At 61.4% G+C, this 57671-nt stretch carries 46 protein-coding genes and 2 pseudogenes (2 of these 48 cut by a window edge); 41 read left to right on the top strand and 7 right to left on the bottom strand.

What is annotated here, in order from left to right; translation table 11 throughout:
* From tssA to CIT31_RS18430, 17 genes and pseudogenes are all read left to right on the top strand, one after another.
* Nucleotides 1-578 carry the 3' end of a type VI secretion system protein TssA gene (gene tssA, locus CIT31_RS18350; protein WP_095519756.1) on the top strand. Its footprint begins 592 nt before the window's first position, so the window shows 578 of its 1170 coding nt (coding positions 593-1170); its start codon lies off the left edge, out of view; it ends in the stop codon at nucleotides 576-578.
* Nucleotides 579-584: 6 nt separating this feature from the next.
* Nucleotides 585-1124 carry a type VI secretion system contractile sheath small subunit gene (gene tssB / locus CIT31_RS18355; RefSeq protein ID WP_095519757.1) on the top strand — a complete coding sequence of 180 codons (540 nt, stop codon included), beginning with the start codon at nucleotides 585-587 and terminating at the stop codon, nucleotides 1122-1124.
* 3 nt (nucleotides 1125-1127) lie between these two features.
* Entirely contained in the window at nucleotides 1128-2633 is a 1506-nt protein-coding gene (gene tssC / locus CIT31_RS18360; protein ID WP_095519758.1) for a type VI secretion system contractile sheath large subunit, read from the top strand.
* 47 nt (nucleotides 2634-2680) lie between these two features.
* The gene (locus CIT31_RS18365; RefSeq protein ID WP_095519759.1) at nucleotides 2681-3136 is read left to right on the top strand and encodes an Hcp family type VI secretion system effector; all 456 of its coding nucleotides are present in this window, start codon (nucleotides 2681-2683) and stop codon (nucleotides 3134-3136) included.
* Nucleotides 3123-3878, top strand: a complete 756-nt coding sequence (tssE, locus tag CIT31_RS18370; protein ID WP_095519760.1) for a type VI secretion system baseplate subunit TssE — start codon at nucleotides 3123-3125, stop codon at nucleotides 3876-3878. The genes CIT31_RS18365 and tssE overlap by 14 nt, the downstream gene beginning before the upstream one ends.
* 1 nt (nucleotide 3879) lies before the next feature.
* Nucleotides 3880-5754, top strand: coding sequence for a type VI secretion system baseplate subunit TssF (gene tssF / locus CIT31_RS18375; RefSeq protein WP_095519761.1), 1875 nt, complete (start codon nucleotides 3880-3882; stop codon nucleotides 5752-5754).
* The gene (tssG, locus tag CIT31_RS18380; RefSeq protein WP_095519762.1) at nucleotides 5718-6803 is read left to right on the top strand and encodes a type VI secretion system baseplate subunit TssG; all 1086 of its coding nucleotides are present in this window, start codon (nucleotides 5718-5720) and stop codon (nucleotides 6801-6803) included. Before tssF ends, tssG begins: the two co-directional genes overlap by 37 nt.
* Nucleotides 6800-8281 (top strand): type VI secretion system-associated FHA domain protein TagH, encoded by a 1482-nt coding sequence (tagH, locus tag CIT31_RS18385; RefSeq protein ID WP_095519937.1) that lies wholly within the window; start codon nucleotides 6800-6802, stop codon nucleotides 8279-8281. The genes tssG and tagH (CIT31_RS18385) overlap by 4 nt, the downstream gene beginning before the upstream one ends.
* 3 nt (nucleotides 8282-8284) lie before the next feature.
* A complete protein-coding gene (tssJ, locus tag CIT31_RS18390; RefSeq protein ID WP_065006842.1) occupies nucleotides 8285-8737 on the top strand; it encodes a type VI secretion system lipoprotein TssJ in 453 nt (150 codons plus the stop codon).
* Between the two features lie 39 nt (nucleotides 8738-8776).
* Nucleotides 8777-10111, top strand: a complete 1335-nt coding sequence (tssK, locus tag CIT31_RS18395; protein WP_095519938.1) for a type VI secretion system baseplate subunit TssK — start codon at nucleotides 8777-8779, stop codon at nucleotides 10109-10111.
* A 4-nt stretch (nucleotides 10112-10115) separates the two neighbouring features.
* Nucleotides 10116-11438 (top strand): type IVB secretion system protein IcmH/DotU, encoded by a 1323-nt coding sequence (gene icmH, locus CIT31_RS18400; RefSeq protein ID WP_095519939.1) that lies wholly within the window; start codon nucleotides 10116-10118, stop codon nucleotides 11436-11438.
* A 1-nt stretch (nucleotide 11439) separates the two neighbouring features.
* Nucleotides 11440-14976: a type VI secretion system membrane subunit TssM gene (gene tssM, locus CIT31_RS18405; RefSeq protein WP_095519763.1), complete on the top strand. Its 3537-nt coding sequence runs from the start codon at nucleotides 11440-11442 to the stop codon at nucleotides 14974-14976.
* Nucleotides 14958-15515 (top strand): type VI secretion system-associated protein TagF, encoded by a 558-nt coding sequence (tagF, locus tag CIT31_RS18410; protein ID WP_245316365.1) that lies wholly within the window; start codon nucleotides 14958-14960, stop codon nucleotides 15513-15515. Before tssM (CIT31_RS18405) ends, tagF begins: the two co-directional genes overlap by 19 nt.
* Entirely contained in the window at nucleotides 15515-16603 is a 1089-nt protein-coding gene (locus CIT31_RS18415; RefSeq protein WP_095519764.1) for a DUF2169 family type VI secretion system accessory protein, read from the top strand. Before tagF ends, CIT31_RS18415 begins: the two co-directional genes overlap by 1 nt.
* Before the next feature lie 140 nt (nucleotides 16604-16743).
* Nucleotides 16744-17607, top strand: a complete 864-nt coding sequence (locus tag CIT31_RS18420) for a 3-oxoacyl-ACP synthase (RefSeq protein ID WP_133116181.1) — start codon at nucleotides 16744-16746, stop codon at nucleotides 17605-17607.
* 62 nt (nucleotides 17608-17669) lie between these two features.
* Nucleotides 17670-18005, top strand: a pseudogene (locus CIT31_RS36080) (PAAR-like domain-containing protein); the annotation flags it as partial.
* A 687-nt stretch (nucleotides 18006-18692) separates the two neighbouring features.
* On the top strand, nucleotides 18693-19568 hold the full coding sequence (locus tag CIT31_RS18430; protein WP_133116182.1) for a hypothetical protein: 876 nt from the start codon (nucleotides 18693-18695) through the stop codon (nucleotides 19566-19568).
* Between the two features lie 31 nt (nucleotides 19569-19599).
* On the opposite strand, the gene CIT31_RS18435 is transcribed toward CIT31_RS18430, so the two are convergent.
* From CIT31_RS18435 to CIT31_RS18445, 3 genes are read right to left on the bottom strand one after another with little or no spacing between them, the layout of a single operon-like run.
* Entirely contained in the window at nucleotides 19600-20667 is a 1068-nt protein-coding gene (locus tag CIT31_RS18435; protein ID WP_095519768.1) for a HEAT repeat domain-containing protein, read from the bottom strand.
* Nucleotides 20667-21092 (bottom strand): DUF6484 domain-containing protein, encoded by a 426-nt coding sequence (locus CIT31_RS18440; RefSeq protein WP_095519769.1) that lies wholly within the window; start codon nucleotides 21090-21092, stop codon nucleotides 20667-20669. Before CIT31_RS18440 ends, CIT31_RS18435 begins: the two co-directional genes overlap by 1 nt.
* A gap of 8 nt (nucleotides 21093-21100) precedes the next feature.
* Nucleotides 21101-23428 (bottom strand): type VI secretion system Vgr family protein, encoded by a 2328-nt coding sequence (locus tag CIT31_RS18445; protein ID WP_095519770.1) that lies wholly within the window; start codon nucleotides 23426-23428, stop codon nucleotides 21101-21103.
* Nucleotides 23429-23626: 198 nt separating this feature from the next.
* Here CIT31_RS18445 and tagH (CIT31_RS18450) point away from each other — a divergent pair, with 198 nt between their 5' ends.
* The 7 genes from tagH (CIT31_RS18450) (at nucleotide 23627) to CIT31_RS18480 (ending at nucleotide 36598) form a co-directional block, all read left to right on the top strand.
* On the top strand, nucleotides 23627-24685 hold the full coding sequence (gene tagH, locus CIT31_RS18450) for a type VI secretion system-associated FHA domain protein TagH (protein ID WP_095519771.1): 1059 nt from the start codon (nucleotides 23627-23629) through the stop codon (nucleotides 24683-24685).
* Nucleotides 24686-25095: 410 nt separating this feature from the next.
* Complete coding sequence (gene tssL, locus CIT31_RS18455; protein WP_095519772.1) at nucleotides 25096-26616, top strand: type VI secretion system protein TssL, long form; 1521 nt, start codon at nucleotides 25096-25098, stop codon at nucleotides 26614-26616.
* Nucleotides 26617-26638: 22 nt separating this feature from the next.
* The gene (tssM, locus tag CIT31_RS18460) at nucleotides 26639-30196 is read left to right on the top strand and encodes a type VI secretion system membrane subunit TssM (protein ID WP_095519773.1); all 3558 of its coding nucleotides are present in this window, start codon (nucleotides 26639-26641) and stop codon (nucleotides 30194-30196) included.
* A gap of 159 nt (nucleotides 30197-30355) precedes the next feature.
* Nucleotides 30356-31123, top strand: coding sequence for a PP2C family protein-serine/threonine phosphatase (locus CIT31_RS18465; protein WP_095519774.1), 768 nt, complete (start codon nucleotides 30356-30358; stop codon nucleotides 31121-31123).
* Between the two features lie 5 nt (nucleotides 31124-31128).
* On the top strand, nucleotides 31129-33750 hold the full coding sequence (locus tag CIT31_RS18470) for a serine/threonine-protein kinase (RefSeq protein ID WP_095519775.1): 2622 nt from the start codon (nucleotides 31129-31131) through the stop codon (nucleotides 33748-33750).
* Nucleotides 33751-33761: 11 nt separating this feature from the next.
* Complete coding sequence (locus CIT31_RS18475; RefSeq protein ID WP_165778491.1) at nucleotides 33762-34268, top strand: DUF1036 domain-containing protein; 507 nt, start codon at nucleotides 33762-33764, stop codon at nucleotides 34266-34268.
* Complete coding sequence (locus CIT31_RS18480; RefSeq protein WP_095519776.1) at nucleotides 34265-36598, top strand: M23 family metallopeptidase; 2334 nt, start codon at nucleotides 34265-34267, stop codon at nucleotides 36596-36598. Before CIT31_RS18475 ends, CIT31_RS18480 begins: the two co-directional genes overlap by 4 nt.
* A gap of 106 nt (nucleotides 36599-36704) precedes the next feature.
* Here CIT31_RS18480 and CIT31_RS18485 read toward each other — a convergent pair whose 3' ends face one another.
* Entirely contained in the window at nucleotides 36705-37235 is a 531-nt protein-coding gene (locus CIT31_RS18485; protein WP_095519941.1) for an OmpA family protein, read from the bottom strand.
* Between the two features lie 133 nt (nucleotides 37236-37368).
* Here CIT31_RS18485 and CIT31_RS18490 point away from each other — a divergent pair, with 133 nt between their 5' ends.
* Nucleotides 37369-38004, top strand: a complete 636-nt coding sequence (locus tag CIT31_RS18490; protein WP_245316366.1) for a DUF6931 family protein — start codon at nucleotides 37369-37371, stop codon at nucleotides 38002-38004.
* A gap of 759 nt (nucleotides 38005-38763) precedes the next feature.
* Here the strand turns inward: CIT31_RS18490 and CIT31_RS18505 are convergent.
* Nucleotides 38764-41316, bottom strand: coding sequence for a caspase family protein (locus CIT31_RS18505; RefSeq protein WP_095519779.1), 2553 nt, complete (start codon nucleotides 41314-41316; stop codon nucleotides 38764-38766).
* A 1421-nt stretch (nucleotides 41317-42737) separates the two neighbouring features.
* On the bottom strand, nucleotides 42738-42956 hold the full coding sequence (locus tag CIT31_RS18520) for a hypothetical protein (protein WP_095519942.1): 219 nt from the start codon (nucleotides 42954-42956) through the stop codon (nucleotides 42738-42740).
* Between the two features lie 183 nt (nucleotides 42957-43139).
* Here CIT31_RS18520 and CIT31_RS18525 point away from each other — a divergent pair, with 183 nt between their 5' ends.
* From CIT31_RS18525 to CIT31_RS18535, 3 genes and pseudogenes are all read left to right on the top strand, one after another.
* Complete coding sequence (locus CIT31_RS18525; protein WP_095519782.1) at nucleotides 43140-43379, top strand: hypothetical protein; 240 nt, start codon at nucleotides 43140-43142, stop codon at nucleotides 43377-43379.
* A 6-nt stretch (nucleotides 43380-43385) separates the two neighbouring features.
* A pseudogene (locus CIT31_RS36280) lies at nucleotides 43386-43445 on the top strand (hypothetical protein); the annotation flags it as partial.
* A 29-nt stretch (nucleotides 43446-43474) separates the two neighbouring features.
* Nucleotides 43475-44008, top strand: coding sequence for a response regulator (locus CIT31_RS18535; RefSeq protein ID WP_206073385.1), 534 nt, complete (start codon nucleotides 43475-43477; stop codon nucleotides 44006-44008).
* 157 nt (nucleotides 44009-44165) lie between these two features.
* On the opposite strand, the gene CIT31_RS18540 is transcribed toward CIT31_RS18535, so the two are convergent.
* Entirely contained in the window at nucleotides 44166-44438 is a 273-nt protein-coding gene (locus CIT31_RS18540) for a hypothetical protein (protein ID WP_029356200.1), read from the bottom strand.
* A gap of 288 nt (nucleotides 44439-44726) precedes the next feature.
* Between CIT31_RS18540 and CIT31_RS18545 the strand changes: the two genes are divergently transcribed.
* From CIT31_RS18545 to CIT31_RS18605, 13 genes are all read left to right on the top strand, one after another.
* A complete protein-coding gene (locus CIT31_RS18545; protein WP_095519783.1) occupies nucleotides 44727-45833 on the top strand; it encodes an NAD-dependent epimerase/dehydratase family protein in 1107 nt (368 codons plus the stop codon).
* Entirely contained in the window at nucleotides 45830-46897 is a 1068-nt protein-coding gene (locus tag CIT31_RS18550) for an NAD-dependent epimerase/dehydratase family protein (protein ID WP_095519784.1), read from the top strand. The genes CIT31_RS18545 and CIT31_RS18550 overlap by 4 nt, the downstream gene beginning before the upstream one ends.
* Nucleotides 46894-48186 (top strand): TIGR04295 family B12-binding domain-containing radical SAM protein, encoded by a 1293-nt coding sequence (locus CIT31_RS18555; RefSeq protein ID WP_095519785.1) that lies wholly within the window; start codon nucleotides 46894-46896, stop codon nucleotides 48184-48186. Before CIT31_RS18550 ends, CIT31_RS18555 begins: the two co-directional genes overlap by 4 nt.
* 23 nt (nucleotides 48187-48209) lie before the next feature.
* Nucleotides 48210-49271, top strand: coding sequence for a glycosyltransferase family 4 protein (locus CIT31_RS18560; protein WP_165778492.1), 1062 nt, complete (start codon nucleotides 48210-48212; stop codon nucleotides 49269-49271).
* A gap of 2 nt (nucleotides 49272-49273) precedes the next feature.
* Complete coding sequence (locus CIT31_RS18565) at nucleotides 49274-50404, top strand: CgeB family protein (protein ID WP_095519787.1); 1131 nt, start codon at nucleotides 49274-49276, stop codon at nucleotides 50402-50404.
* Nucleotides 50401-51495, top strand: a complete 1095-nt coding sequence (locus CIT31_RS18570) for a CgeB family protein (protein ID WP_095519788.1) — start codon at nucleotides 50401-50403, stop codon at nucleotides 51493-51495. Before CIT31_RS18565 ends, CIT31_RS18570 begins: the two co-directional genes overlap by 4 nt.
* Nucleotides 51492-52601, top strand: coding sequence for a CgeB family protein (locus CIT31_RS18575; RefSeq protein WP_095519789.1), 1110 nt, complete (start codon nucleotides 51492-51494; stop codon nucleotides 52599-52601). The genes CIT31_RS18570 and CIT31_RS18575 overlap by 4 nt, the downstream gene beginning before the upstream one ends.
* 23 nt (nucleotides 52602-52624) lie before the next feature.
* A complete protein-coding gene (locus tag CIT31_RS18580; protein WP_095519943.1) occupies nucleotides 52625-53671 on the top strand; it encodes a UDP-glucuronic acid decarboxylase family protein in 1047 nt (348 codons plus the stop codon).
* 106 nt (nucleotides 53672-53777) lie between these two features.
* On the top strand, nucleotides 53778-53996 hold the full coding sequence (locus CIT31_RS18585; protein ID WP_165778471.1) for a hypothetical protein: 219 nt from the start codon (nucleotides 53778-53780) through the stop codon (nucleotides 53994-53996).
* 152 nt (nucleotides 53997-54148) lie between these two features.
* Nucleotides 54149-55252, top strand: a complete 1104-nt coding sequence (locus CIT31_RS18590) for an inositol-3-phosphate synthase (RefSeq protein ID WP_065006871.1) — start codon at nucleotides 54149-54151, stop codon at nucleotides 55250-55252.
* Entirely contained in the window at nucleotides 55249-55845 is a 597-nt protein-coding gene (locus tag CIT31_RS18595; RefSeq protein WP_065006872.1) for a histidine phosphatase family protein, read from the top strand. Before CIT31_RS18590 ends, CIT31_RS18595 begins: the two co-directional genes overlap by 4 nt.
* A 13-nt stretch (nucleotides 55846-55858) precedes the next feature.
* Nucleotides 55859-56962, top strand: coding sequence for a CgeB family protein (locus tag CIT31_RS18600; protein WP_095519790.1), 1104 nt, complete (start codon nucleotides 55859-55861; stop codon nucleotides 56960-56962).
* Nucleotides 56962-57671, top strand: the 5' portion of a protein-coding gene (locus CIT31_RS18605; RefSeq protein ID WP_165778493.1) for a nucleotidyltransferase family protein. Its footprint extends 97 nt past the window's final position; 710 of the gene's 807 nt are visible here — the first part of the coding sequence; it begins with the start codon at nucleotides 56962-56964; its stop codon lies beyond the right edge, outside the window. The genes CIT31_RS18600 and CIT31_RS18605 overlap by 1 nt, the downstream gene beginning before the upstream one ends.

Raw genomic sequence — 57671 nt, forward strand, 5'->3', positions numbered from 1 at the left:
TGAACCGGGTGCGCAGCGCATGCGTCGCACAGATCGATCAGGCCGGCGCGGAGATGACGTCGCTCTTTGCCGATGCGCGCGCCGCGATCGCGGCCCTCGAGGCGGTGGAGACCGCACTCAATGCCCGCATCGAGGGCAGCGGCGCCACCGTTCCGGAATTAAAGCGGTTTCTGCAGCGTTTGCTGACGACCCTCGAACGAAACTCGGCCGCCGGCGTCACCGCGAATGGCGCCGCAAAGCCTGTTTCCGCGCCTGCAGAACCAGCAACGCCTGTTCGAAACGGTAATGGAGCCGATACGATGGCAAGTATGGCAAGTTACGCGGAACCGAGCACGGGGCTCCCTGATCGGATTTCCTCGCGCGACGACGTCGTGAAATGCCTCGACCTCGTCGTCGCCTTCTATGACCGCACCGAACCGTCGAGCCCGATCCCGCACCTCGCCCGCCGCGTACGCCGGATGGTGCATATGGATTTCGTTGAACTGATGGAAGATCTCGCCCCGTCGGGGCTGAAGGAATTCCGGCTTCTTGCCGGCGTTCCCGATGCCAAGAAGGCGGCCCAGAAGGATGAAAGGTAACGAGCCATGGCAGCTGAAAGCAAAGCGAAAGTCATCGAACGGAACCGCGCGCCGCGCGTGCAGATCGCCTATGACGTGGAAACCTATGGCAGCCCAACGACGATCGAATTGCCGTTCGTCATGGGGGTGATGGCCGATCTTTCCGGCGCTTCACAGACCAGGGAAGCGATGAAGTCGGTACTGGACCGCTCCTTTGTCGAAACCGACGCCAACCGCTTCCCCCGTTTCATGGAGGCGCTTGGGCCGCGCGTCAAAGCCCGCGTGAAGAATACGCTGCCTCAGGCTGAGGGCGCCGAGCGGGAGGAAGAGCTGGCACTCGATCTTACCTTCACCAAAATGGGCGATTTCGCGCCGGACAAGATCGCCGAGCAAGTTCCGCAACTGGCCGAGATCCTCAAGATGCGTCGCCAGCTCGAGGAGCTGCTCGGCTTCATGGATGGCCGTGTCGACGCCGAAAAGCGCATCGCGCAACTTCTGAACAACGAGCCGCTTCTTGGCAAGATCGCCAGCCAGGCACTGGCCGACGAAGACAAGGTTGAGGTGTAAATCATGGCCGAACAGCAAAAAACCGCAGCCGTCGCCGCCGAGGCGGAGGCCATCGATCTCGGAGAATTCAGCGGGCTCCTCGAGAAGGATTTCAAGGTCAAGAAGGACGACAGCGAGAAGCTGCAGCAACTCGTTCGCAATCTCGCGCTGGCGGCACAGTCCCGTTCCGATACCACCACCATCTCGTCCAACGCGATCAAGTCGATCAAGTCGCTGATCGCAGGCATCGACAAGATGCTGTCGGAACAGGTCAACGAGATCCTGCACGCTCCGGAAGTGCGCGAAATGGAAGGCACATGGCGCGGGCTCTGGTATCTCGTCAACAACACCGAAACGGATCAGAAGCTGAAGATCCGGGTGATGAACATTTCCAAGGAGCAGCTCGCCGACACGCTTGAAGACTATGAAGGCCAGATGTGGGATCAGAGCCCGATCTTCAAGAAGGTCTATACGGACGAGTATTCGATGCTGGGCGGCGAGCCGATTGGCTGTCTGATCGGCGCCTACGAATTCTCTAACCATCCGCGTGACGTCGGCTTGTTGCGCAACATCTCGGGCATTTGCGCCTCCGCGCACACGCCGTTCATCGCGGCCGCGTCGCCACGCCTGTTCCGCATGGACAGCTGGCAGGAACTGCCGAACCCGCAGGACCTGCAGATGATCGTCTCCAACCCGGCCTATGCCTCGTGGCAATCGCTGCGCGAGAGCGAGGATGCGCGTTATATCGGCTTGACCATGCCCCGTGTCCTGGCACGACTGCCGTATGGCTCGGAGACTGTTCCGGTGAAGGGTTTCACCTTCGAGGAAGAGGTCCACGGCGACCACAACAAGTATGTCTGGATGAACGCCGCCTTCCCGATGGGCGTGAACATAAACCGCAGCCACAAGCTTTATGGCTGGGGCACACAGATCCGCGGCGTCGAGAATGGCGGCACGGTCATCAACCTGCCGGTGCACAGCTTCCCCACCGATGACGGATCGGTGGCGATGAAATGTCCTACGGAAGTCGCCATCGACGACCGGCGCGAGGCAGAACTGGCCAAGCTCGGCCTGATGCCCATCCTGCACAGGAAAAATACCGATCTAGCGGCTTTCATCGGCGCGCATTCGCTGCAGGATGACGAGACACGTGCCGGCCGGCTGGTCGATCCCGACGCACAGTCGAACGAGCGGCTGAGTGCCAACCTGCCCTATCTTTTCCCGGTTTCGCGCTTTGCGCATTACCTCAAAGCCATTGCGCGCGACAAGATAGGGTCGTTCAAGGAGCGGTCGGACATGCAGATCTGGTTGACCGAGTGGATCAACCGATACGTGCTGGCCAACCCGGCCTTTGCCGACGACAAGGCGCGCGCCAAGCGCCCGCTTGCTGCGGCCGAGGTCCAGGTCGACAGCGTGGAAGGACGGCCGGGCTACTACAATGCTCGCTTCTATCTGCGTCCGCATTACCAGTTGGAGGGCATCAACGCTTCGCTCCGACTGGTGTCGGAACTCCCGTCCGTAAAGACTTGATTCGCAGCAACACACCTTGTTCTGTTTGAAAGCGGTGGAGAAAGACAATGCCAGTGAAAATTGATGGTTTTCTAAAGGTTCCGGATATCAAAGGTCCAAGCGTTCGAGACGGCCATGAAGATGAAATCGAAGTGCATGGGGTCGATTACAAGATAATCGCGCCGTACGATCCTAATTCGCTCTCACGCCGCGGTCGTGTGTCCCTGGGGATGATCAAGTTCACCAAGCACTATGACAAGTCCTCGCCCTATCTGAAAAAAGCGCTGTTCGACAACAAGGCGCTGGACGAAGTTGTGTTCTCCGCCCGCCGGACTATCGATGGAGAGACCAGCGATTACCTGGTCGTTACCCTGACCGACGCTTCCATAATGGAATACGACATGCAACAGGCCGAAGATGAAGCGGACCTGATCGAGGAGGAGGTCAGCTTCGCCTACAAGAAGATCAAGTTCGTCTATGACAAGGATGACGAAATCGAAATGGATGTCTATGTCGGCAAGTGAGGTGCGGCGGCCCGGCGCGGACAAGCAACAGGTAACCGGCAGTTCGCGAGCGAAACGCGAAGCGGTCCAGCCCTCTCTTTGGGACCGCCTCGTCAACGACCTGCCGGGCGTGACCTCCGAGATAGACGGGCTGCGCCAGACATTACAGGACGAGCTTGGCGCGGACCGGCTGGATACCCTGCTGGCGGGCAGCGCGCGGCTTATCGATACCGACGCGGAGCTGACGCCCGATCAGAAGCGGCGTCTGCAGCGCCTGGCCTTTCAGACCCAACACCGCGCGGAGATCGAAAGCCGTGGCGTGGTCGTATCCGCCCGCGTCCTCAAGGAGGCCGTGCGGCGCGACATCGAGGCCTTGTTCAACACCGAGCGTTTCGAAGCTGTTCCGCTTCTCTCCGATTTCGAAAGTGAACAGGCCGCAGACAATCCGCCATCATTGGCCGATTTTCCGGAGGTGCGCCGAAGTGTGGTCAACTACGGTGTGCCTTCCTTTTCGGGCCGTTCGTCCCGCGACTTTGATCGCGAGTCCCTGGCGCGCGAGATCCGCTCGGTCCTTGCCACGTTCGAGCCCCGTCTCAAGGAAAGCGCAACCAAGGTAACGGTGACCCTCGGCGACAAAAGTGTGGGCCTTAAGATCGAGATAGACGCCGTGCTGATCATGACGCCGACGCCGGAACGCATGCGCCTGCGCACCACGGTCAATCTCGACAACGGCCTGGCGCGGACCGAATTTAGGGAAAGCTGAGATGGATCGGGTCTTCGTAGAATATTACGAGGAGGAACTGACCCATATCCGCGGACTCGCGGCGGAATTTGCCGACATGCATCCGGCGGTGGCGCGCAATCTTTCGCTCGATACGGTCCCCTGCCCGGACCCGTATGTCGAGCGGCTGCTTGACGGCGTCGCTTTCCTCGCCGCGCGCACCCGGTTGAAAGTCGATGCCGAGCGTTCGCGGTTTTCACGCAGCGTCCTGGATGTCCTCTATCCCGATCTGGTTACGCCCGCGCCGGCAACGGCGATGGCAGTGCTGAAGCCCGGCCAGCAGGTCCAGTCGATGATTGCCGGCCATGTCGTCAAGCGAAACACGCGGCTGGTGTCCAGTCTGCAACCCGGCCTGTCGACGCGCTGCACATTCACCACCGCGCAGGAAATGACGCTGTGGCCGATAACGATCACGTCGGTCAGCTATTTCCAGGATCGCAGCGGGTTGGCAGCGGCCGGCATAACACCGATCGGCGGCGTTGGCGGCGAGGCGGCGCTGCGCATCACGCTGGGGCGGGCCGGAAAAGGCAAGCTCGACGAATTGGCGCTCGACCGGCTTGATTTCTATTTTGCCGGGCGCGCCAAAGCGCCATTGCTGTTCGACGCGATTTTCGGCGCCTGCTCGGCCGTAGGTGCACGCGCCGAGGGCAAGGCCAATCCGCTAGCGCCTTTGCCAGGGCCCGAAATGGTCGGCATCAGCGACGACGAGGCGTTGATGCCTCGTACCCGTCCGACATTCGAAGGGTATCGCCTGCTGCGCGAATATTTCATGATGCCCGAGCGCTTTCACTACGTGCGGGTTTCAGGACTGCAGTCGGTCGTGCGCAGATGCGACGCCGGGCTTGAGATCATCTTCATGTTCCGGCGTCCGGTACCCGAACTTGCCGATGTGACGCCGGCGGATTTTGAACTTTTTGCGACGCCGATCATCAACCTGTTCGAGCGTGACTGCAACGTCATCGAGCTTGATCCGCGCAGAACGCGGCAAGTGCTGCATGCCGACCGCACGCGGGCGCGGGACTTCGAAATCTATCGGGTGACCCATGTCGAGGACGCCGACGCCGAGGGCCCCGACGCCGAAATTCCGGAGCTCTTCAGCCTGGGGCAAAACCGCAGCAATGGCTGGGTTTATTCCACCGAACGGCGCCCTCGCCGGGCCACCGAAGATGAACGGCGCGACGGGTTGACCCGCACCTCATACACTGGAGACGACGTTTTCCTATCGGTTTCACGGCCGGTCGGAAGTCCGGCGAACCGGCCGCTGAAGCGTCTCGACATCATGGCGCTTTGCACCAACCGGGACCTGCCGATCCTCGACGACAACCCTACCTTGACGCTGGAGACTGGCGATCCGGTCGAAACGATCCGGCTTATCGGTGCGTTGCGCCCGCCCCAGCCGGCTATCCCGGCCGCGCTGCCGGCGGGCGCCCAAGGCGAATCCCGCGCCGACAATCTCGCCTGGCGGCTGGTCGCGCAGTTGGCGCTCAACTTTCTCAGCCTTGCCAAGGAAGGCCGCGGTGTCGATCCGCTGCATGCGCTGCTCGATCTTTATGCCGACCGGGGAGATCCGAGCCTCGCCCGCAATGTGCACTCGATTGTTCGCATCGACTCGCGGTCCGTCGTCGAACGGCTGCAGATCGATGGGCCGATGTGCTTCGGACGGGGCACGGAAGTGACGCTGCATGTGGACCAGTCGGTTTTGGCAGGGCAAAGCACATTGCTGCTTTCAGCCTTGCTTGCACGGCTGTTTGCCCGTCACGCCGGACTAAACGGCTTTGTGCGGACCCGCACGCGGCTGCTGCAGAAGCAGGAGGATGTGCCATGGCCGATGACGCCCGGCAATCGCTACCTGATCTAGACAAATTCGACTTGGACCAGGTCGAAGAGCTGGATGATACATTCGATTTTTTCGAACTGTTGCGCCGGCTCGAACGCAGGGGCGGGCTATTCGGCTATTCCGGCCCCGCGGATCGCGAGCCGGCAAGGCTCGGGCAGCATGTGCGTCTTAGCTTTTCCGCCAAGGACGTGGTTGCGTTCCGCGAAGCGAAGGACAAGACGCCGGGGAAGGTCGGGACGCCGGCCCGGGTCACGGTTGCAAATCTCGGGCTGATGGGACCGGAAGGCCCGATGCCGCTTCATTTGACACGTTGGGTGCTCGATCGTCTGTCGCAGCGCTGGTTCACCGGCGCCGACGCACGGCAGACCAGCGACACGACGTTCGTGGACTTCGTCAATATTCTCCAGCACCGCATGATCGCCCTGTACTATCGGGCCTGGGCCGACGCGCATCCGGCAGTACAGGTCGAACGGGCGGTCGGCGGCCGGGTAAGGGCCATGCTTGAAGCCATGGCGGGAATCGGACTTCCCGGCACCGACAATCCCGATCTCGACGCCGTGAAGCTTCGCCAAGCCGCGTCGCTCGCCAGCCAGGTCGACGGTCCGGAGCGGCTGACGCTGTTCCTGGCGGAAGCGTTCAAGGTCCCGGTCCAGATCAAGGAGTTCGTTGCTACCTGGATGACCATACCGGCGTCGCTCCAGACCCGACTTGCCCAAGCTTACGCAGTGCTGGGTCGCGGGGCGACGATCGGGCCGCGCGTTTTCAGCCGCCAAAGCAGGATCGAACTCCGCGTCGGCCCGCTTGGGTATAAGGAGTTCAAAACGTTCCTGCCGGGCGGTCAACGTCTGAAAATGTTCAAACAGGCCGTTCGCGACATGGTTGGGGAATCGCTCGATGTCGATCTGCGGATCGTGCTCGCGCGTGAAGCAGTGCCGCAGCCCCGTATCGGAGCGGTGCAGCTCGGCCGAACCAGCTGGCTTGCGCGGCCCGCTGAAAGGGGCGATGCTGACGATATGCGGCTGCGGACAATCGTCGGATGGCGGCCGGAAATGGCGGAGGTCGCGGCATGAGTCTGCTGCTGACGCTGGAGCACGGGCCACGGACCCAGGCGGTACGGCAGACCCGGCTGGACGAAGGTGAACTGGTGATCGGCCGTAGCGCGGACGCGGGCTGGCAGATCGACGATCCCGACATGTTCGTTTCACGCGCCCATTGCAGGATCACCGGCGGGCGGGATGGGTATTTCGTTACCGACACATCAAGCAGCGGCTTGTTCATAAACGACTCCGACAGCCCGCTCGGCGCCGGGACGTCGGTCCGTCTTCAGAACGGCATGCGGCTGAGGCTGGGCGACTACATCGTAGGCGTCGATCTGCAGACGCCGGCCGCTCAAGCACCAGCAGCCAGCCAATCGTTCCCGGAACGGTCGCCGCCGGCATCACGAGCGCCGGTAAGCATCAGCCGCGATGATTTCTTTTCAGCCACGGTCGAAGAAGAGCCGCGCCGACCGCGCCCCGCCGATCTGCCGAACCCCTTCGAGCAGCCAATTCCAGGAGCGTTCGAGCGCGCCAACCAGCGCAGTTCGCCTGCCTTCGACGACCCTTTCAGCCTCGACCCGGTAGCGACGCCCGCGCCAAGAGGCGCTGCCTTTTCCGAACCACGTGGTGCGTCAAGCCCCGCAGACCCATTTAGCCTCGATCCCACGCCTTCCGGTGCAAGCGAGCCCGTTCGGGGCCAGTCCACTCCAGGCCAGCCTGTTCCAGGAAGGTCATCCGATTTCGATGACGATTTCGGTTTCGGGCCGGCCGCCTCGCCCGATTTGAGAAACGGTGCCGGCTCGACGGGTCAACGCCAACACATCGCCAGAAGGCCGCAGTCGGCCAATCCCTGGGATTTGCCTGGCCAGGCGCCAGATATCCCTTCTCCGCCACGTGCAGGCGTTGCGCCCGCCCCCTCCCCGGCAGCGGTGCAACAGGCGAACACGGCGCTTCGCACCGCGTTCTTGCGTGGCATGGGCATTGAGGAAGCCGATTTTCCCGGACGCGACAGCGTCGCGGAAATGGAGAAATTCGGTCGCGAGTATCGGCTCATGATGGAAGGCCTGATGCAGCTGCTGCGCAAGCGAGCCGAGGAAAAGGGGAACGCTCGCGTCGCCCAGACGGTGGTGGGGGCCTCTGAAGTCAATCCGCTCAAGTTTTTGCCGACGGTCGACGACGCCATCGTGACCATAATCGCGGAGCGCAGCCCCGGATTTCTGGCCGGCGAAGCGGCAATCGCCGACGCGGTCCGCGATCTCGCGCAACATCACGTGCGCGCCTGGCGAGGCGTGCAGTCCGCGTTGCGGCGAATGATTGACCGTTTTGACCCGGCAGCGATCGAGGAAGAGCTCAAGTCGAGTTCCGCGATCGGCACCCTGCTTTCGGGCGGGCGCAGCGCCAAGCTGTGGGAGCTATACCAGAAACGCCATCGTGAAATCGCCCAGAGTGCGGAATTGAGCTTCCTCGGCGAAATCGGCGCTGATTTTCGGGATGCATACGAGGAGGAGTGAAAAATGATCGATCGCCGTGAATTTATCGTTGCCCTGGGCGCAACCGGGCTGCTGGCGGCTTGCCAGAGTGGTCCGCCAAAACCATCGGCGGTTACTGTCAATCTGACCGGCGCGGCCGGCATGAACCCGGGACCAGGTGGCGGCGACCGGCCCGTGACGGTTCTCGTGATGCGGCTGCGCAGCACCGGTAAATTCAACTCGGCCGATTATTTCGCGTTGCAGGGGGATGCCGGCTCCGCACTCGGAGGCGATCTCATTGGATCCGACCAGATCTCCATCGGACCTGGAAAAACCGCATCCAAAACCATCACGGTCGAGCCGGACGCAGCTGCGCTGGGCTTCGTTGCCCTCGTCCGCGAGCCTGGCGGCCGGAGCTGGCGTACAACCAAGTCGGTGTCGCCGGGGTCAAAAGTAACCGTCAACGTCACTCTTGGCAGCGGCGGCATTTCCGCCTAGCGGCCAAGGCAAGGGGTGCTCGATGCAGAAAGTTGCGGCATGAGCGATGCAAACAGGGTGCTGTGGTCCGAAGGCCTGTTTCTCCGGACCCAGCATTTTCAGCAGCAGGATCGCTTTTTCGAGGCGACTGTGCGCGGCGCGTTGCAGGCCGGGCAGCTCCATACGTTCGGCTTTCAGCAGCTGACGCTGGACCAGGCAATGCTCGACGCCGGCCAGGTCTCTATCCTGTCGGCCCGGGGCATCTTTCCGGATGGGACCCCCTTCTCCATCCCAGACATGATGGATGCGCCACGACCGCTGCCGGTCACCGCCGACACGGGCGCCGGACCGGTGCTGGTCGCCCTGCCGCTCGAGCCTGCCGGCGGTGTCGGCTTCGATCCGGCCCACGCCGCATCGACCGGCGCGCGCTATCAAGGGCGCATCGTTACCGTCCGCGACGCCGTCCAGGGCGGTTCAGATCCTGAAGAAATCGAAATCGCCCGTCCGCAGGCGATGCTGCTTGCACCTGGAAAATCGGTTGGTGGCTACACCGCCCTGCCCATAGCCGACATCAAAGGGGTTCGAGCCGATGGCGGCGTCTCCCTGGATGAGACGTTCCTGCCGCCGACATTGGTTACCGGAGCGGTGGCCTGGTATCGGCAGTTGCTTTTGGAAGTCGTCACCGGCCTCGACCAAATCGCCGAGGCGCATGGCAAAATGGTCATGGGCGGGCCAGGGCGCAGCGTCGAAGACCTGTTGACGCTCAATCTCGCCAATGCGGCGCGTCCGCGACTGGCCCACATGCTGGCGCAGGATGTTTTCCATCCGGCCGAGCTTTACCTGGAGCTTGCCGGTCTTGCTGGTTCAATGGCGACCTATGGCTCGAGCGCGCGGCGGCTGAGCGAGTTGCCCGCCTACGATCACATGGCGCCCGGCCCCGCCTATTCGGCGCTGGCGGACGCCTTGCGCTCACTCATCCTGAGCCTGCGTTACATCGAGCCTAAATCACGCGCGCTACCTGTCATGCGGCATTCGACCAACGTCTGGAAAATCCGCATTGACAACCCGAAGCTGCTGGTGGCCAGCCGGATCGTCATCCGGGTCGGTTCCGAGCTGTCGGAAGACGCCTTGCGCAAGATTTTCGTCAACCAGGCGACTGTCGGTTCTGCCGATCAGTTCGAGGGCCTGTGGAAATCCCGCCTACCCGGTATTCCACTGAAACCGCTTCATTCCCAGCCCCGCGAAATCCCCTACGATGGCGATCGGTTGTGCCTTGAGCTGGATCAGAAAAGCGAGCACTGGGCCTCGCTGCTCGATGCCCCCGGCTTTGTCATTGGCGTGTCCGGTGTACTGCCGAGCGAGCCGCAGGTGGACTGCTATTCGGTAAACAGGTGAGATGATGAGCCGGGATGATCCTTTCGGACTGTCGGAGGATCGCGAACGCACTCGCATACGACTGACCGGCGCGCCGATGCCGCGTCCGATGACGCCACTCCTGTCGGGTGTGCCAATCAAACGGTCGCGTACGCATCCGAACACGCTTGTCAACGCATTCGCGCCCCTGCTCGAGTTCGCGCCCGAGCTTGAAAGCGCGCTGCCGCCGGAAAACCCGGAAGCGTTGCGCACCCGGTTGCTCGATGAGCTGGTTCGGGCACGCGACGCGGCAATGGCGGCAGGGTCCTCTCTGGAGCGCGCCGACCAGGCAGCCTGGGTGGTGGCGGCGTTGCTTGACGATCTGGCCTTGAACACGCCATGGGGTGGTGCCAGCTCATGGCCGCGCCAGCCGCTTGTGGTGATGCTGCGCGGCGATGTCGATGCCGGCACGCAGTTCTTCACGCGTCTCGATGAACTGGAGCGCCATCCGAACCGGGATCGCGAGCTGCTCGAACTGCAATATCATTGCCTCGCGCTCGGCTTCCGCGGCAAGTATCGTGTGCCAGGCCGGTCGGGCGACCGCTCGCTCAATGCCGTTCGCGTTGCTGCGGCGCGCTTTTTGCGCGATGCGGATGCCGACGGCGCGCCGCTGTCGCCAAACTGTAAAGGCGTGATCGCATCCGACGAGCCGCAGCGCTTCATCGTTCCGATATGGGTGATGGGGCTCGGTGCGGCGGTTATCGCCACTGCAATCTATCTCGGGCTGTCGATGGGACTGAGCAGTCAGGCGGTCGAGCTTTCCACGCTCGTTCGTGCTTTGCCGCCACCCACGCGCGGCGAAATCAGCCGCACATCGCCACCGGTCGACGCGCCGCCGCCAGAGGCGGTGGATTTCGCGCTGGTGCCGGAGTTTCAGGCCGGAGCGCCGGCGAATCTCAGAGCCGCGCTAAGCGGCACCGAGAGCGTTTCGCTGGCCAGGCTGATCATTCAGGCCTCCAACCCCGAACTGTTCCAGTCGTCGCGGCCAACACTGACGGAAGGCTTCGAACCGCTGATCGGTTCAATCGCCAAAGTGATCCTCGCCAATCAGGAACTGATCGGAAATATCACCGTGGTCGGCCATACCGACAGTGTTCCTTTGCAACGGTCCAATCCGCTTTCCACCAACCAGCGGCTGTCAGAAGCGCGCGCAGCGACGATTGCCGACATGCTGGTCCAGAACGGTGTGCCGCAGGACCGCATTCGCTTCGAAGGACGTGCAGCTACCGATCCAGTGGCCGACGACAGCACGCGCGCGGGACGGGCCTTGAACCGCCGCGTCGAGGTGCTGGTCGAAAAGAGGCTGTGAGATGTTCATCCTGCGCTTCCTATGGGCGGTTCTGACATCGCGCTGGCTGTGGACGCTGATCGGCATCACGCTGCTTTCTCTTGTTATCTGGGTGTTCGGCCCGATCGTCAGGGTCGGTGCTTACGAACCCTTCGCCTCGGAAAACGTGCGCATCGTCATCATTGCACTGCTGGTCATCTTCTGGCTGATCTGGCTGATCGTCGCGCAGCGCCGGGCGATCCGAGCCAACCGCATGTTCGTCGCCGAAATCGCAGCGCCAGCGGTGGAAAAACCGCTGAGCCCAGGCGAAGAGAACGTCGCAGCCGTCGGCGCCAAGTTCGCCGAGGTGATGGCCGAACTGAAGCGCCGCAAGCTGGGCGGACGCAAGTTCCTGCGCGAGATGCCCTGGTACGTGATCGTTGGGCCGCCGGCCACCGGCAAGACCACGGCGTTGCGCCAGTCCGGCCTGAACTTTCCGATCGATCTCACCGACGACCTGCAGGGGGTCGGCGGCACGCGCAACTGCGACTGGTTTTTCTCGGAGAACGCGGTTCTGATCGACACGGCGGGCCGCTATGTGCAGCAGGAGAGTCAGCCCGACGTCGATGCGGCGGAATGGCTGGGCTTCCTCGACCTGCTGAAAAAGCACCGCGGCCGCCGGGCGCTGAACGGCGTTATCGTCGCGCTGTCGATCGACGCGCTTTCGGAGGGCGACGAAGCCATCAAGGCTCACGGCCGCAAGATCCGTCGGCGCCTGGCAGAGCTCAACGACCGGCTCGAAATCCGTCTTCCGGTCTATCTGATGCTGACGAAGGCCGATCTGATCAAGGGTTTCGAGGCTTTCTTCGGCGGCCTGTCGACGGCCTCGCGCGAGCAGGTGTGGGGGACGACCTTCGCGCTCGATGCGCGTGTCGACGCAAAGACCATAGAGCGGGAAATCGCCACCCTTGCGACGGAACTCGAGCGGCGGCTGGTGCCACGCTTGGAGGACGAGGACAAACTCGCCGCCCGCGCCGAGATTTTCAGATTTCCCGCCCAGCTCACGAGCCTGTCCGAGCCGATCCAGGTGCTGATCGAGGCGATGTTTGGCGAAAGCCGGTACGAAGAAGCCGCCTGGCTGCGCGGCCTCTATCTGACGTCAGCGACCCAGGAAGGGGCGCCCATTGACCGACTGACTGCGGCGCTGTCATCATCCTTCGGTCTTCCGCCCCGACGGGCCATGCCAGCGCCGCGCGTGGAAAAACGCAGCTTTTTCCTGAAGAATCTGCTGACCGAGGTCATCTTCAGGGAAGCCGGCCTGGGGACGTTCGATCCGCTCGCGCAGCGCCGCCGCGCCTGGATCTGGCGTGGCGCCGCGGCAGCCTGTGCCGCCGCCGCCCTGTTGGCTGGTGCGATGTTCACCTGGTCCTACTTTGACAACCGGAATGCCATCACAGCACAGGCGAGCCAGTTCGAAGCGCTGCAGGCGCCACTGACCGCCGCAGCCGCGGCCCCGGCATCAGTGGAGCAGCCCGCCATCGACAGCGCTCTCAATGCCATGGCCGAGGTCGTAAATGCCCGTACGGCACCGCCGAGCAGTGCGCAGGATCTGCTGGGGCCATCGGCATCGGCGGAGCTGCTGCGGGCGCAGGCCGATACTTACGACCACGCTCTGCGCAACGTTCTCGAGCCGCATATGGTCGCTCTGCTCGAGGCGACCATGTGGCGGCAGATCCGCGATCCGGATTTCATGCTGGGGGCGCTGAAGACCTATCGCATGATGACGGGCCTGTCGCAGATGGACGCCGATTTCGTCCAGAACTGGTGGGTCAACGACTTGCCGGAATTCGCGCCGGCGGCGCCCTTTCCGACCGCCGACGCGGAGGAGCACCAGCTTGCCGCGATCCGCCGCATGGCGGTCGACGACAGCTACACCGCCCCGGATCAGGCGCTGGTTGCCGAGGCGCTGAAAACCGTCTGCACGATCTCGTTGCCGGCACGTGCCTACAGGCAGTTGCTGGCCGACCCTGCGGTGGCCGGACTTAAGGAATGGATCCCCGCGAATTTCGCCGGTCCCAACGGCGCCAAGGTTTTTGCACGGCGTTCCGACAAGACGCTGCGCGTCGGCATTTCGGGCGCGTTCACCTATTCCGGCTTCCACGATGCCATTCTCGACCGGGTCGAGGACGTCGCCGCGCAGGCGGCGCTGGACCGGGCGGTCTTCGCCGGAGGCTGCTCAGAGAATGCCGAAACATCTGTATCGGCGCTGTCGGAGGATATTCTGAAGCTCTACTACGAAGACTACATCGCACAATGGGACAGCTTCCTGCGCGATATTAGGCTCGCGCCATTGGCCGACCTGAATGTCGCCAGCGAGAACCTCAAGGATCTTTCGAGCGCTGATTCCGCTCTGAAGCGCCTGCTTACCGCGGTCGTTCAGGAGACCGAGCTTACCCGGTCCGATGAAGCACCCGCCGATAACAAGGCAGCGGCCAAGGGCGGCTCGAAACTGCTCAGCAAACTTGGCAAGCTCGGCAAGCTGGCCAAAACAGGGGCAAAACTGCTGCCACGCGCAGGATCCGCCAACGAGGTGGATCTCACCGGCAGTCTAGTGGCCGAACACTTCAAGCCGCTCAAGGGTGCGATCGCCGAAGTTGACGGCCAGCCGCCGGCACTCGACGCGGCGGTGGTGGCGCTGACGGCGCTTTCGAACGTGCTGCAGACGGTGACGGCCAATCCCGACCCTCAGGACGCCATCAAGAAACAGGGCGGCCTCGCCGAGCTGACGGGAGCAGTGGCCAGGCAGGCGCAGATCCTGCCCGATCCAATCGACGACTGGCTCGGCGGCATCGCCGGGGACACCAGCGGCCTGACGCAGAAAGCGGTCACCTCGGAGCTCAACGCCATCTGGCGCGCCGACATCCTGCCGTTCTGCCAGGCGGCGCTGAACGACCGCTATCCGTTCAGTCCCGAGAGTGCGGTCGACGTCAATGTCCGCGATTTCGCCCGCCTGTTCGGGCCGGCCGGGATGATCGACGCCTTCATCAACGACCACCTGATCAGCTATGTCGACACCGCCAGTCAGCCGTGGAAATGGCGCGCCGACTTCGGCCTGGACCCGGCGGCTCTGGCGGCATTCGAACAGGCCAGGCGGATCCGCGACGATCTGTTTCCAGGCGGCACCGGCCCGGTGATGAGCTTCACGCTCGAACCCAAGGATCTGTCTCCCAACGTCACGCGCGTGACGCTCAATCTCGACGGCCAGAACCTCGTCTACTACAACAACGCAACGCGGCCTCAACCGATGACCTGGCCCGGCAAGGACGGCACCGGGGTGATCTCGCTCGCCTTCCAGCCGATCGACGGCTCGCCCGAAATCATGCTGAACGAAACAGGCAGTTGGGCGTGGCTGAGGATGCTGCGCAGCGGCCGTCTCACCGGCACGTCACTGTCCGATGTCTACAGCCTGCGATTGGGGACGCAAGGCATGTACGCGGATTTCGAGCTCAAGGCCGCAAGCGTCGAGAATCCCTATAATTTGCAGATGTTCAAGAAGTTCTCATGTCCGCCGCAGATATGATCCTGCCCGGGTTTTACGGCAAAATGCCTGCCACCGGTGATTTCGTCACGCGGCGGCTGCCGGGGGATTTTGTGCGCATCTGGGACCGCTGGCTGGCGCAGCACCTCGTGCCGCTGATCGGTCTGGGATCTTGGCCGCCGACCACCGCGCTACGATTCCTGGCCGGCCCGGCTTCCTTCGGCGCCTCGGCAGGCATTATTCTGCAAAGCGCCGACAGAGTTGGCAGGCAATTCCCTTTGACCGTTATCGCGCAGCTTTCTGAGGCTTCCGTTCAGCTGGCTCGCGCCGATGCGTGGTTTTCCGGGATCGAAGAAGCGGCCGTCGCCGCCCAGCAAGGCGAGCTGACGCCTGACGAATTGGATACCGCTTTAAGCGCACTGCCGGTACCGCCTGTCGAGCCGGGCGAAGAGGTCATCAGCGATATGGTGATGTGGACCGTGCACTCCGACATTTTCGATATTGATCCGCAATCGCCTGAAGAGACGTTGGAGCAAATCTTCCGCCAACTGGGAGACCAGCTGATGGAGGGGCAAGTCTGATGTTCGTCAGCCAGAACACCACGCCGTTTCTCGCCGAGGCTTTTCCCTACCAGGACAAGCATTGCGTGAAGTTTTGTGTTGCCGTGATCCGGGCGACATATAACGTCGATGAACAAGGCAACTGCACGCCCGCCAAGGAGCAGTCGCCTTTCGTCTATGCCGACACCCACTATGGCGATCCGGAAGTCACCTCCATTCGCGTCGAGACCGACTTTGCCCCCGTCAAGCCGAAATGCGAGGTTCTGCTCGACGCCATGGCGGTGGCCCCACAAGGAAGGCAGGCGGAAGCGATCGAAGTGCGCCTGGTTGGGCCAGGACTGGACAAGCGCGCGGTGGTCACCGGCCAAAGGCGCTGGTTCAGAGGTGGGTTAGGCATCCAGGCTTCGCGCCCGACGCCGTTTGCCTCCATGCCGCTGGCATGGCATCTCGCATTTGGCGGTACCGATCGCACAGATGCCGATCCCGCCAAGCACCGCGGCGATGCGATTAACCCGATCGGCAGAGGCTATCTTGCCGGCCAAGGCAATGTTGACGGCACTCCTCTGCCCTGCGTCGAACATCCGCAATCGCGCATGGCGATCTGGAACGACAGGCCCAAGCCGATCGGCTTTGGTCCTGTGCCACGCTTCGCCAAGGAGCGGGCGAGATATGCCGGCACATATGACAAGCATTGGATGGACAACGTGCTCCCCTTCTTGCCGCAGGACTTCGATGACCGCTACTTCCAGGCTGCTCCCCAGGACCAATGGTTCGACAGATTGGGCGAGGGCATGGTCTTCGGCTGCATCGGCATGAGCGAGAGAGGTCGGTTCGGGGTAAAACTGCCGAGACTGTCAGTGCCGGTGCGCTTCGTGTTCGACGACCATTTGGAACGAAAGACGATGGTGCCTGATACGCTCATCATCGTTCCGCACGAGAGCAGAATCGTGCTGGTGGGCCGGGTAGGCACGAAGCTGCCGCGCAAGTTCGTGAGACTTGAGGAGATTCAAGTCGGCAACGACCTCATCCCCCGCGACGGCGAGAAACCGCACTATGCGGGGCTGGGAGTCGCAGTTGCCGCTCTGAAGGAGATAAGGCGCCTAAAATGACGGTCATTTCCTGCCTTAGCCTCGTGTCGCCGGTCGGCTATTCGGCGGGGAGTACGGCGGCCGCGATGCGGGCAAACATAGCGGCGTTCGCCGAACTTTCCTATCGCGACGCCGACGGCGAGCCAATACGTGGCGCGCCAGTGGATGCGCTGCCGGCGACGATGCGCGGCCGCGATCGCGTTGCTGCCCTGACGCGTCTGGCCGCCGATCAGGTCGACCCAAAACAGGCGGACCGGCTGCCCTGGGGCGAGATGCCGATCATCTTGTGCACGCGTGAACCGCAGGTTCCAGGCGCGCGCCTCAACGGCATTGTGGGCGGGCTGGCGCTGCCCAATGGCGCATCTCTTGTCGGACCGCATTCCGTGCATGTGACGGAAGGGGCCGTGTCCACCTTCGTCGGCATCTGGCACGCGCGCAAGCTGCTCGCCGAACGCAAAGTTCCCGCCTGTATCATCCTGGCCGTGGATACGCTCATCGATTCGCGCACCCTCGGCTGGCTCGACAAGGCGGGCCGTCTCAAAACGAGCATCGTCACGGATGGCCTCATTCCTGGCGAGGCGGCGAGCATCTCCGTCGTCAGCGCTCGTCCGCTGCTCGAATCACATGTGACAGTGCATGGCCTCGGCTTGGCGCGCGAGACCGCGACAGTGCTCAACGAGCAGCCGTTCCGCGCGGACGGCCTAGCCTCTGCGCTGCGGACGGCCCTGGCGGAAGCCAGGGTGGAGATTCACGATGTTGCCTTCCGCCTGTCCGACGTCGCCGGCGAATCTTACGCTTTCGAGGAATTGGTGGTGGCGCAAATGCGGGTGATGCGCACAGTCAGGCCGCAACAACTGGTCTGGCTGGCGGCGGGCTGCATCGGCGACTGCGGAGCGGTCGCGGGTTCCATCCAGTTCGCATGGGCCGAGCAAGCCTTCCGGCGCGGCTATGCACCCGGGCCTTCCGCGGTGCTTTACGGCAGTTCGACGTTTGGTAACCGCGCAGCGGCGATCGTTTCCGCATAGGGTCGAGAGAGATGACCAAGAACGTCTTCGCGGAAAAATGGGAGATTGCCGGAAAGAACGGCATGAACAAGTCGATCGCGCGGTTTCCGGATGTCTGCCTGTCGCCGCCATCCCCACCGGCCGGGCCCATCCCAATTCCCTACCCGGACACGTCGTTCTCCAACAATCTCAAGGAAGGCTCCGAGACCGTGCTGATCGGCGGCAAGCCCGCCGCGCTGGCGCAGAAATCCTACTACAAGGAGCCGATGCTCGGAAACGAGGCCGCAACCCGCACGTTCGGATCGTCGGTCGTGACCCACCAGATCACCGGCAAAACCTACTTTCAGGCCTGGTGCATGTCGGTGAAGTTCGAAGGCAAGAACGTCTGCCGGCATTTTGACATCACGACGAGCAACCATGCGTCCTATGTTGGCGCGACGCCGCCGGCGCCGCCGCTCGAGTCGCTGAACGCAAAGGCTGCCAAGGCGGCCGCGAAGGCCGGGAACTGCCCGTGCTGCGGTGGCCCGCTGCACGAATGGCAGAAGGATCCTTCCACCGGCAAGGCCTATCCCGTGGTTAAGGAAAAGACGTTCTGGACAAACAAGATCAAGAAAATGAGAACTGGGAACGCCAAGCAGATTGCGAATAAGGCTCTTTACGAAGCCTCGCTAAAGAGGATGTTGCAACTTAAAGCAAAGCATCGCCGACTGCGGAAAGCCGGCAAACCGGCTTGTCCCAATGTCCACAATAATGACAATCAGGGTTGTGCGATGTACTTCGACATCCCAAAAGGTGCGACAACCTCGGCGGCCGATACACCGGCGCAGAATGCCAAGGCCGCCTTTGAAGCGACCGGAGTGAAGGATGGCTGCATTCTTGCCTGGGAAACGGGGAAAGGCTCACCCATTAGAAGAGGGCCGAATGCTGTCGCCGGGAAGAAGTCCTACCATTCCTTGAATCACTTAACACCTCACATGGCCGGCGGATGCAACGAGCCATCAAACGTATGTCCACAGGATGTGATGGATACGGGTGAATGCCAGGAGATTGAGGACGCACAGACTATTCTTGAGAACGTTAACGATTGCATTCCATAAGGCTTTACAATGTCGAAATACATTCCAGTTCCAGAATCCACTCTCAAGATTCTTTCGATAGGATTCCATGTTCCTGGAGTCGATTTGCGTTCTTATAATCCATCCCGGTTGCTTGGAAGCGATGAAATCTGGGAACAGATAGCAGGCCTCTTCCTGGCCTGCGAGTTGGGTGACTCTTCCGCGTTGCGCCGCATTCCCGCAATCATGAAGGGCAGCGATGCCTATCTCGTCTGGCGAGCGGTCACCAATTTGGCTGGCTTGGCCAGCACCCTTGGCTTTGTGAAGGACGTCTTCAAGCCGTTCGAGAAGGACGGCTCCGGATCGGAGTACTTCATGGCAACGGCGTTGGGCCTGACGCTAGACCCTGACGCGATCCGGATGCTGCTGACCCTACACAATGACGCATCGGACGAAGAGACCCGCTATCAGATCGAGAGAGAGCTGTCGTATCTGCTCGAGGACACCAACGGACCCATAAGCAGGGGCGCCGACGAGTCCATCGAATCCGAGGATGAAGATACCGTTCACGTCATCAATCGGGAGGAGTATTTTCGCAAGGTAGGGGACGCGTTGTCGCTGATGCTGGGCCAGCTTCCGGGTCCCAATACCCCCATCCTCGGTGGCAAGGTTTTCGACGTGGCCAAGCTCGCAAGGCAGCTGCTTGAACGGGTGGGCGGCGCAGCGCCGGAAATAGGCCGCGTCCACCGGCACCGTCTCATCTTTGAGGCCGCCACCGGCGTGAACTGTGCCGCCTTCTTTGACAGCCCGGTCAAACTCAATTCGCTTCAGGCGACGGCAATACTGGAGACATTCCTCGAGAGCGACGACGTTAGAAAGTTCGTACCTCGGCAGAGGTATTTCTTCGGCCATCCCATCGGCGACTGACCCGACTGAAAACGAGAGCCGTGTTATCCTTTCAGTCGCGTAGGGCGCCAGCCACCATGCCCCATTCAGCAACTTTGTCGGCAAGCGGCACCCGCACGATGCTGTCCCTGAAGTAGTCGATGAAGTCCGGGCCAACCTCTTCCATGTCGGCGGAAGACAGCTCATCCCAGGGAGCTTCTGGAAACAATTCCGCAAATGATGCGCCCGCTGCGATCGATACCGGCGGCTCGCGCATCCTCTCAACAAGCCAGGCAAGCCGGCCGCGATCGCCCAACATGCCGATGCTGCGAACCGCGATTGAGGCGGTCTGGGGCGATTGCATTAATCCGCCGAGCCATGCCCGAACTTCCGTTTCAGGCCCGCCCTTGATCGCGGCGCGGAGCGCTATCAGCCTGTCCTTCCCCGGCGTTTCAACCGCTGCTCTCAATGCGTTTTGCGCCAACCGGGCATGACCCAGTTCAACCAGCGACCATGCCGACCAGAATCGCGCATCTTCGTCGGAATCGTTGAGCGCAGCGTTCGCCTCGCCGGCAAGATCGGTTCGTTTGAGAACGCCCACCAGCCGTAAGCCCGCCGCACGAACGCGGGGATCGGGATCGCGGGCTAGCCGCGGCAGCAGGTTCTTTGGATTGACCGAATGCACCAGACATGCCGAAACGCCGAGAAAGCGTTTGAAAGCGTCGGCATCGGTGATCCAGTCCCTCACATGCGGTCCGATTCGGTCGGCCGCATGCCACCGCAGCGCGCCGATGAACCCGTCCGGGCTCGGTGTCAGCTCACGGGCATGCCCCACCGCTTCTGAAAGCCTGACTGGATCGTTGAACTCGATCGCGGTCCAGGCAAAGGCAAACAGTTCCCCACTGTCAGGATAGTCTTGCAGTTGCTGGAGCAGGCTCGGCCACGCGGCCTGGCCTGCGATGCGCAGTCCGTCCAAGTTTGCTTCGATACGGTCGTCGATATCCTTAGCCGCCACCGCCGCGGGCGGCTCTTGCGCAAGAAGGCTCTCGCGCTGCACCCAAAGAAAGGCTACCAGTTCCGCGTGCTGCCTGACCACAAGGCTAGCGATGCGCGGGCGACGGAAGCTTTCGACGGGCGACATCAGTTCAAATTGATCGAGCCGCCACGGATATAATTCGGCCCGCTGGAGTGGCTGACCAAGTATGTACCGCGGATGACGATCTGGCCATCACTATCCAACACGATGGATGCCTTGCCGCAACGCAGTTCGAGCCGGTCATTGGCGCGGATGCGTACACGCTTGCCGTCGCGGATAACCTCGACGCCGGGCCTGCGCGCCGGCTCGACGATGCGACCGACGATCAGCGGCTTGCGCGGATCGCCCTCCTGGAAAAGCAACGCCACCTCCTTGCCGACCATATCGGAAGACAATTCGCTGAGGCTGCGCGCAGGCTGCGCCGTTTCCTCGGGATTGCCGGCAAAGACCACGAGGGGTACGCCTTCTTCGCCGAACCCCATGAAAACTCCGATCACAACGCCATCGATCGTGCTCTTGACTCTGCCCATCACGTTCCTCAATTCTCGTTGATCTTCGAGCCTTTGATGATGACATCGCTCGACGCCTTGACGTTGATTTTCCCTGAACCCTTCACCGTGATGTCCTTGCCGTCGATGATGATGGTACCGTCCTTCTTCATCACGATCTTGGAGCTGCCGCACTTGAGGGTAATGTCGTCGGCTGCTTCCACTGACAGGCTCTTACCGACCTTGATGCCGGTATTCTCCTTCACGTCGGTAAGGCTGCCCTTTCCTACCTTCAGGATGTAACCGCCGCCGACGTCGGTGCTGTCGTTCGACTTGATGTTGGCACCGCGTGAGGCGCCTACGTCCGTCGTCTGGGATGCGGCGATCGCAACCGACTGTCCGGCACCGATGCTGATGTTCTGTCCCGCGCCTATGGTCCAGGTATCGCTTGCCCCGATGCTGTGGCTCTGGCTTATACCGACGGTGACCGAGCGCGTCGCGCCGATCGTGTTGCTCTGGAGACCGCCGACGGTGCGCTGTTCCGCCGCTCCGACAGTATCGACGCGCGCCGCCCCGACCGTGACCGTCTGCACAATTCCGACGGTCTGCGAATGGTTGGCGTCGATGTTCTCCGTCGAATTCGACACGACGTGAATCGTCTCGTTCGCCATCACCGTCAGCGAGCGATTGATCCCCACCGTTTCGGTATCATTCGAACCAATATCGGTTGTCTGGTCGACGCCCACCTTTACCGTCTTGTTGTTGCCGACGTCCTCGTCGAGGTTGTGGCCGACGGAGTGCTTGGCGTCATGGTCGATTCGGTCGGACTGGTCATGCTGGACCAGCTTGGTGCGGTCGTTCTTGATCAGAAGGTTATGGTCCTTCTGCGCCTGGAAATTGACCAGTTCGGAACCGGCCTTGTCCTCGAACATCAACTCGTTGTAACCGCCGCCGCCTTTGGAGGAATCCGACTTCCAGCCGGATTGCGTGGCGCTGCCCGGCAGTCCATAGGGCGGCATCTGCGAGGCGTTGTAGACGCGGCCAGTGATGATCGGCAGATCCGGGTCGCCTTCAATGAAGTCGACGATCACCTCCTGGCCGATGCGCGGTATCTGGATGAACCCCCAGCCGCTGCCGGCCCAGGTCTGCGAGACGCGCACGAAGCAGGAGCTGTTCTGGTCCTTCTTGCCGAGGCGGTCCCAGTGAAACTGGACCTTCACCCGTGCGTATTTGTCGGTGAATATTTCTTCACCGGATGGGCCGACCACCGTTGCCGTCTGCGGGCCGCGCATGATCGGCCGTGTCGTGACCCGCGGCGGACGATAGGGCAAGGCAGTCGGCGCCACGCCGAGGATCGCCTTGAAGTTCTCGCTTTCGACGTCGGCAAGGGCTCTGTAGCCCGGATCGAACAGCCTGTATTCGGCGCTGACCACCAGATACTCCTGGTTCTGGTCTTCTCTTGGGAAGCCGTCCAGCTTGAACGTGCAGCCCGAATACAGGCCGCGCACGGTGCCGACGGCAGCGATGCGCTGGTGCACGGCCTGGATTTCCTCGCGCCGTATCGCGGCCAGGCTGTCGCCGCGACCGACATCGAGATGCGCGCCGGGCTGGCGGTAATTCTCGCCCGCGGCCAGCTTGTGACTGAACGGCTGGGCGGATTTGGCCATGAGGTCAGCGCCCGGCTTCGTGAAATCATAGTCGGTATGGACGTAGGCGCCCGGCCGCACCGCACTACCCGGAATCCATTCCGTTATGTATTCGACATCGCGCCGGGAGCCCTGCCCTTCAAAGTGATAAGGCACCTTCTCATAGCCCGGCGCCGGCTTCAGCTTGCTCATGGCATCGGCGAGGACAAGCGTGTGCTTGCCCTCGTCATGCTCGAAAAAGTACAGGATGCCTTCGTGCTCGAGCAGCCGCTGCACGAAATCGAGATCGGTCTCGTCATACTGGACGCAGTATTCGCGCGCCGGATAAGACCCTTGCAGGCGCTTCTCGAATTTCGCCGTGCTGTATTTCGAGAAAACCTCCTCAACGATTTCGATGACGCTCATGTTCTGGAAAATGCGGCAGTCGGTGGTATTGCCGAGGAACCAGAGCCATGGCCTGATGACGGCTTCGTAGTACGCCAGACGGTCCTCGATCCGGGTCAGCCGAAACTCGGAGACAAGGCCGCTGAACCAGCGTTTCGGATCGGATTCACCTTCCACCGAAACAGCACCGCCCAGCATCTTCAGCGGATCGATATCGGGGCTGTTGCTCACGAACCCGACCGTATAGGCCAAGCAACGACTGATCTCATCGCGCCCGATAAGATGCGTGAAGGTCAACAGGTCAGCGCCAACCGGCGTCTGCACAACCGTGGCACGTTCGTTCGGCATGGGTCGTGCCCCCTCCCGCCGCTCGTTTCTGCTTCAGCCTAGCACATGTCTCGCAGCGACCAAAGGGGACGCTTGGCGGCTGCGGCCTGGCTGCCCGTGGATTCATCTACTTGGACGCTTCTGTGCCGCCGCGCTCAGAAATTGTATAATGTGGTGTCGTGGGTGAGTTTTCCCGACAGGATCGACGGCGATTTTTGAATGTTCATCAGGCTGCAGATCAATAATGTCGTCTCCCTGCCCGCCGGTATGTCGACCGGCTACTCCGCTCGTGATCGCAGCTTCGAAATCGGCCGCGAGGGCTGTGACTGGACCTTGCCCGACCCCGACAAGTTCATCTCCGCCAGACATTGCGAAGTGCGTTACGAGGCAGGCGCGTTCTGGCTGCACGACATCTCACGCAACGGCACATTCATCAACGGATCGACCCAGCGCATGGCCGGCCCTCACCGGCTCGGTCAAGGCGACCGGTTGCTGATCGGCCGTTATGTCGTCCTGGTTTCGATTGATGACGAGCGCGCCACGACAGGTCAGCCTCGAAGCAGCCACGGTTCGACGCAGCGACAAATGCCGATCACCACAGGCCGGCCGCGGGACTTCGGAGACCAGCCTTTCTTCGATCCCGCGGAGCAACGGCTCGGGCAGCGAGCACCGGTGTCGACGTCTTCGCTGCCCGCGCCTCTCCCGTCGACGAGAGACGAGGTGCTGCGGGAAATCGCGATCGGAGCCGGCATTTCGCCGGAATTGCTTCAATCGCGTGATCCGCATGAAGTGGCTGCCGAAATCGGCGCCGTGCTTCGAACGGTTGTCGAGGAATTGGCCTTGCTGCTGAAGGCACGTGCGGCTGCGAAAATACTTGCCAAGAGCACACACCGGACGATGATCAGCGCTGCCGATAACAATCCCTTGAAGTTCGTCCCGGGAACCGACGACATCCTCGAAATCATGTTCGCACGGCGTAGAGCCGGCTACCTTGATGCCAGGCACAGTGTCGAAGACGCGTTCCGCGATCTCAAGACGCACGAATTTGCCACCTATGCAGCCATGCAAGCTGCGCTCTCGCGGCTGCTTGACGATCTGTCGCCCGAGGCGATCGGCAAAAAACTCCCCCCCACGTCATTCACATCGAAGAAGAGCCTGGCTTGGGACGCCTTTGTCGCCAAATGGCGGACCATGGAGGAAGCACACGAAAACGGAATGCTGGACATATTCCTGGCTTATTTCAGCGAAGCCTATGCCAAAGCCGACAAGCAAAAATAGGCCGGGAAGACTGAACCTGGCACATGCCCCGGAAATCGGATCGGTTTGCTGCGCCGACCTTCGGCTGCGGAACGGCTCACGCACCAGGTGGAAAGTGTTAGAGCGTCCTTTGCGAGCCCAAAGATGCGGCGCTGTAGTTGGCGAAGAAAAATCCTTTCGCAGCGCTGCATCTGGTTCCAATCGACCGTTTCTAAGCTTACGATCACTTACGACAGTTCGCCAGCGGGTAAAGCTGATTGACCTGGGGGTCTGCGGCACATGTCAAGTTACGGCGGGATAGAAAGATATAGCCGACCTTCCTCCAGACACTGCCCTCGCCAGCAGCGCCTGCATTTCCTGCGCCTGACCAGGGACCGTTTTGCGCCGCTGTGGCGCACACGTGGCAACCGCACGTGGACGGACGTTTGGCGATGAGCTCGAAGGACGATCCGTTCGGCCCAGCGGGCAAGACCGTCATTCGCGCACCGCGTCGCGCTGAAAAATCAGCGCCAGCTCCTTACACACCTGTTCCCGACAACGGGCACCCCGGTCCCTCGCGGGTTAAGGATTCAACGGTTTTCGATCCGGGTGTCGGTCGGCATGCACCGCCGGGCTGGACATCCGGAACCGTGATTTATCAAGGCGCAGATCCCAGCGCAGCGGCGGGAACCGGCCCCTCTGCGACAACGGCGAGCCCAGCCATTCAGCAACAAATCCTGCTGAATGCCACGGACAGCGTCAAATATTCCGCAGCAAATCAGATCCTCGCTGCGGCCGCTCCTTTGCTGCTGCTGTTTAGCCAGCTCAGGCTTATGCCTGTCGAAAGACAAGCGGAACAACTGGCGGAACATGTTGCCGAGGCAATCGAAAAATTCGACCGGACAATGGAGAAAGCCGGTGTTCCCGAAGAAGATGCACGGATCGCAAAATTTACTCTCTGCGAAACCGCTGACGACCTCATCGGCAACCTGCCTTGGCCCAAGAAAGACGCCTGGGCGCAGCACAGCATGCTGTCACAGTTCTTTCACGTCGTGCCCACCGGCTCGGGCTTCTACGAAGCGCTGAACAAGATACTGGCCGCGCCGGAGGCACACTACGATTTGCTTGAACTGATGCATGCCTGCCTGTCGCTGGGGTTCGAAGGCCAGTATCGAGGCCTTGCGCGCGAGGACAACAATCTCGAACGCGTTCGACGCGACGTCTACGAGACGCTTCGCTACTTCAGGGCGCGTGCCGGCGACGACATCTCGCCCCACTGGCAAAGCCTGGCGGTGTCAAGCGCACAGCCGTCGGTCCGGTTGCCGCTCTGGGTGGTTGCGGCCACAGCGTCGGCGCTGTTGACGGCGGTATTCTTCGCATTGCGGGTCTTCATCACCCAAGAGGGCGACGCCCTTGCCAGTGGCTTGCTGAAGCTCGATCCATCGACGCCGATCGCCATCGAACGCGCGACCATGGTGCCGTCGGCTGCGCCGGTGAAAGTCGCTGCGCCTGTCGCCCCTACCCGTTCTCAGATCGATCGCATCCATGCGGCACTGGCCGAGAATATCGCGCGCGGCGGACTGACCGTCGGCACGCAGGGCAAGTTCATCGTCGTGGAGATCAACAATATCCTGTTGTTCCAGTCCGGCGGGGCCGAGATAAAGCCGGAGTTTGGACCGATCGCCGCAGACATCGCCGCCGCGCTGGAACCGGAGCCCGGACCGATCATGATCGTCGGCCATACGGACAATGTGAAGCCGCGAAAATCGAGCGCGTTCAAATCCAACTTCGACCTTTCCATCGCCCGGGCGAAGGCTGTCGAAGCGATGATGGCGCCGCGGTTCAGCAAGCCTTCCCGGATCACGGTCGACGGCAAGGGCGAAGACGAACCGATCGCCGACAATGCGACGCCGGAAGGCCGCGCCCAGAATCGCCGTGTCGACCTGATGATCCCCAAGGAAGAAACGCTGTGAGCACGGCCATTTGGAAGCGCCTATGACGCGTTGGCTGCTGCGGATATTCAGCGCGATCGCGTTGGCCGGTTTCGCGGCAGCCGTCTGGTTTGCCGGACCATTGATCCGCTTTGCCGATACCCGCCCGCTGGCACCCGTCTGGCTGCGCGTGACGATCATCGGCATGATCGTTGCGATCGTGACGCTCTTCTATGGACTCCGTTTCTGGCAAAAGCGAAAGGCACAAAAAGCGCTCGAGACGATAGTCACCCGCAACGACGACAGGGATGACGACTCGCAGGTGCTCGAGGCTCGCATGAGTGAGGCCGTCGCTGCGCTCAAGCGGTCGAGCGGCAAGCGCAACTTCCTCTACGAGATTCCCTGGTACGTCGTCATCGGCCCACCTGGTGCCGGCAAGACAACGGCGTTGGTCAATTCGGGTCTGAACTTTCCGCTTGCCGGTTCGGGCGACGCCCAGCCGGTGGCCGGCGTTGGCGGCACACGATCCTGCGACTGGTGGTTCACCGACCAGGCGGTGCTGATCGACACCGCCGGACGCTACACGACGCAGGATTCCAACGCGCAGAGCGACAAGAAGAGCTGGCTCGCCTTCTTGTCGCTGCTTAAGAAATACCGCACCAGGCAACCGATAAACGGGGTTATCCTGGCCATCAGCCTTGCCGATCTCATGAGCCCCGATGATCGGCAGCTTGACGTCCATGTCGTTGAAATACGCAGCCGTCTGCGCGAAATCCACGAAACACTGAAAATCCAGTTCCCGGTGTACCTGCTCTTCACCAAGGCCGACCTTGTCGCCGGTTTCATGGATTATTTTGGCGGTTTCGACGAGCAGCGCCGCCGCAAAGTATGGGGCGTGACATTCCAGACCGCCGATCGCAGCAAAAACATGGTCGGTGAGGCACCGGCCGAATTCGACGCATTGGCAAAACGCCTGGCGGAGGAGATCGCCGACCGCCTGCAGGAAGAGGCCGATCCGGTCGCACGCATATCCATCTTTGGCTTTCCAGCCCAGTTTGGCGCGCTGAAGGGCCGTATCGCCAGTTTCATCGCCAGCATATTCGATCCGGCCCGCAGCCAGGTGAACGTCAGCTTGCGTGGACTCTATTTTTCGTCAGGCACGCAGGAGGGTACGGCGATCGACCAGGTCCTGGGCGCAATCGGCCGCAGTTTCGGCAGCGCTTCTCGCGCCCATCTTTCCGGCACTGGCAAAAGCTTCTTTTTGCATGATCTTCTGACCGACGTCATTTTCGCTGAATCCGGGTGGGTTTCATACGACAAATCGGCTGAAAGGCATGCAGCGATCGCCAGATATGGCGGCCTTGGCGCAATAACATTGATCGCTGCGGCGGCTCTGGGCACCTTGGCCCTGAGCTTTACGGTCAACAGGTCGCTGATCGCCTCTACCGCGCAAGCTATAGGCCAGTATCGCGAGACGGCAGACCCGCTACTCAAAATCTCGACGGTCGCCGATGTCGACCTCGAAAACGTCATTGGCCCGCTCGACCAGTTGCGCGATCTGCCGGCCGGGTTCGGCACCAGTGACTTGCCGACACCGATCGAGGAGACGTTCGGCCTCGGTCAGCGGGAAAGACTACTTTCGGCATCAAAAACAGCTTACCGGCAAGCGCTGGAGCGCATGTTCCGCTCGCGCCTGCTGCTTCAGGCCGAACGGACGATCCAGGCCAAGATGGCTGATCCCGCCGCGCTCTACGAACCGCTGAAAATCTACCTGATGCTGGGCGGCAAGGCGCCGAAGGTCGACGACGAGTTGATCGTTTCCTGGATGAGGCAGGATTGGGAGCAGAACCGGTATCCGGGCGAAAACAACCGCGAGGGACGGGCGCAACTCGAAAAGCATTTGCGGGCCATGCTTGCGTTGGACGACGCCTATGACCCGGTTTTCGAACTCAACCAGCCACTCGTCGAAGCTGCTCAACGCTCGCTCGGACGCATGAGCCTTGCCGATCATGCCTCCGCCTTGATAAATTCGGCGGTATACGCGGCAGCGCTGGGCGATTTTTCCGTCTCCGTGAAAGGCGGCCCGGAAGCGCAGCTGTTGTTCGAGCGTGTCGATGGTGGCGATCTGTCAGGCCTTCGCGTTCCCGGTATCTACACCTATAGCGGCTTCAACAATTTTTATCTCGGACAACTCTCGCGCATTGCGCAGATGCTTGTCGATGACCAGTGGGTTCTCGGCGGCGGCGGCGAGCAAGGTGGCATCGACCAGGAGTTGCTTAAGCTCGGTCCCGAACTTGTCGAGCGCTATGGGAGGGAGTTCGCCGCAGCGTGGAACGGGGTTCTCGACAAGTTGAAGTTCAACGCGATGCTGAAGGACAAGCCGCACTATATCGCGCTGTCCGCAGCCGCGTCACCAACCTCGCCAATCGACCAGCTTTTTACGGCGATCGCCGACGAAACAGCTCTGACGCGAGAAGCTGGTTCCGGCAAAGACTTCGGCTCCGAGGCCGAAGCCGACATGCTTCAAAACCAGCCGCAGAACGCCGCAGATACCGCCAGGGGATTGGCCCGCATCGGGATTCAAATCGCCAGCGGCAAATCGCAAAGCCGGGCCGGTATTGCGTCCGCTAGCGGGCAGAATCCCGGGGCGAACATCGAAGCGCAATTCAGATCATTCCAGGCTTTGGTGAACGGTCCCGCCGGACGCCGCCCAGTCGATGCGTTGACCCAGAATTTCCGCGACATCTATCAAAGCCTGCAACTGGCGGCCGACGTCCCTTCGCAAGTAGAACGCGTCAACATGAATCTGCAGCTGCAGATATCCACCCTTCGCGCCAATGTCTCGCGTCTGCCTAAGCAACTCGCCCGAATGGTCACCGCAACCGCCGACGAGCTTGACGGCAACTTCGCAGAAACCTCGCTAACGAATTTGAACCAGACGCTCGACCAGACGGTCACGCGCGCCTGCGAGGAGATGGTCGAGGGCCGTTATCCTTTCGCCAGCGATGGCTCGGAGGATATTGCAATGGCGGATTTCGCGAAACTGTTCGCTCCAGGCGGACTGATGGACCGGTTCTTCGCACAGAATCTGGCATCGCTAATCGACATGACCGGCCAGGACTGGAGCTGGAAACAGGATGCGCGTTTCGGGCGCGACCTGTCGAAGTCGACCTTGAAAAACTTCCAGCTGGCCGCGGAAATCCGCAACGCCTTCTTTCCTTCAGGTGGTTCGGTGCCGTCAGTCAGTGTCACCTTTACGCCGTTTTCACTGCATGGCGATGCCGATACGGCGCTACTCGATATCGATGGCCAGATTGTTCAAAGCAACCAGGCGGGCAACGCGCCAAGCACGGTGAGCTGGCCGAGCGGCATGGCTTCCGCGTCCGCGAGCCTGAGCCTCATTCCGGAGATGCCGGGCCGGGAGTCCGCGATCAGGTTCGAGGGTCCGTGGGCACTGAAGCGCCTGCTGGACAAGGCTGAGATCACCAGCACCGGCGGCAACACGCAAGCCCGTTTCGTGATCGGCGGACGCGATGTCGCCTATACGGTCAAGACCAGTTCGGACCCCAACCCTCTCTTCCTTCCTGCGTTTTCTGGGTTCAGCTGTCCACAGGCGTTTTGAGATGACCTTTGAATTTTCCAATACGGTCATGCGGTCCATCGGCAACAGACGCGCGGACGTTGATTTCGATACTTTAATATTCGAGCCTGTGGCAAACTGGCGCGATCGAGCGCCTGACAGTGCGGCGCAGAGGACGCTTGAGAAGCGCTTGGTGGCAAAGTGAACAATGTCGCCCTTCCCTTTGAAAGCTTCGGCGTTAGCCACAGAGGCTGTGTCCGTGAGCTCAATGAAGACAGCTATCTGGTCGAGCCGGAAACTGGCCTGTGGGTGGTGGCCGATGGAATGGGTGGACATGATGCCGGGGAAGTCGCTTCGGCCAGCATCGTCGATCATCTGGCAACGATCGGCATTGCAAGCTCTGCACCGGATCTTCGCGCCCGCTTCGAGGACCGGCTGAGCCGGGCCAACGCCGAAATCCGCAGGATAGCGGAATCCCGCGGAGTAACCATTGGCTCCACTGTGGCCGCCCTGCTGGCGATGGATGGCCGGTTTGCCTGCCTGTGGGCGGGCGACAGTCGCGTCTATCTGATCCGCAACGCCTCGATCTCCCAGATTTCGAAGGACCATACCGAAGTTCAGGAACTTCTCGACAAGGGCATGATCAGCGCAGCCGAAGCGCTAGCTTGGCCGCGCCGCAACGTTATTACGCATGCGGTCGGCGTCAGCGACGAGATCGTCATTGATTTCCAGCAAGGCGAAATCATGCCGGGCGACATATTTGTGTTGAGCACCGACGGGCTGACAGCGCATGTCACAGACGCCGAGATCGAGGCGGCAGCGGTGTCGGCGACACCTCAGGCGGCATGCGAAAACCTGCTACAAACGGTGCTGGCCCGCGGTGGAACAGACAATGTCACGATCGTGCTCGTGAAGATCGGTAACGGGCGCAATGAGGCCTATCCCGATCCTCCCAGAGCGGAAGGTTGAGGCTGATGAGCGCCGACGACAAGACGCGGATATCGCCTAACGTGGCCAACACAGCCGTAGGCACGCAACTCAGCGGCATCTATGAACTAGACGAGCGGATCGCATTCGGTGGCATGGGCGAAGTCTACCGCGGCCACAACATCCAAACCGGCGACCACGTCGCGATCAAGATCGTCTTGCCCGAGTTCGCCCGTGATCAGACGATCCTGTCGCTGTTCCGCAAGGAAGCGTCGATCCTCAATCACCTGTCGCACGATGCGGTCGTGCGGTATCACGTCTTCACGATCGATCCCGGCATCGGTCGCCCCTATCTTGCCATGGAATTCGTCGACGGCCAGTCGCTGTTCGATATCATGCGACGTGGGCCGATGCCGACGGAAGACGTGCGCAAGCTTTGCCATCGCTTGGCTTCCGGCCTGAGCGCCGTGCACCAGGCGGGAGCAATACACCGCGACCTCTCCCCGGATAACATCATCCTGCCAGGAGGCCGGGTCGAACGCGCAAAGATCGTCGATTTTGGCATCGCGCGGTCGGCGACCGTCGGCGGAGAGACGCTGATCGGCGGAAAGTTCGCGGGAAAGTACAACTACGTTTCTCCCGAACAGCTCGGGCTGTACAGCGGCGACGTCAGCGAGCAATCCGACATCTACAGCCTGGGCTTGGTGCTGGCCGCTGCTCTGCGCGGGAAACCGATCGACATGGGCGGCTCCCAGTTGGAGATCGTGGAAAAACGCCGAACCGTTCCGGACCTATCCGACATCGACGCCGATTTTCGTGGAATTGTTGAAGCCATGCTGCAGCCGGATCCACAAGACCGGCCGATCAGCATGGCGGACATCGCCAGGGCGACACGTGACGATACGGATGAGGAAACAACGCCGCCAACGTCGATCACGACGCGCGACCGGGCGGGTTTGCCGCGAGCGGGGGGGACGGTCACACCTGGGCCCAAGCTCCCAAGTCAGCCTCAGGCGGCTCCGGGTGAACAGCGCTTCGTTCCGCATGTTCGGCCGGCGCTTCTGTCCGAGCCAAGGCCTTCGGCAGTAGCCGGTCCTGCTCGGGCGGTTTTGCCTAATGCCCCTGGAAAGTCCGCCAAGACCCGATCGATCGCGATCGCTGCCTTGGCGTCATTAGCTGTCGCGTCCGGTGCAGGCATCTATCTGAGCGGCTTGATGACGCCTTCCACGCCGACCGTCGGCGATACATCGTTTTTGTCTCCAAAAGCATCAAAACCTGTCCAGACGGACAGTGCTCCAAATTCGCCGGGCGATGAGCCGGCAAAGGCAGTTCCACCCCAGCCCGCCGACGTCCTCTCACCAACCGAGGAAGCCCTGGAGCCGTCGGCATCCGCGGAAACCTCGGAGCCGGCGGCAGCCGAGGCGCAGCCGCCACCCGAAAATCGGGCAGATGTCGCGGCGGATCAAAGGTTGGAGCCGACACGGCCCGCCGAAGTCCTCTCACCAACCGAGGAAACCCCGGAGCCGGCGCCAGCCGAGACGCTGTCGCGAGCTGAAAATCAGGCAGGTGCCGCGGCGGATCAAAAGTTGGAGCCGGCACGGCCTGCAGAAGTCCTTTCGCCAACCGAGGAAACCCCGGGGCCGTCGATAGCCGAAGCGCCATCGCCAGCTGAAGATCGGGCAGATGCCGCGGCGGATCAAAAGTTGGAGCCGACACGGCCCGCCGAAGTCCTCTCGCCAACCGAGGAAACCCCGGAGCCGGTTCCGCCGCGCGTCCAGGTCGCGCCAATGCCGCCGGCCGACAAGGCCCCGCCGCCCCCAGCGGTCCAGCCCGACGTGATGGAGAGCCCGAAGCCCGATCAGTCGGCCAGCCAGCAGGCCGCGCGGGCGCCCGACCCCGCTGCAGACCAGACGGATGATATGAACGCAAAGGGGCAGCACGACGAGCCTGCGGCAGGCAAACAGCCGGGCGAAGCCGCCGTTGCCTTGAACGTGCCGAAACCGGAACTTGAACAACCGCCGAAAAATGCCCTCGACTACCCTGCTCAACGGGCCTCTTGGGTGCGCGACTTCAACGGCGGCGACTGTTTCTATGCGACGTTGACGTCGGCAACCGAGACCGCTGTCGAGATCGAAGGATTAGGCACAGAGGTCCAGCCATTCGAACGAATGTTGTCCGATTTCCAGGCAAGATTTCATGTCGAACCGGACATCAGCGTCCGCCTCATTGAACCGGCTCAATGCGAAGTTACCAATTTTCTGCGTTTTCTAGACCAGATGGCGACTGACAAGCCGCAGCTTGTTCTCGATCGAACGACGGTGCCGAGCGGCTCGCCGATCGGCGGCACGCTGGTGACGCGCGGCGGCCTCATTTCCAGCGTGCTGCTGATCGACCACAGGGGTATGGCATTCAACCTCGACGGTCGTATCTTGGCGCAAGCCGACAAGGCCACGTTCAAGTTTCCGATCGATCTCGGCGCAGCCGATAAGGCGGCCGGCAAGGTCGTGCCGCAGATCATAATGGTGATCACGGGTCCACAGGATGTTCAGGCTGCGGCGTTCTCCACGCCGACACCAGCCGCGCTGCTGTTGCCCAAGATTCTCGAAGAGATCGCGACCACCAGATCTGAGTTCTCCGCCACCGCAAAGTACTTCCGGCTCGGCGGGTAGCATGGACGCCGATGGACCGCCGCCGCTCGCGTTTTTCCTTCCCGACCACTGTCCCGCCCAAAAATCAGCGTGACTGGCTTCGCGGCCTGCTTGCGTTGAGAGGCCGCATCAAACTTGTGGTCATGTCGGGCGCGACATTGCTGGCTCTCCTGTCGTCCCACGAAGCGCGCGCCGAATTCACCGTCTGCAATCAGACGCTCGACGTCGTCAATCTCGCTGTCGGCCAAAAGGTCGACAATACGGACCAGACCGATGGCTGGTGGACCATCGGCGCAAATCAGTGCGTGAACGTCATCCGCGAGGAACTCACGAACCGCTACATTTACATCTATGCGACGGACGTCTTTGGCCACGCAACCCTGACCGGGTCGACCGAAATGTGCATCGACCGGCGGCGTTTTTCGATACGCGGCATCGACGAATGCTGGCAGCGCGGCCATATCGCCGCACGATTTCTCGAAGTCGATACGCTTGAACAGGTGCGGTGGACCTTTTTTCTGACCGGAAGCAATCCGTGACGCACAGTATCGACACAAGCTTCAGGTTGAAAAAGCAGGCGCGCGCCGCCCTGCGCAGACGCAGGCTCTGGCGCCGACTCCTTGCCGGTCTTGCTGTGGTTGTCCTGTTGTCGATCGCTGCCGGCTTTTATCTCACCGCGGACTATTGGTCGTTTGGCGATGAAGATGAGGAGTTGCACGCCGTCGAGGGAACCGACGATGTGCCCGCCGATGCATCGGTCTATGTGCCTGCCATCATCGATCTCGCAGGAGACCCGATGTGGATCACCCTTGCGCCCGACACCGGCGCCGCAACAAAAAGCCAAGTGATCCCGCGCCCGGCAGGACTCGATCAGGCTGGAGTTTCTCCCCAGATCGAGATTCTGGCTGACGTGATGCTTAGCGCCAGCGAAAAGTTCATGACAACGATACCGTCCACGCAAGAAGACTTCGCATTCTTCCAGGCACAGCGACAGACCGCGCCGGCGTCATCCAACGATCTGCAAGACGATGTTCAGCCACCGCCCGTTCTAAACGAGGCTCCGGTTGCTTCGGACCCGCAGGTGGACGCCGATTATGCCGAAGCAGGTTGGGGCGAAACAATCGATTCAGGCGAGGCAGCCCTTCCCACGTTCCGGAAAACCCAGATCGAAAACAACACAAGCGTCGCAAACGTCACCAGCGAGTATCAACGATACAAGGCTACCGAGGACACATTCGTAAAGATTCTCAACGACCGCAGCTTGGACAGCGTTGCCCTGGATGCGCATTTCTCCGCCGAGGATGCCAAACTGGCAGGCGAAGCCCTGAAGACGCTTTTCAATCGGGAAAGCCTTGAGCCAGGTTATGTCGTCGCCATGCGCGGTTTCAGGCCGACGCGCGAGACGACAACCATGTCCCTCATGCAGATTTCAATCTACGCCAAGAATGTATTTGTCGGTACGCTGACGCGCAATGCCGCTGGTGTGTTTGTGTCTGGTGTGGATCCCTGGGTCCGCGAAGATCTGTTCAACTACTCGGGCGCACAGGCAGAAGGCACGCACAAAAGGCAATACCGGCTGCTCGATGCAATCTACTCAACAGCAGCACGCAACAAAGTCCCGACCGGCGTGATCGGAGAAGCGATCATGTATCTCTCGCGAGGACAGGATCTGGATGCGTTTGCCAGCGAAGAGCAACGTCTGGTCCTGATCTATTCGCAAAGGCCGCGTGGCAAGGAAGAGACGGCCGGGCGCGTGTTATATGTGGGTGTCCAGGGTGCCGAAAAAAGCCTCGACTGTTTCGTGTTCCAGCAGACCGACGGCCAGTTTGCATGCGTTAGCGGCGACGATCAGGTTCGCTCGCTGACGGTCACAAACGGCATGGTCACCCCGGTCAACGGGGTCATGACGTCCACCTTCGGCCCACGCAAGCACCCGATCCTCGGGACTGTTCGCATCCACAAGGGCGTGGATTGGGCGGCGCCTCTGGGTACGCCGATTGCAGCCGCCTTCGACGGCGAAGTCGTTTTTCAAGGCGATGGAGGGGGTTACGGCAACCTGGTGAAGATTTCGCACGGAAACGGGCGCGAGACGCGCTATGCGCATATGCAGAAATTCGCGGTCAAAGGCGGTGTCGGCGCGAAGGTGAAGGCAGGCGATATCATTGGTTACATTGGCACTACCGGCCTTTCGACTGGGCCGCACCTGCATTTCGAACTCTATCGCGATGGCGAGGCGATCGATCCCCTGGGTACGGTTACCGCCATCGCAACGGATGATTCCGCTGTCGAAACGCTGACCGACCGTATCGTTCAAGTCGAAAGTGGCGGCAGCGCCCGCGCCAAGAACCCACTTTCTTCGGCGACCGGCGCCGGTCAGTTCATAACGAAGACCTGGATCAGGATGATGAACACCTACCGCCCCGAACTTGCGCGGACACTGTCAACCGCCGACCTGCTCGCTTTACGTTACGACGCCACCATCTCGCGCGAGATGGTCAGCAATCTGGCGCGCGAAGGCGAAGCCTATCTTCGGGCGCGCGGCCACCAGATCACAGCCGGCCGGCTTTATCTCTGTCATTTCCTGGGAATGGAAGGCGCCCATCAAGTGTTGTCATCGCCGGGTTCGGCGCAATTGAGCGCCGTGCTCGGGTCGGCCGTCATTCAAGCCAACCCGTTTCTCACCGGCAAGTCCGCCAGCTATGTCGTGAGCTGGGCCGAAAGGAAAATGGGCAGGAAGCTGAGCCCGACGACGACTGAGGTGGCTCAACCGACAACGACAACAACGCAAGTCCGGCAGACATCGCCGGAGTTCGAAAAATACAAGCAGGCGATCACGGCCCTCATAAGCCCGATGCAGAATACCCTTTGAACCAGCCATAACCCGGAAATCGGAATCGGTTTTGCTGCGCTAACCTCCGGTTCGCGCGTGGAAAACGGCGCGCGGCTCTGGTCTCAGCCTAGCGCACCCGCTCCAGCTACTCAGTCCTTATCCGCATTTCCACCCGGCGGTTTACCGGATCGAATGGGTTGGGGTCGCGCGGATTCGTCTCGCCCAGGCCCGTCGCTTTGATGCGGGCAGGATCGATGCCGTTAGAGGTCAGGAAGGTTGTTACCGATCTGGCTCTTCGTTCCGACAGTCCCTCATTGTAATCAGCGGAGCCGGTCGCATCTGTATGCCCCTCAACAACGAAGTTCAGAGCGCTCAGTCGGCTGTCCTTCAGTGCCTTGGCGAACTCGTCCAGTTCAGCGCGCGCAGTCGCATCGAGTTCCGCAGAATCCAGGCCGAAGTTGATCAGCATGTCGAGGCTGGTTTTTTCGGCCGGCGCTGCTTTGTTCTTGCTGCTGCATTCGTCTTCGGTGCCGACGCAAATTCCACGCGACGGGCCGAACTCGCTCGCTGCGTCAAAAAACTTCACGATGTCTTCTGATTTCTGAAGCGGATCAGCAAAAGCATGGATCGAAAAAAGCGTGACCGTAAACACGAAGGCTAAACTGCCCAACTGCATAACGGTTACTCCTGTCTTGAGCATCCGATTTCATCGACTGCGGACAATACCAAATTCCGAAGCGAATGTCTGTCAATAAACGTCAGGCATACGAGGAGTGGACGGCAGTTGCATCTTGCTGAGGACTGGAGACTTGACCGCACCCTGTCCAGGCTTCAGTGTCGATCGTTCCCTGGTGAAAGCGTGGGCGGCCATGGCCAATGAGCTTCGATTCAAAACGGCACGGGATCTTTTCATGGCCTGCCCCGCTGTTTCCAGGGACATGGTGGCACGTCCGACCGAACAGCCTTCAATCGAATTTTGCCGCGCCCTCCTTGCCGGGCGGGTGCCCGAGGAGGCGATTACGTTCTGTGCCTATCTGCTTCCCGAGCGGGCTGCGGTGTGGTGGGCCCATGAGTGCTTGAGCCACCTCACCGTTCTGCTCGATCGCAGGGATCAGGAATTGCTCGCGCTTGTTCGTGACTGGGTCAGCGAACCGGATAGCGCTCACCATCGCGCCGAAGTGAGCAAGGCTGCGGCAGGAATGCCGCCAACAACGCCTGCCGTCTGGATTGCCCTGGCTGCAGGATGGCATGGCAATAGTGCAGCTATGGAGACGTCAGCGGTATCGGCCTTGCAACCAGCCGCCCGCGCTGTGAGTGCGGGGGTTCTGGCCGGACTGGCACGCGTTGCGCTGGAGGACCGCTTTTCAGTTCTTTCCGCGTTTGTCGAAATGGGCATTCAGATGGCGGAGATCGAGGCGCTGCGCCAATCAGCGGATGCAAATTAGAGTGCAGTCTGGATCCTGATTGCTTGCCTTACTTGCAGCCGTCTTGGACCCATTTGGCAGCGCCACCCTGAAACGTGTCCCCAGCGGATGTTGCAGCCGCAGCACCGAGACATCGTCGGTGGCGAAACTTCCTGTCCGCACAACCGAGCCCAGTTCCATGGCAGCCATCGTAGTGACTGTCCCATATTGCCTCGTCGAGCCCTTCCACCGGACTGAAGCGTGGCTTGCCTTTGAGGTCTTTCCGTCGATTGCGGGATCGCCGAAGTCTATAGATAGGTCGGAAAAAATAGGGTCGTCCGAAGCCAGGCAGTGGATCAACGGTATCCGTCATCCCTAGATCTTCAGATCTTCGCGGTGCGGTCGAGAACGACATGGTGCGGCATCCTCCGATCCGCCCCGTGATGTTGCGCGAGCTTTCGTGAAAGCGAAACGGAAGTTGGCTTATCCCCAGCCGCCGCCGCCTCCGCCTCCGCCTCCGCCTCGCCAAGGAGCAGGAGCGATCACAGGAGGTGCGGCAACAGGCTCTACCTCAACCGGCTTGATCACTTTTTTCGTCACCACCCGTTTGGGAGCGGCCTTGACGACCTTCTGCTCTACAGGTGTCCTGCGAACGACCTTCGGCGGTGACGTCTCCACCAGCGGCGTTGGTTCGGGTGGCATCAAGGACGTGCAGCCTGTGAGCCCCACCAGGATGCCGGACAGGGCTGTTGCGACGATTGCGTGCTTCAATGTCCTGCGCACCGTTTACCTCCTGATTGATTAAAACACGTCCCGACGCGGGTTGGCTTCTTCCCAGACCCGCCTGGCCGCGCCGACCAGTTGGTCGTCCAGCGAACCGGACGCAGGAATCTTCGATTTGAGTTCCCGGCGCAGCTGCTTCAACGCCGTCGTTTTCACCTTGGTGCCGAAATTTGCGAGGTTCGTCCGGGCCTCTGGCAGTTGGTTGCGAAAATCCAGCGCGGCCGCAAATGCAAGAAAGCGGACCGCGGTGGCCTGGTCGGCCTTTTCGCCCTTTTCCATTTCGAGAACCGCGCGATCGAATGCACCATACTCATCGCCCCGCATGGTCGCCATCTCGAACAGTCTTTGCGCTTCCGCCGGGTTGCGCTCCACGCCCACGCCGTCGCGGTACATGCGCGCCAGGTTGCTTGGAGCGTAGGGCTGGCCGAGTTCGGTGGCTTTCTGAAACAGGGCCAGCGCCGTTTTGGGATCTTTATCGACGCCCGCGCCGGACAGATAGTTCCGGCCAAGCAGGTTCATCGAATACATGTCCTGCCGCTCGACGCCAGCCTCCAGGAAGGCAACGGCACGGGCCTGATCTGCGGTCACGCCGTTGCGGCCTTCGGTGAAGATCGCGCCGAGATCGTTCATAGCATATGTGTGACCCATCGCCGCCGCCTTGAGCAGCAGGTCCAGCCCCTTGGCTGTATCGCGCTCGACGCCGGAGCCATGGAACAAGGCTCGGCCCCACGACGTCATCCCATAGGGATCGCCCTTGTCGGCCGCAGCCGCGTAGAAGGTGTTGGCCTGCTTGCGGTCGACAGCCACGCCGGTTCCGGTCGCGTAGAGGTAGCCGAGTTCGAACACTGCGCGCACGTGTCCCCTATCGGCAGCCTGCTGGATGGCTTTCCTGGCCTGCTCCACCTTGCCGGCCGCAAGCAGCGCGCGCCCCAGTTCGTAGCGGAAGCGCGCGACATCGGGATATGCCTTCACCGCAGCCTCGCAGAGCTTCACCGCGTCGGCGCGGATTTCATTTGGCAGCAGGCCAGGGACGACGCCTTGAAGGTCGAGAGGTTCGCCGGCAGCCGAGTCGCACGGATCCACGCTTGGCGACAGTTTCATTTTGGCGGGTTTGGATACTGCGCTGTCCGCCCGAATTTCGAAGGCGATCTCGACCGGTGCGCTGGCGCCGATCTGGGGTTCATAGCGCAGCCCCTCGACTTCACCGACCGTCAAGCTCGATTCGGGCGACAGGGCTCGATCCGGCAGGGAGAGCGTTCCCGTTGCCGGATAGCTGGCAACCTTCAGGCTGACCGCCGAATCGTCTGTCGGGAGGTCCAGGTTCAGAGCAACCGCGCCGATGCCGACCGGAACGTCGATCTCCCGATTCTCGATCGCCTCGGCCGCACCGGTCACATGAATGCCGCGCTGCAGCACCTGCTGCTTCTGCTCGGCTTCGAGTGAGGCCATCACCTGTTCGCCCTGGGCTCCTTCGCCGCTCTTAACCCGGAACACCAGCATGCCCTTGGCTTCGCCGCCCCAATTGTCGCGTGCAGCGTAGGCCAGCATATCCATCTCTTCCGGCTCGCCAACTCCCTTGGGGACATCCATCTGCAAATGCGGCAGATCCTTGCCCTGGATCAGATCTCCCGCTTCGACAACCTTGCCATTCAGCATCAGGCGTCCCAAGGCGGGCGGTCTTTCGATGCTGACGGTGATTGATCCGCCGTCGACCTCCACCGGTTCCGGGAGGTTGAGATCGACAGGCCCGACTCCCGACAACACGACTTTCTCCAACACGGGCGGTAGAGAGGGGCGGCTGCTGCGACGCATCAGAACGACTTCGTCGATCAGCGAAGAGTTCTCCCAGGGAACCTGCAGGCCCTTGGTAGCCTCAACTACATCCCGGCGCACGGTCGCCAATACCGTGCGAATCTCCTGGTTCGGAGCCAAGGCCCGACGAGAAAATGCGAATGAAAATGGGCTGAGGTCGCCGGCGCCGTCATAGGCAACCGCGCCGGGTTCGGTGGCGAAAGCGATCAGTGTGTTCAGCGAGCTTCTTACTTGCGCAAGGCCGGTGCCGCTGGCGGTAATAAGCTGGTCCCTGAGCCAATAGTCCTTGCGAGGGAATGGATTGTTGCGGCAGGCATCAAGGATGATCACCTGGATCTTCGATTTCGAACGCATCTGCTGCAGCACGTCGTTCAGCTTGATTGCCTGGACCTCGACGTCCGCCGCATCTTTCAACGAGGCATCGACAGGGATCAGGAAATTTTCGCCGCCGATCTGAAAGCCGTGACCGGAATAGTAGACGACAGCTACATCCGCCCCGTCCACGGCGGCAAGATAGTTGCGGAACTGACCTTCAAACTGCAGCTTTGTAAGATTGCTCGCGACAAAAACATCAAAACCAGCCGATCGAAACGTGTTGGACACGTCCACCACATCTTTGGCCGGATTCTTGAGGGCCGAGATTTCTTGGTAATCGGAGTTGCCGATTACAAAGGCGACCCTTCGTTCGACTGCAGAAGCCTCGAAAGTCGTGACGCTTGCGAGCATGAATGCCGCAACGAATGCGCAACGTCGGAGCATGGCAAATCCCTTAACCGCTGTTACCTGGCGACCACAAGGACACAGCTTGCAGTGCCAGGTCCGTTAGAGAGCATGCTATCTGCCGAGACGGAAAAGAGAGAAAAAGCCGTCGCGACAGCGGTATATTCCTCACTTGATCGAACCCTAAATTACATCAGAGGCCGGGTGTCCGCAATGATCGTCAAATGGTTTCTCAACCTGGCTATTTGGACCCGTGGTCGATTTGGTCCCCTCTCGGACTTCGCGCGGCGGGCATTCTGATCGTGGCAAGTTGCAGCTGGTTGTGGTCGGCGATGCCCTCGATAAAACACAGCTCGCGCGGCGCACCTCAGTTTCGCCCAGCGACGAACGTCAACTGCCGCCTGCCAGGCCCGACGGCCGCCCTGCACTCTTGCCTTCTGTCCACGCACCACGCGTCGGAGAGCGCCCGAGTTTTCCACTACTAATATCGGGCTACCCCTGATTTTCTCTAGCCACCGTTTCCGAGACTCAATTAGCGTCTTCTTATGGAACATCGGCACGCCATTCGAAGAATCAAGGATGGGCTTTGGGAGGTCTACGACATAGACGACGGTAGGGTTGTCTTCGCAGACGGGGTGGCTCTGACAAATTTGCGGGATGACGAGGCACTCGACGCTCTGGAGTTGCTAAAGGGCGGATTCCTGGTTCCGAGCAGCGCTCCCAAGCCAGCTGACAGTTCCTTGGCGGATACGCTGAGGTCGACCATCCGCAAGATGAAGCACTGACGGCGGATAGCTGACGCACAAAAGCGCCGCCGCTTGGCGGGCTCCCGGCAGGTTTCGGAATTGCGCTTTTTAAAAAGCCGGTGAACTACATCAGCCGATGCGTTCGCTCGTCGAGATCTGCCACCCTATTTTCAGCGACGTCGCAGCCGCGATGCAGAAGGTATCGATCAATTTGCCCGCGCAAGGCTAAACGCGCCGCGGCGTCTCAAAACGAAAAGCTCTCCTTCGTTTGGTTGATGCCGGAACAATGCTCCGTCAGTAAGTTCGTACTGTATATTAGCAGGTGCTGTTATGAGGTTTTTGGCCGTTCAGGAACCGACCAACACATGGGCCGTGTTCGACACCACCGTGGATGTGCCTGCGGACTTCGCTGGCGCTTGCCTTATCGGCTTGACGCGGGAGCGGGCGGAGTGGCTCGCAGCGAGAGCCAATCAAGATGGATCGGTGAGAAGTAATTGGATCGGCCGGTTATCATCCCTGGAGCCTGAGCGCGGCGTGGTTCCATACGCAAATGTCAGAAATGGCTTATACCCGCAGGGAAGATTTCAGTGACGGACGAAGAGGCCGCTGCGTTGGCAGCCAGAAACCAGCAGCCTACGTAAGTCCGACAACACCAGCAAAACCGATCCAGCGATCGGTTCTCCCCGGTTTGTATTCCTGCCCGAAGGACCACGGCTATTGCTGATCCGGCATCTCGGTATTCTCTTTGGGGTTCTTCTTGATCCCCGCGGCAGGCGAGGTGTCGGCCGGGGCGTTTCCACCTTGGTTTTGTTCAGCGGCCCTTTCAAATGGCGAGGTGCGCCAGCCCATATCGGCATACAAAAAGCCAATGAGAAAGCCGACGATAATGATCGCGGCTATCGCCAGCGAAAGTATAGCGTTACGTCTCTCCATGTGCGGCTCCTTCCTGCGAGCCGAACAGCCAGTAGCGAAAATGGTTCCCATCTACCATGGATGCGCAGGAGACCCCTGAAGCTGCAGGTGATGGGAACTTCGCGCCGTGCCGGTGGTTGAAACGTAGGCGCTGCGAGCGGTGAACGCCATCCGTTCTTTCCGTCGCAGCAGGAAGGAGACACCATGGCCAACAAGAATACCACATCGAAGCCGGCAATTCGGCAGGCGAATGCCGACGGCTTGCGACATCCCAGGCGGGACGCCAACGATACTTATGCGGGAGCGAGACCGCCGACGCCAAAGACCGCTGGGACCTCGAAGCCATCGACTGCTCCGCTGGACAATCCGGTGGCGAACCGCAATGCCGGCCGGCCGCGCCAGTCAGGCACCACGCCACGGCCGACGGAAAAGCCGCTGGACTGAAAGGCGATGGCCGGGATCGTACGGGACGGCGGCTGCTTGTGCGGCGCTGTTCGCTTCAAGGTGAGCGGCGCACCGCTACGGGTCGGAATCTGCCATTGGCAGGATATTTCGGCAATATGGGCGCGGTCGTCCTCGGCCCTGCGGCGACAGTCGAACATGCGTCCATGCATACCGAGGCGGCTGAGGCCGCGATCCTCGACGTCAATCTTAATGGGCGGCGGGTGTTTCCGATCGCAGACGAGCTGATGCGCCGCGGCGTGCCCTTCGTCTTTTTCAGCGGTGACGAGGACATCGTCATTCCCGAACGTCTGTGGCACGCCAGCAACCTTCGAAAATCGTCTGACGGCTACGCCGTCTTCGATGCCTTGTTTCCTCCGGAAAGATCGGCCTTGGCGGGAAGCCCTCCCGTCAGCTTGTCCGACAACGTCTTTTCACTTCTGCCAAAGCTCAGGCTCGTGGCGCGTCTGCTTCTGGGGGACGTGGAGGCTTCCGACCGTCTGGTCGAGCGAACGCTGGAGCGCGCCATCGGCGAGATCGACAGGCGGCGGGCCGGCGTGTCGACCGAAGACTGGCTGAACGGCATCATGCGAAATGTCGCTAGAGCGAGCGGGGCGAGCCTGTTGCACTGAGGCTGCGATTCTTTTCCAAGTCTGGAATGTTGGAAAGACCGGCTGGTTTTCCAATAGTCTGAAAAACACGCAAAAACAGGGAGATAGAGGGAATTTCTCTGTCAGAATGCGAGGCGCACCTTAAGAGCCACCCGACACCGCTGACATAGCAGCCTCCTCAGCCTTTCTGGTTGCGGTCGACGAACTTGTTGAATCGGCTGGTTTTCCCGCCGCCGGTTTCGTCCTGGTAGAGGAAGGCCAGGTTGTTTTCGTCGAAGATCCGAAAGAACTCATCCCATTCGATGGCTTCGAACTCCTCCTCGGGCTCGCCAAAATCGATCCGCAGGATGCCGCCTTCGCCCTTGGTCCGTATAGCGGCAGGCCGCCCGCCTCGATCTTCGGCCCACTGGCGGATCTCGTCATGATCGGTAGTCGTCTTCGACTCAGACATCGGAATCTCCTTTCGGCCCCAGATTTGCAGGCGCGTGATCCTCACGATCCGGTCTGCTTGCTGTGCGGCGGAACCGGACCGCTAGACGCATACCCGCTTTCCCGACCACGCGCCGGATGTGCGCCCTAACGCCAAAGAAGCTGCAATGTTCCAGCCCATAGCCAGCGCTGGTCGCGCGCCGCCACGTCGGTTTGCGAGCCTCCCCAAAACCATCTTTGTTGAAGCAGAGGGAACAAACCTTTTGCCAAACAGTTCGGGGCGCCAAGGCCATCTGCGCAAGGAGTTGTCGTGAAACGCATACTGGTTACAGGAGGGTGCGGTTTCATCGGCCGCCACGTCGTCCAGGAACTCGTTGAACATGGTTATGCTGTCTGCATTCTCGACGCGCTGCTGGAACAGGTGCACGGCAGCGAGGCGACCAGCCTGCCGGCAGGAGCCGAACTGATCAAAGGCGACGTTCGCAACCGCGGCGCCATCGCCGAGGCGCTCCAGGGCGTCGACGCCATTATCCATCTGGCGGCCGAGGTCGGCGTCGGCCAGTCCATGTATGAGATCGCCCGCTATGTCGGCGCGAACGACCTCGGCACCGCCACTTTGCTTGAAGCATTGATCAAACGTCCAGTCGAGCGGATCGTCGTGGCTTCGTCGATGAGCGTCTACGGCGAGGGTCTCTATGCCACGCCAGGCGGTCGGCGCGTCGACAATGCACGGCGGCAGCCTAACGACATCAAGAGCGGCCAATGGAATCCGCAGTCGGCGGCGGATGAAAGTCTGTCGCCCCTGCCGACCGACGAGGAAAAGCCGGTCGACCTCGCCTCTATCTATGCGCTGACGAAATATGCCCAGGAGCGCGCGGTGCTGATCTTCGGGGATGCCTATGGCGTCGACGCGGTGGCGCTGCGCCTGTTCAACGTCTTCGGCGCCGGACAGGCGCTGTCAAACCCGTACACCGGCGTTTTGGCGAATTTCGCTTCACGCCTCGCCAACGACCAGCGGCCGATGATTTTCGAAGATGGCGAGCAGAAGCGCGACTTCGTCCATGTGCGCGACGTCGCCCGCGCCTTCCGCCTGGCGCTGGAACAACGCCACGCGCGCGGCCACGTCATCAACATCGGGAGCGGACGGGCCTATGCGATCAGCGAGGTCGCCCGGTTGCTCGCCGACGCTATGGGTGTGCCGGAACATCGGCCTGAAATCCTCGGCAAGGCGCGCGCCGGCGATATCCGCAATTGCTTCGCCGATATTTCGAAGGCGCGCGAACTGCTCGGTTTCGAGCCGCAGCACCGGCTGGAGAATTCACTCGACGAGTTCGTCGCATGGGTTCGCAACACGGTCGCCATCGACCGCGGCGCCGACATGAAACGGGAACTCGACGAGCGGGGACTGGTATCATGAGGCCGGACGGGTTTCGTGAAGCGCCGGTTGCCATCGTCGGCGGCAGTGGCTTCATCGGCTCGAACCTCGCCGACAGCCTGTTGTCGGATGGGGTGCCGGTGCTGGTCATCGACAATCTCAGCCGCCCGGGCGTCGATCAGAACCTGGCTTGGCTGGCGCAGAAGCACGGCAATAAACTTGCCGTGGAGACTGTGGATGTCCGGGACGGAGACGTGCTGGCGCCGCTTTTGGCGCATTCCAAAGCGATATTCCATCTCGCCGCGCAGACCGCCGTCACCACGAGCCTCGTCCAGCCAAGTGAAGATTTCGACATCAATCTTCGCGGAACCTTCAACGTCCTGGAAGCGGCTCGCCGGAGCGGCAGACGCATTCCCGTGATCTTCGCCAGCACGAACAAGGTCTATGGCGGCCTGCCGGATGTCACAGTCCGCGAAGAGGACGATCGGTGCGTACCCTGCGACGCCGGCATCCGCGCCAACGGCATAGACGAGAACTGCGGTCTGGATTTCTGCACGCCCTATGGCTGCTCCAAAGGCGCGGCGGATCAATACGTGCTCGATTATGCCAAGTCGTACGATCTGCCGACCGCGGTCCTGCGCATGAGCTGCATCTACGGCCCGCGCCAGTTCGGCACGGAGGACCAGGGCTGGGTCGCCCATTTTCTGCTTAGCGCGCTTTCCGGCCGGCCGATCACGATCTACGGCAACGGCAAGCAGGTGCGCGATATCCTCCATGTCTCTGATGCTGTTGCGGCCTATCGAGGGGTACTTGACAGGATCGACGACATCAAGGGGCAGGCATTCAATCTCGGCGGCGGGCCGGGCAACGCCGTCAGCCTGCGCATGCTGCTCAAGCAGATCGGCGAGCTGACCGGGCGGAACCTCTCGATCCGCTACGACCGGGAACGCACCGGCGACCAGCCATTCTTTGTCGCCGACACCCGCAAGATAGAAGTGACGCTCGGCTGGAAAGCGCATGTGTCCTGGCGCGACGGCATCGGTGATCTGGCCGATTGGCTCCAGCGTCATCGCCTCGAGCCTGAACCAGCGAGGTACGTGGCATGAAAGTCGCCCTGGTCAATCCGTTCTGGACCTACGAGGACAGCATCTATTTCGGCTGCCGCCAGCCACATCTGCCGCTGGAACTGGGCTACTCGAAAGCCTTGCTGGAGGCCGACGGCCATCAGGTGCTGATGCTGGACGGGCAAATCCAGAAGCTGGACAACGCAGCACTTGCCGATCGCGTCGCCGCTTTCGCTCCGGCCATGACCGTTGTCAGCACGGCGCCGACCTATTTGTTTTGGCGCTGCGCGCCGCCCGAGCTGCGCGTGCCTGCCGACTTCCTCAACAGCCTTGCCGGGCGCGGCGGCCGCACCGTGGCTGTCGGACCGCACGGCTCGGCGACGCCGGCGCCAACGCTGCGCAAGCTTGGCGCCGATGTCGTCGTGCGCGGCGAATGCGAAGAGGTCATCGCCGAACTCGCCCGCCGTGACAATTGGAACGCAGTGCCCCACACCGCTCATCTCCACGAGGGAAAAACTGTCGGCAATGGCGGCGTCCACGCCAGCTCGTTTGTCGGTCATCCGCCCCTCAACTGGCCGTCCGATTGGATTGCTGCCCATTCGCACCATCACCACAGGTTCGACGACAATCAAGTGGGTTTCGGAGCGGAGGTCGAAGCGTCTCGCGGCTGCCCCTACAATTGCAGCTTCTGTGCCAAGATCGATTTCCGCGACGCCTATCGCCGCAGGAACCACGATGCGATCGTGACGGAAATTGATCGGCTGATCGGCCAAGGCGTCGGCTACGTCTATTTTATCGACGAAATCTTCCTGCCGCAGAAGGCGCTGCTGGAGGCACTGGTCGACCGCGACGTCAAGTTCGGCGTGCAGACCCGCATCGACCTTTGGAAGCCGGAGCTCCTCGAATTACTGGGCGCCGCCGGCTGCGTTTCCATCGAGGCCGGCCTCGAAAGTCTGACCGTGGAAGGCCGGGCCGTGCTGGCAAAGCGTTGCCGGCTGGGCACCGAGGAACTGGCCGCGCTGCTGGTCAATGCACGACGTCACGTTCCGTTCGTCCAGGCCAATCTGATCGGCGTGATCGAGGACGATCCCGCTCTGGTCGATCATTGGCGCAAGCACCTCATCGACCGCGGTGTGTGGGCCAATGAACCGGTGCCGCTCTATCCCTACCCCAGTTCGCCCAGCTATCGCGAGCTTTGGGGCGAGCCCGACGATCTCGCCTGGGAGCGCGCCCACGAGCATTACCTGGCCTCGTTCCGGACGTTCAGCGACATCCAGGAGAAACGTCCGCGCGCGTTGGCCGAGTTGGAGGCGACATGTTGCAGTCACTGATCCGCCGCCCGCGGCGAATCCTGATGACCGTTGATGCCGTCGGCGGCGTCTGGCGCTACGCGCTTGATCTGGCGCGGGAGTTGGCTCACGGCGGCGACAGCATCGTGCTCGCCGGGTTAGGCCCGGAACCGTCCGAGGAGCAGGCGAAGGAGGTGCAGGCTTTCGCGGCCTTGGCGTGGCTCAAGACACCGCCGGACTGGATGACGCGGAATGAGAGCGATCTGGAAAGATTGCCGCAGGAATTGCGCGCGCTTGTTTGCGATTGCGCGATCGACCTCGTCCATCTCAATGCGCCGACGCAGGCCGTGGGACTTGATGTGCCTTGCCCGATCGTGGCGGTCTCGCATTCATGCGTTGTGACGTGGCTCCACGCCGTCAGGGGACAGGCTGTGGACGGCGAATGGGCCTGGCAGAAGGACCGTAACAGACGCGGTTTCGATTGGGCAAATGCCGTAATCGCGCCCAGCCGCAGCCATGCCGACATGCTCGAGGCCTGCTACGGGCCGATCGCCCGCCTGAGCGTTGTCAGCAACGGCACACGGCCAGGTCCAAAGGCAGAGACGCGCGAACCAATGGTTCTCGCCGCCGCGCGCTGGTGGGACGAAGGAAAGAACGCAGCTACGCTGGACCAGGCAGCATCGCTGACGACATGGCCGGTCTTCGCTGCCGGGCCGCTCGAGGGCGCCGATGGGCAACGCACCAGTTTCAGCAACGTCGCTCCTCTGGGTTCTGTCTGCCACGATGAAGTACGTCGGTTAATGGCGCAGGCCGGCATCTTCGTGTCGCCATCCGTCTACGAACCCTTCGGCCTTGCCGTGCTGGAGGCAGCCACATCCGCAACACCTTTGGTGCTTGCCGATATCCCGACCTATCGCGAATTGTGGAACGGCGCGGCTATGTTCTACGACGTCCATGATCCACGCGATCTCGCCAGATGTGTCGATCGTCTCTCTGACGACGCCCGATATAGGCGCCGGCTCGGCGAAGCCGCCGCACGCCGAGCGCGCAAGTTTTCACCGGCAAGGCAAGCGGCGGCCATGCACGAGATCTACGATCGGGCCGCCCTGGCCGTTGCGGAACGCTGACGATGCGGTTCCTGTTCTATACCCATTCGGTCGTTTCCGACTGGAACCACGGCAACGCACATTTCCTGCGCGGCATCATGCGGGAACTCGTTGCACGCGGACATCAGGCGATCGCGCTGGAGCCCGCAGACGGCTGGAGCCGTTCGAACCTCCTGGCAGAGAAAGGGCCCTTCGCGGTCGAGCGCTTCAGAAAGGATTTTCCGGAGCTGATGCCGGTGACCTACGACGCCTCCTTCGTCCATGAAGGCTGGATTGCCGGCGCCGATGTGGTGATCGTCCACGAATGGACTGACCCGGACCTTGTCGCGCGCATCGGCAGGGCAAAAGCGAACGGAGGCGGTTTCACGCTTCTGTTCCATGACACCCATCATCGCGCCGTCTCGGCGACGCAAGCGATCTCGGCTCTGCGGCTGGAGCATTATGACGGCGTGCTCGCCTTCGGCGAAGCGTTGCGGGAAAGCTATCTTCGCGCCGGCTGGGGCAAACGTGCTTTCACCTGGCACGAGGGGGCGGATGAGCGCCTGTTCAAGCCGCACCCGGAGATCGACCCTACATCCGACGTGATCTGGATCGGCAACTGGGGCGACGACGAGCGCAGTGCCGAAATCAAGGAATTCCTGATCAATCCAGTGGAAGAACTTGGCCTGGGTGGCACTGTTCATGGCGTGCGCTATCCACGCGAAGCGCTCGCCGATCTTGCCGCCGCCGGCCTGGGTTACGAAGGCTGGATTGCCAATGCCGACGTGCCCAAGGCATTCGCGGCCCACCGCGTAACCGTCCACATCCCGCGGCGCCCCTATCGGGAGAGCCTGCCCGGAATTCCGACGATCCGCATGTTCGAGGCGCTCGCCTGTGGCATCCCGCTCGTTTCGGCGCCTTGGACCGATGTCGAGCAACTCTTCAGGCCAGGCATCGACTTCCTTTTCGCGCGCGACGGATCCGAGATGTGCCGTCATCTTCGCGACGTGCTGGACGATGCTGACCTGGCCGCCTCACTGGTGAAATCCGGCCTCGAAACCATCGGGAGGCGACACACTTGCCGGCACCGGGCGGACGAGTTGTTCGGCGTGCTCGCCGAATGCGGCAACCGCCAAGCCATCGGTCCCATCGCCATAGAGGAGACAGTCGCATGAAGATTGCATTTTATGGGTCGAGCCTGCTGTCGTCCTATTGGAACGGCGCGGCGACCTATTACCGCGGATTGCTCAAGGCTCTTTCTCAGCTCGGCTACGATATCACTTTCTATGAACCGGACGTCTACGACAGGCAGAAGAACCGCGATATCGAGCCACCAGACTGGTGCAACGTCGTCGTCTACGAGGCGACCCCGCATGCGCTGATGCAGGTGGCAGCAAGCGCACGCGAAGCCGACGTCGTCGTCAAGGCGAGCGGAGTAGGCTTCGAGGACGAGGCGCTGCTGCGCGCCGTACTCGACCACGCCCGTGCGGATGCGCTGACAGTGTTCTGGGATGTCGACGCACCGGCCACTCTGGGCCAATTGCGCGACGAGCCGGACCACCCCCTTCACCGCGCGTTGCGGGAGATCGACCTTGTCCTCACCTACGGCGGCGGCGATCCGGTCGTCTGGGCCTATCGTGCGCTGGGGGCGGCTGAGTGCGTGCCGATCTACAATGCGCTCGATCCCGAAACGCATCATCCGGTCGCGAAGGATAAGCGTTTCGCTTGCGACCTCGCCTTTCTCGGCAACCGCCTGCCGGATCGTGAAGCACGCGTCGAAGCCTTCTTCCTCGATCCGGCCAGCCGTTCGGGCGATCAGCATTTCCTGCTCGGCGGATCCGGTTGGGGTGACAAGCAGCTTCCGGCAAATGTCGCATGGCTCGGCCACGTCGGGACGCGCGACCACAATGCGTTCAATGTCACATCCAAGGCGGTGCTGAACATCAGCCGCGACAGCATGGCCGCCAACGGCTTTTCACCTGCCACGCGCGTCTTCGAGGCTGCGGGTGCCGGCGCATGCCTCATCACCGACGCCTGGCTCGGCGTGGAATTGTTCCTGGTCCCGGGGGAAGAGATCCTGGTGGCGCGCGACGGCAACGATGTCGCCGAAATCATGCGCACCCTCACACCCCAGCAGGCAAAGGCGATCGGTGCATCTGCGCTTCGGCGTGTTCTCGCCGAGCATACCTATGCGCTAAGGGCAGCCGTGGCCGACGCCGTTTTCAGGCGTCATTTCGAACGCCCCACCGTGGAGGCAGCGGAATGACCAAGCGGTTCGATATCGTCTTTCTTGGCCTGTCTTTGTCCTCTTCATGGGGAAACGGCCACGCCACGACCTTTCGAGGGTTGCTGAAGGGCCTGCACGAGCTCGGCCATCGCATCACCTTCCTCGAACGCGACGTGCCATGGTATGCAAGCCATCGCGATTTGCGCGACCCGGATTTCTGCACGTTGCGCTACTACGAAACGACGAACGATCTTCGTCGGACGTATGCTCGCTGCCTGCAGCAGGCAGATGTCGTGGTGGTTGGGTCCTTCGTTCCGGAGGGGCGAGCCGTCATCGACATCGTCGCGTCCTTGTGCACGGGCCAGTTCTGCTTCTACGACATCGACACGCCGGTCACGCTGGCAAAGCTCGCCGCGAATGATTGCGACTACATATGCCGACGGCAGATTCCGTATTTCGACGTCTATTTCTCATTCACCGGCGGGCCAACGCTCGCCCGTTTGGCGGCGGATTTTGGTGCACGGCGCGCCGAGCCGCTCTACTGCTCCGTCGACCCGGAGCGGCATCGCCGAACGTCCGATCCGATCTGCTGGGACCTTGGCTACCTCGGCACCTACAGCTCGGACCGGCAGGCGACACTGGATGCTCTCCTGCTTGAACCGGCAAGACGCATGCCGGACCGTCGCTTCGTCGTGGCCGGCTCGCAATTCCCGTCCGAGACCGTCTGGCCAAGCAACGTCGATCGCATCGAGCACTTGCCGCCGGCAGACCACGCCGCTTTCTACAGCCGCCAGCGCTACACGTTGAACGTCACACGCAGCTCCATGATAGCGGCTGGGTGGTCTCCCAGCGTACGCCTCTTCGAGGCGGCTGCCTGTGGCACGGCGATCATCAGCGATCGCTGGACCGGTCTGGATAGCTTCTTTCCGACAGCCACGATCAATACGGCCGGCCAAGCGGAGGAGGTGATCGATATCCTGTCCAGGCAATCCGACCGCGTCAGGCTGGCTATGGCCAAGCGAGCGCGCGCGACCATCCTGGCATCACATACTGGCGCCGCGAGAGCTCGCGAATTCGTTTCGCTGCTGGCGCGGCCAAGATCGGCACGTCCAGCCCTCGATCTGGACATCGAAAGTGCAGCATGACTGGCAGACAGGAGAAAATAGAGATGCGGCAATCAAGAAGGACGCAACGGACCAAAACGGCGCTTGTCGCCGGCGGCGCGGGTTTCCTCGGTTCGCATCTTTGCGAAACACTGCTTCAGACCGGGTACCGGGTGATCTGTGTCGACAATTTTCTTACCGGCCGGATGGAAAACATCGTCTCGATGATGGACCGTCCTCGTTTCCGGTTGATCGAGCAGGATATTTGCCGCCCCTTGGACCTTGCTGAACCGGTGGACCGCATTTTCAACCTGGCGTGCGCCGCATCGCCGCCGCGTTACCAAGCCGATCCGGTTCATACCACGCGAACCTGCGTGATCGGAACGCTCAATCTGCTTGAGCTTGCCGCCCGAAATAATGCGCGCTTCCTTCAGGCATCGACAAGCGAAGTGTATGGCGATCCCGAACAGCACCCGCAAAGGGAAGACTATGTCGGTCATGTGAACTGCACCGGTCCTCGTGCCTGCTATGACGAGGGCAAGCGAACCGCCGAAACCTTGTGCTTCGATTATTTGAGAACCGAGATGGCCGACATCCGGGTCGCGCGCATCTTCAACACCTATGGTCCGAGGATGGATCCTGCCGACGGCCGGATTGTCTCGAACCTGGTGATGCAGGCTCTCGAGAAGAGACCACTGACGATATTCGGCGACGGGCTGCAGACCAGGTCGTTCTGCTATGTCTCCGATCTGGTTGACGGTCTGGTCCGTCTTATGGATGTCGATCCCAATCCGCGCCAACCGGTCAATTTAGGCAATCCCGGGGAATTCACCGTTCTTCAACTGGCTGGATTGGTGAGAGATATGACCCATAGCAACTCGGTCTTCAAATTCCTGGCACTGCCGCAAGACGACCCTCGCCGGCGGCAACCGGACATTTCCCGAGCAAAAACCCTTCTGGATTGGTCGCCAAAGGTGCCGCTCAGGCGAGGCCTGATGCAGACGATCAGCTATTTTATGGAGCTCGAAGCGAGCCGTAACGAGGATCGAATTCCCTCAATTGCGCCAAGCGTGAGGTCCGCTTCAGGCCGACTGCAAAACTTGCCGGCCTGAAGTCAGGGGAGAGCTGTGCGCTCGGACATGGGCCATGTGAGACCGTGGCGCCCGAACGCGCGCTCTCACTTTTTGTCATTAAGGGAACATCCAGCCGAGCTCGCCGTTGGGCGAAGATACCGGCATGGAGAACCGACCCGTGCATCGAAAACGATCCGCCAAGGACATCGAGCAAATGGCCGAAAGGGAAACGGCTGCTTTTCTGAGACGTGCCTCGATCATCTACCTTGAATGCTGTGTGAGCCTGATGATGACGCACCTCGAGCGCGAGGAAGTGGCCACCATCCTCGAAAAGGAAGCGGATATGCTGCGACGGCTCGACTGAGGCTTGCGGCGCTTAGGCCCAGGCAGCCTCAAACAGCGCGCAGCTTTAATCGGCCATGAAGTTCGTGATTTTTCCAGGGTCGCAAGGAACATTCCCGGCAACTGGCAGTTCGGCGCGAGGAACTTATCTTCAACAGCGATGGCGGCAGTTTCGTGGGATCGAAAAAGGTACGGATTGGAATAGCCGGCGTCGGCAATTGCGCGTCTTCCCTTGTCCAGGGCCTCTCATATTATCGGGACGCTAGGGGTAATGAGCCGATACCGGGCCTGATGCATGCCGATCTTGGCGGTTATCATGTCGATGACATCGAGGTCGTCTGTGCTTTCGACGTCGCCAAGGGCAAAGTTGGGCGGGATGTGGCGGAAGCCATATACAATGCGCCCAACAACACCTTCCGCTTTGCCGATGTCGAAGCAACCGGCGTTCGCGTCGAGCGCGGACCAACGCTCGATGGAATCGGCAAATATCTACGCGATGAAATCGAGGAGGCAGAAGAGCCGGTCGCGAATGTCAGCGCGCTGCTGCGGGAAAGCGGCGCTGACGTATTGGTCTCATATCTGCCGGTCGGCTCGGAAGAGGCTACGCGTTTTTATGCCGAATGCGCGCTCGAGGCCGGCTGCGCCTTCGTCAACTGCATACCGGTTTTTATCGCGTCGCGACCGGAATGGCGCCAGCTCTTCGAACAGCGTGGCCTGCCGTTGATCGGCGACGATATCAAAAGCCAGGTCGGCGCGACGATCGTGCACCGGCTGCTGGCTAATCTGTTCCGCGAGCGCGGCGTCCGCATCGACCGCACCTATCAGCTGAATTTCGGCGGCAACACCGATTTCCTCAACATGCTGGAACGCGAGCGGCTGGAATCGAAGAAGATTTCCAAGACACAATCCGTAACCAGCCAGCTCGACGTTCCCCTGGAGGCCGGTAACATCCATGTCGGCCCCAGCGACCATGTGCCTTGGCTTACCGATCGAAAATGGGCCTACATCCGAGTCGAAGGCACGACGTTCGGCGGCGTGCCGCTGAATGCAGAGCTCAAACTGGAAGTGTGGGATTCGCCCAACTCCGCCGGGGTCGTTATCGATGCTGTCCGCTGCGCCAAGCTGGCGCTCGACCGCGGCATCGCGGGAGCGCTGACCGGCCCTTGCAGCTATTTCATGAAGTCGCCGCCCGAGCAGTTCACCGATGCCGAGGCACGCCTGCGCACGCTGTCTTTCATCGCCGGTAGGGACGAGCCGATGCTCGATGCCGCGGAATGACGACGACATTCTTTTTGATCCGCCATGCGGCGCACGACAATGTCGGCGCCTATCTTGCCGGTCGCATGGCCGGAGTCTGCCTTGGCGACACCGGCAGGGCACAGGCGTTGCGCCTGGCCAGCCACATGGCACCGAAGCCGCTAGCAGCCATCTGTTGCAGCCCGCGCGAACGAACATTGGAAACCGCAAAACCGATCGCAATCGCCTGCAGTCCCGATAAGATTACAATCTGCCAAGAGCTCGATGAGATCGACTTCGGCGCGTGGTCGGGAAAGACTTTCGAAGAGTTGAACCAGGACGCCGACTGGCGGGTGTGGAACAGTCGGCGTCAGCAGGCGAGGACGCCGGGCGGCGAGACCATGCTGGACGTGCAGCAACGTGTCACCTCGCTGATGCAGCAGCTTCGCAAACGCTACCAGAACCAGTCCGTGGCACTGGTCAGCCATGCCGACGTGATCAAGGCCGCCGTCTGCAAGGTGCTCGGCTTGCCGCTGGGAGACTGTTTTCGCTTCGATATCGATCCTGCTTCGATCACCACTGTCGTATCCGGTGACTGGGGCTCCAAGCTGATCCGATTGAACGAAGCCGCCTGACGAGGACAGCCGGATGCGAATGGTCATTTTCGGTCTCACCGTCACCTCTTCATGGGGAAACGGACACGCGACGCTGTGGCGCGGCCTGATCCGGGCGCTGGGCGGGCTGGGCTGGTCCGTCACCTTCTTCGAACGCAACACTCCCTATTATGCCGGGGCGCGCGACCTTGATCATCTCGATGGCGGCAACGTCGTTCTCTATCCGGACTGGGAAGACATTCGCCATGTCGCGGAACAGGCTATCGGGCAATCGGACGTCGTCATCGTCACGTCCTATTGCCCCGACGCCGTGGAGGCATCGCGCCTGGGGCAGCAGACCTGTCGCGGGCTGAAAGTTTTCTACGATCTGGACACCCCGGTCACACTCGCCCGGATCGAACAAGGTCTACGACCGGCGTATTACGGGCCCGAAGGCCTTCGCGATTTCGACCTCGTCCTGAGTTATACGGGGGGAACCGCAATCGATGCGCTGAAAACTCTGCTGGGTGCGCGCCGTGTCTTGCCACTCTATGGTCATGTCGATCCCGAGCGACACCGGCCAGCAGAGCCCCGGGCTGAATTTGCTGGAGATCTATCCTATCTCGGAACTTATGCGGCTGATCGCCAGGCCGGCGTCGAAAAGTTGCTGGTCCGCACGGCAGCGCGCCTGCCGGACCACCGTTTCGTCATCGGCGGCGCCCAATATCCGCACGAATTTCCGTGGGGCGAAAACATCTTCTTTGTCAGGCATCTTCCGCCTGCGGATCATCCGGCCTTCTTTTGCTCATCGCGTCTGACGCTGAACGTGACCCGCGAGGCGATGGCCAAGAGGGGCTGGTGTCCTTCGGGCAGGCTGTTCGAGGCGGCAGCCTGCGGCGCGGCGATCGTGAGCGACACCTGGCCAGGCCTGAGCAGTTTTTTCCAACCCGGCAGCGAGATCATCCTGGCGGACACCACCGACGACGTGGTCGCGGCAGTCTGCTTGTCCGACAGCGACGTCGACGCAATCCGGCGCCGTGCGCGCGAGCGGGTGTTGGACGAGCACACCTCTGCGCAGCGCGCCAGGGAACTGGACCGCCTCCTGTCCGATGCATTGCAGGGCTTGACGGCGGGCGAGCCGTTGAAGGAAGCAATCTGATGTTGGGCATCGTGCCCGCTGCCGGCCGCGGCAGCCGCATTCAACCGCTCGGCTTCTCGAAGGAGCTCCTGCCGGTCGGCAGTCGCATCGACGGCCAGACCGAGCGCCCGTGCGCGGTGAGCGAATATCTGGTGCGTCGCATGGTGCGCAATCGTGTCGACAAAATCTGCTTCGTCATCGGATCGGGCAAATCGGACATCCTCGAATACTATGCCGCCGGCTACGGCGACGCCACCGCACTGTTCGTCGTACAGCCCACTCCCGTCGGTCTTTGCGATGCGATCTTCCGCGCCGCCCCGCTCGTCGCACCGGACGAGACGGTTCTGATCGGCCTGCCCGATACGATCTGGTTTCCGGAAGATGGCTTCTGCCGCCTGCCGGACGACCGGCTGTCGTTTCTACTCTTCCCAGTGGATCACCCCGAACTCTTCGATGCCGTCGTTCTCGACCAGGGCGACCGAGTGAGGGAGATCCAGGTCAAGCAACAGGACGCCGCATCGAACTGGATTTGGGGCGCGTTCAAGATGCCGGGCCGCATACTTCACCAGCTTGCCGCGCTTTGGCGCGAGCGGAATCAAAGCGACGAATACGTCGGTACACTCATCAATGCCTATCTGGCGGCCGGCGGCGAGGCTTACGGCGTCAAGGCAGGCACCGCCTATGTCGACGTCGGCACTTTCAACGGCTACCGCACGGCACTTCGGCTGCT

It is taken from the genome of Mesorhizobium wenxiniae (assembly GCF_002284535.1).
Classification (GTDB): Bacteria; Pseudomonadota; Alphaproteobacteria; order Rhizobiales; family Rhizobiaceae; genus Mesorhizobium; species Mesorhizobium wenxiniae.

Bases quoted from the DNA above. Each gene is read 5' to 3' on its own strand.
- tssM (WP_095519763.1), top strand. From the start codon at position 11,440: ATGTTCATCCTGCGCTTCCTATGGGCGGTTCTGACATCGCGCTGGCTG.
- CIT31_RS18580 (WP_095519943.1), top strand. From the start codon at position 52,625: ATGCGGCAATCAAGAAGGACGCAACGGACCAAAACGGCGCTTGTCGCC.
- CIT31_RS18565 (WP_095519787.1), top strand. From the start codon at position 49,274: ATGCGGTTCCTGTTCTATACCCATTCGGTCGTTTCCGACTGGAACCAC.
- CIT31_RS18560 (WP_165778492.1), top strand. From the start codon at position 48,210: ATGACCGTTGATGCCGTCGGCGGCGTCTGGCGCTACGCGCTTGATCTG.
- tagH (WP_095519937.1), top strand. From the start codon at position 6,800: ATGAGTCTGCTGCTGACGCTGGAGCACGGGCCACGGACCCAGGCGGTA.
- CIT31_RS18555 (WP_095519785.1), top strand. From the start codon at position 46,894: ATGAAAGTCGCCCTGGTCAATCCGTTCTGGACCTACGAGGACAGCATC.
- CIT31_RS18600 (WP_095519790.1), top strand. From the start codon at position 55,859: ATGCGAATGGTCATTTTCGGTCTCACCGTCACCTCTTCATGGGGAAAC.
- CIT31_RS18540 (WP_029356200.1), bottom strand. From the start codon at position 44,438: ATGTCTGAGTCGAAGACGACTACCGATCATGACGAGATCCGCCAGTGG.
- CIT31_RS18445 (WP_095519770.1), bottom strand. From the start codon at position 23,428: ATGCCGAACGAACGTGCCACGGTTGTGCAGACGCCGGTTGGCGCTGAC.
- CIT31_RS18485 (WP_095519941.1), bottom strand. From the start codon at position 37,235: ATGCAGTTGGGCAGTTTAGCCTTCGTGTTTACGGTCACGCTTTTTTCG.
- tssC (WP_095519758.1), top strand. From the start codon at position 1,128: ATGGCCGAACAGCAAAAAACCGCAGCCGTCGCCGCCGAGGCGGAGGCC.
- tssK (WP_095519938.1), top strand. From the start codon at position 8,777: ATGAGCGATGCAAACAGGGTGCTGTGGTCCGAAGGCCTGTTTCTCCGG.
- CIT31_RS18520 (WP_095519942.1), bottom strand. From the start codon at position 42,956: ATGGAGAGACGTAACGCTATACTTTCGCTGGCGATAGCCGCGATCATT.
- CIT31_RS18430 (WP_133116182.1), top strand. From the start codon at position 18,693: ATGTCGAAATACATTCCAGTTCCAGAATCCACTCTCAAGATTCTTTCG.
- CIT31_RS18525 (WP_095519782.1), top strand. From the start codon at position 43,140: ATGGCCAACAAGAATACCACATCGAAGCCGGCAATTCGGCAGGCGAAT.
- CIT31_RS18595 (WP_065006872.1), top strand. From the start codon at position 55,249: ATGACGACGACATTCTTTTTGATCCGCCATGCGGCGCACGACAATGTC.
- CIT31_RS18505 (WP_095519779.1), bottom strand. From the start codon at position 41,316: ATGCTCCGACGTTGCGCATTCGTTGCGGCATTCATGCTCGCAAGCGTC.
- CIT31_RS18550 (WP_095519784.1), top strand. From the start codon at position 45,830: ATGAGGCCGGACGGGTTTCGTGAAGCGCCGGTTGCCATCGTCGGCGGC.
- tssB (WP_095519757.1), top strand. From the start codon at position 585: ATGGCAGCTGAAAGCAAAGCGAAAGTCATCGAACGGAACCGCGCGCCG.
- tagF (WP_245316365.1), top strand. From the start codon at position 14,958: ATGTCCGCCGCAGATATGATCCTGCCCGGGTTTTACGGCAAAATGCCT.
- tssJ (WP_065006842.1), top strand. From the start codon at position 8,285: ATGATCGATCGCCGTGAATTTATCGTTGCCCTGGGCGCAACCGGGCTG.
- CIT31_RS18365 (WP_095519759.1), top strand. From the start codon at position 2,681: ATGCCAGTGAAAATTGATGGTTTTCTAAAGGTTCCGGATATCAAAGGT.
- tssF (WP_095519761.1), top strand. From the start codon at position 3,880: ATGGATCGGGTCTTCGTAGAATATTACGAGGAGGAACTGACCCATATC.
- tssG (WP_095519762.1), top strand. From the start codon at position 5,718: ATGGCCGATGACGCCCGGCAATCGCTACCTGATCTAGACAAATTCGAC.
- CIT31_RS18435 (WP_095519768.1), bottom strand. From the start codon at position 20,667: ATGTCGCCCGTCGAAAGCTTCCGTCGCCCGCGCATCGCTAGCCTTGTG.
- tssL (WP_095519772.1), top strand. From the start codon at position 25,096: ATGAGCTCGAAGGACGATCCGTTCGGCCCAGCGGGCAAGACCGTCATT.
- icmH (WP_095519939.1), top strand. From the start codon at position 10,116: ATGAGCCGGGATGATCCTTTCGGACTGTCGGAGGATCGCGAACGCACT.
- tagH (WP_095519771.1), top strand. From the start codon at position 23,627: ATGTTCATCAGGCTGCAGATCAATAATGTCGTCTCCCTGCCCGCCGGT.
- tssM (WP_095519773.1), top strand. From the start codon at position 26,639: ATGACGCGTTGGCTGCTGCGGATATTCAGCGCGATCGCGTTGGCCGGT.
- tssE (WP_095519760.1), top strand. From the start codon at position 3,123: ATGTCGGCAAGTGAGGTGCGGCGGCCCGGCGCGGACAAGCAACAGGTA.
- CIT31_RS18415 (WP_095519764.1), top strand. From the start codon at position 15,515: ATGTTCGTCAGCCAGAACACCACGCCGTTTCTCGCCGAGGCTTTTCCC.
- CIT31_RS18475 (WP_165778491.1), top strand. From the start codon at position 33,762: ATGGACCGCCGCCGCTCGCGTTTTTCCTTCCCGACCACTGTCCCGCCC.
- CIT31_RS18470 (WP_095519775.1), top strand. From the start codon at position 31,129: ATGAGCGCCGACGACAAGACGCGGATATCGCCTAACGTGGCCAACACA.
- CIT31_RS18570 (WP_095519788.1), top strand. From the start codon at position 50,401: ATGAAGATTGCATTTTATGGGTCGAGCCTGCTGTCGTCCTATTGGAAC.
- CIT31_RS18575 (WP_095519789.1), top strand. From the start codon at position 51,492: ATGACCAAGCGGTTCGATATCGTCTTTCTTGGCCTGTCTTTGTCCTCT.
- CIT31_RS18440 (WP_095519769.1), bottom strand. From the start codon at position 21,092: ATGGGCAGAGTCAAGAGCACGATCGATGGCGTTGTGATCGGAGTTTTC.